The organism is Aeromonas sp. SrichE-2G (assembly GCF_017939565.1).
GTDB classification, from domain to species: domain Bacteria; phylum Pseudomonadota; class Gammaproteobacteria; order Enterobacterales; family Aeromonadaceae; genus Aeromonas; species Aeromonas taiwanensis.
In genome coordinates, this window is sequence record NZ_JAGKRG010000007.1 from 1 (window position 1) to 56,382 (window position 56,382).

Consider the following 56,382-nt stretch of genomic DNA (forward strand, 5'->3'; position numbering starts at 1 on the left):
CTTTTAATCAATTGGTCGCTGGTTCGAATCCAGCACGACCCACCATCATTTCAGAATCCCAGGTCGTTTAGCTCAGCTGGGAGAGCACCTCCCTTACAAGGAGGGGGTCACTGGTTCGAGCCCAGTAACGACCACCATGTTTTAAAAAATGATTTAGATGGGTCGTTAGCTCAGTCGGTAGAGCAGTTGACTTTTAATCAATTGGTCGCTGGTTCGAATCCAGCACGACCCACCATCATTTCAGAATCCCAGGTCGTTTAGCTCAGCTGGGAGAGCACCTCCCTTACAAGGAGGGGGTCACTGGTTCGAGCCCAGTAACGACCACCATCTTTAGCGTTGCCTGCTTGGGCGGGTGGCGACAGGTTCAGGATCTGGGTCGTTAGCTCAGTCGGTAGAGCAGTTGACTCTTAATCAATTGGTCGTAGGTTCGAACCCTACACGACCCACCAATCTTGACCGTACAGCATCCCAGGTCGTTTAGCTCAGCTGGGAGAGCACCTCCCTTACAAGGAGGGGGTCACTGGTTCGAGCCCAGTAACGACCACCATCTTGAAAAGCCCGCAGCCAGCGGGCTTTTTTGTTGCTGTCTGCCAGTACCCCTGCTATCGACTGACTTGCCGACGACGACGTCACTTCCCTCTCCATACCATCTGACTGCGCCATGGCGCCGTGATCCCGCAGCGAGAGAGTTCCCCGGGACGCAGCCCGGCGTGAGCAAGCCTGGTGCCATCCGGCAATACCTTCGGGCCGGAATGAGAACAGATTGCTCATGCAGGCGTCGAGAGTGGGGTTGAGATGGATTTGCTGATGGGTTTGTGCACGGCTTCTGGTTATAATTTTGGCCTTTCCGAGCGTTGATGGAACAGTCGCAATGAGCAATGCACTGAACAATGTCCCGCCGGTAGTCGAGATGGACTACCCCTTCCCGGCCAAGCCGAAGCCCCTGACCTCCGAGCAGAAGGCGACCCTGATCGCCGAGATCAAGACGCTGCTGCAGGAACGCCAGGCCGTGCTGGTTGCCCACTACTACACGGATCCCGAGATCCAGGCCCTGGCTGAAGCCACCGGCGGCTTCGTCGGCGACTCCCTCGAGATGGCCCGCTTCGGGCGTGACCATGCCGCCCAGACCCTGATCGTGGCCGGGGTGCGCTTCATGGGGGAGACCTCCAAGATCCTGAGCCCCCACAAGCGGGTGCTGATGCCGACCCTGGAAGCGGAGTGCTCTCTCGATCTGGGCTGTCCCATCGACCAGTTCTCCGCCTTCTGCGATGCCCACTCCGACCATATCGTGGTGGTCTATGCCAATACCTCGGCGGCGGTGAAGGCGAGAGCAGACTGGGTGGTTACTTCCAGCATCGCGCTGGAGATCGTCGAGCACCTGGACAGCCAGGGCCACAAGATCATCTGGGGACCGGACAGGCACCTCGGCGCCTATATCGAGAAGAAGACCGGGGCCGAGATGCTGCGCTGGCAGGGTCACTGCATCGTGCACGACGAGTTCAAGGCCAAGGCGCTGCGTGAGCTCAAGGCCCAGAACCCGGATGCCGCCGTGCTGGTGCACCCGGAGTCCCCGGCCTCCGTCATCGAACTGGCGGATGCGGTAGGTTCCACCAGCCAGCTCATCAAGGCCGCCAAAGAGCTGCCCCAGCAGAAGCTCATCGTGGCCACCGATCGCGGCATCTTCTACAAGATGCAGCAGGCCTGCCCGGAGAAAGAGATGGTGGAAGCGCCGACCGGCGGTGATGGCGCCACCTGCCGCAGCTGCGCCCACTGCCCCTGGATGGCGATGAATGGTCTGGTGGCGATCAAGGAAGCGCTGACCGACGGCGCCGAGCGTCACGAGATCCATGTGGATGAAGCGCTGCGCCTGAAGGCCCTGATCCCGCTGGACCGCATGCTCAACTTTGCCGCCGAGCTCAGGCTCAAGACCAGTGGCAACGCCTGATCGTCTCCGAGAACAAGGTGCAAAGAGGGCTCCCGCGGGAGCCCTCTTTTTTTATGGGATTGTCACACCCATCAGATGATGACGGTGGAGAAGCTGTGCTCCTCGTCCGGCGCCACAGTGACACCGGCCTCGTCGGAGATGGCCGCCTCGACACAGAGCATGGTGAGATAGCCATCGTCACTCATGTCGGCCATGGCGCTGGCGCCTTCCAGCCAGGGTGTCCAGACTACCACGCTGTCATGGTTGCCATTCACCACCTGGGTGGTGCGCTCGCCATCCTGTACGCTGACCATGGCGTCGGGCTGGCGATAGATGCGATCCATGGCCGCCGTCACCCTCAGGGGGCCCTGCTGACGCTCGGTCTGGCCGGTCAGCTTGTCCAGATAAGGTTCGCCCAGACCGGTCACTGCTACCGCGTCCGGCGCGCTGATCTGCAGATAGGTGTGCAGGGCTGCGTTGTAGGTGAGAGGGGCCTTGCCGGTGTTGCGGGTGGTCAGCACCAGGGAGAGCTCCTTGCCTACCAGCACGTCCAGCTCCAGTTCGAAGGCGTGGGGCCAGAGGGCGCGGCTGGCATCGCTATCGCGCAGAGACAGGTGGACGAGCGTGCCATCCCCGTGGTCTGAGACGCCATCCAGGGTCCACAGGCTGGTGCGGGCGAAGCCATGGGCGGGCTTGCCGCTGCCGACCCGGGCGGGGGAGGGGCCAAACCAGGGCCAGCAGAGGGGAATACCACCGCGGATGGGCTTGCTGCCATCCAGTATGGCCTTGTCGCTGAGCCAGATGGAGGCGGGCTCGCCATGGCGCTGATAACTCAGTACGTGGGCGCCAAACAGGCTGATCTCGGCCCTGGCGTATTGGTTGTCGATGGTCAGCAGCGGTTGGCCATCCGCACGATGGCTGAGAGTACAGTGAGCGGTCAGAGTGCGTGTCGGTGTCATAAAGAGTCCTGTGCTCGGTAGTTCGGAAGGAATGCCTGGGATTCAGAATACAAAAAAGGCGGCCAATGGCCGCCTTTTTTCACGCTACGCGATTGCGCATCCCAAATTACTTGGAGATGTGAGCGATCAGGTCCAGAACCTTGCTGGAGTAGCCCATTTCGTTGTCGTACCAGGAGACGACTTTCACGAAGGTCTTGTTCAGCTGGATACCAGCCTTGGCATCGAACACGGAGGTCTGACGCTCACCCAGGAAGTCGGTGGAAACCACTTCGTCTTCGGTGTAGCCCAGAACGCCCTTCATGGCGCCTTCGGAGGCAGCCTTCATGGCCTGGCAGATTTCAGCGTAGGACGCTTCTTTCTTCAGGTTGACGGTCAGGTCAACAACGGACACGTCCGGAGTCGGAACGCGGAAGGCCATGCCGGTCAGCTTGCCGTTCAGTTCCGGGATGACCACGCCAACAGCCTTGGCAGCACCGGTAGAGGACGGGATGATGTTCTGAGCCGCGCCGCGGCCACCGCGCCAGTCTTTGGCAGACGGACCATCAACGGTCTTCTGGGTAGCAGTGGTAGCGTGAACGGTGGTCATCAGGCCGGATTCGATACCGAAGGTATCGTTCAGAACCTTGGCGATCGGGGCCAGGCAGTTGGTGGTGCAGGAAGCGTTGGAAACGATGTCCTGGCCAGCGTAGGAATCCTGGTTAACACCCATGACGAACATCGGGGTGGCGTCTTTGGACGGGCCAGTCAGAACGACTTTCTTGGCGCCGGCAGCGATGTGCTTGCGAGCGGTCTCGTCGGTCAGGAACAGGCCGGTAGCTTCGGCAACAACGTCAACACCGATCTCGCCCCATTTCAGGTTGGCCGGGTCACGCTCAGCGGTAACACGTACAGTTTTGCCGTTAACGATCAGGTTGCCGTCTTTGACTTCAACAGTGCCCTTGAAGCGACCGTGAGTGGAGTCGTATTTCAGCATGTAAGCCATGTAGTCAACGTCGATCAGGTCGTTGATACCAACCACTTCGATGTCAGAACGCTCAGCGGCCAGACGGAATACGAAACGACCGATACGGCCAAAACCGTTAATACCTACTTTGATAGTCATAATTGGTTACCTAACTGTTCAGTAGTCAAAGAAAATTCCGTTTGTAAATTTACTAGAACTCACCTGTGAGTCAACCAACATTCTGCGCGAAATTGCGCTATATCATGAAAAACTGTGAAATTTATTTTCGGTTTATGTAACTGGCTACCAGCTTTTGTTGAATGCATCATCAGCAAAGTGGGGCGCAGAGAACAACAATAGTGCCTGTCCGGTCACACATCCAGCCGGGGAGATATGTAAAAATGTGCCCGGTTTAGCATGGCCAAAGAGCCACTGTTCAAGTACCAACCATAAAAATTAATCACAAAATAGCGTAGACAGAATCCACAGCGGGAATTCTCAAACTATGACCACCCTGATTGAACAGCTGGCTGCCGCCAAAGGCATTGCCAGTGAATATGTCGATGCCTGGGGCCAGCCGGCCCTGGTATCCGAAGAGAGCAAGGCCGCCATGCTGGGCGCCATGGGTTACCGCGTCGATGACGAGGCCGCCCTGACCGAGCAGCTGGAGCAGGAGCATCGCCAGCACTGGCTGCGGCCACTGGATCCCGTGATGGTGGTGCGCAGTGGCGAACCCATCAGCCTTGAAGTCCGTCTGCCCATCGAATTCGTCAACGACGCCCTCCACTGGCAGATCGCGCTGGAGCAAGGCTCCCGGCTGTCCGGCCAGCTGACTCCCATCGAAGGGGAGCTGGTCGGTGTCGCCGAGTTCGAAGAAATGGAGTGCCAGGCCTACCGGGTTGCCTTGGATGTGCAGCCTGCGCTGGGATATCACCAGTTGCAGCTGCTGGAAGAGGGCAATGACGAACCGCTGGCCTCCATGCGTCTCATCGTCGCCCCCAAGTCCTGCTACAAGCAGGCGCCCATCGCCAATGGCCGCAAGGTGTGGGGTCCGAGTGTGCAGCTCTACTGCCTGCGCAGCCGCCACAACTGGGGCATCGGCGATTTCAGCGATCTCGGCCAGTTGGTGGAGAAAGCCGCCGCCTGGGGTGCCCACTTCGTCGGTCTCAACCCCATTCATGCCCTCTATCCGGCCAACCCGGAGAGTGCCAGCCCCTACAGCCCCTCGTCCCGTCGCTGGCTCAACGTCGCCTATATCGATGTGGAAGCGGTGCCCGAATTCCTGGGCAACGCGCGCCTGAAAGCGGAGGTGGCGAGCCCAGCCTTCCAGCAGCACCTCACCTCCCTGCGGGTGAAGGACAACGTGGACTACACCGGCGTCATCCAGACCAAGATCGGCATGCTGCGCCAGGTGTTTGACGAGGCAAGCTTCAGCGCCGAGCGTCAGGCGGCGTTCGATGCCTTCGTGGCCGCCGGTGGCGACAGCCTGCAGCAGCAGGCCGCCTTCGACGCCCTGCAGGCCCATTTCTATGGCCTGGGCGACAATGCCTGGGGCTGGCCGGTGTGGCCTGAGCCGTTCCGTGACTACCACAACCCGGCCGTTGCCGCCTGGATGGCCGAGCACAGTCAGGACGTGGCGTTCTACCTCTACCTGCAGTTCCTGGCCGACGAACAGCTGGCCCGGGCCGATGCCCGCGCCAAGGCCGCCGGCATGGTGATGGGGATCTACCGGGATCTGGCGGTGGGCGTCTCCGAAGGTTCCACCGAGATCTGGGCGAACCGGGATCTCTACTGCCCGAAAGCATCGGTCGGTGCGCCGCCCGATATTCTCGGCCCGTTGGGTCAGAACTGGGGCCTGCCCCCCATGAACCCGAACCAGCTGTTCGAGGCTGCCTACCAGCCCATGGTGGATCTGTTCCGCGCCAACATGCGTTCCTGCGGTGCGCTGCGTATCGACCACGTGATGGCCTTGCTGCGTCTGTGGTGGGTGCCGCCCGGAGCGTCCGCCGCCAAGGGGGCCTACATCTATTATCCGGTCAACGACCTGCTGGGGATCCTGGCCCTCGAATCCCACCGCAACCAGTGCCTGCTGATCGGCGAGGATCTCGGCACCGTACCGGAAGGGATCGATGTGACCCTCAAGGAGAACGGTGTCCACTCCTACAAGGTGTTCTTCTTCGAACGCTCCAAGGACGATGGCGGTTTCATCTCGCCTGCCCATTACGCCGAGCAGGCGATGTCCGCCCTGACCACCCACGACATGCCGACCCTCAAGGGCTTCTGGCATTGTGACGATCTGGCGCTGGGGCGCGAACTGGGGCTCTACCCCGATGAAGAGGTGCTCAAGACTCTGTATGCTGATCGCCACCAGGCCAAGCAGCGGATCCTTGACAGCCTGCACGGTCATGGGGTCATCTCTGACAATATCAGCCACGACGTGAACTGGGTCGGCATGAACACCGAACTCAACCACGGTCTGCAACTGCACATGTCCCGTGGCAGCTGTGCCCTGTTCAGCACCCAGCTGGAAGACTGGCTGGAGATGGACAAGCCGGTGAACGTGCCGGGCACCAGTTATGAATACCCCAACTGGCGTCGCAAGCTCTCCCGGGATCTGGAGGATATTTTTGCCGATGAGGCGCTCAAGAATCTGGCGGGCAAGATGAGCCGGGCCCGTGACGAGGCCAGCCGTTGAGCCTTAATCGCCAACATGTGACTCACTTTCATCCGCTTCGGCCCAGGCCGAAGCGGATGTTCAGCCATCAAAGGAAATGTCGATGCCCGTTGAACGTTTGGTTGCCGCCCGCTGTGCCGATCCCTTTTCCCATCTAGGCCTGTTGGCCAATTCGGATGGGCCAGGCCTGAAACTCACCGCCTGGTTGCCCGATGCGCTCGAGGTCCGGGTCAGAGACCTCAAGTCCGGCAAGATAGTTGCCACCCTGACCGCCGCTGATGAAGCGGGCCTCTTTGAAACTGTTTTCACCCGCCGCAAGAATCCCTTCCCCTACCAGCTCATCGCCCGCTACGCCGACGCCAGTGTCGACATCATCGATCCCTACCAGTTCCAGGCTGCCGCCTGGGAAGGACTGGCAGAGCTGACCTGGCAACCGGAAAACCTCTACCACACCCTCGGTGCCCAGTTGCGCACCGTTGAACACCTCGGCCAGCAGGTAGAAGGGGTGCGCTTCGCCGTCTATGCGCCGAGCGCCGCTGCGGTGAGCCTCATCGGCGACTTCAACTTCTGGGACGGCCGTCGCCACCCCATGCAGCGCAGCCAGTGCGGCCACTGGGTGCTGTTCGTGCCGGGCCTGAAGGCGGGGGATCGCTACAAGTTCGAACTCAAAGACCCCATGGGCAACCGGCTGCCCCACAAGAGCGACCCGGTGGGCTTTTACAGTGAACAGTACCCCTCGTTCGCCTCCGTGGTGTACGACCACGATCAATATCAGTGGCAGGATGCCGAGTGGCGCGAGAGCCAGCGCAATGACAAGCGCGAGCAGCCGCTCTCCATCTACGAGCTGCACGTCGGCTCCTGGAAGCGCCACCCCAACGGCGACAGCCTGAACTGGCGCGAGCTGGCGGTGGATCTGGTGAACTACGTCAAGGAGATGGAGTACACCCACATCGAACTGTTGCCGGTCTCCGAGCACCCCTTCACCGGCTCCTGGGGCTACCAGCCGGTGGGCATGTTCTCCCCCACCAGCCGCTACGGCACGGCTGATGATTTCAAATATTTCGTGGATCAGTGCCACCAGGCGGGGATCGGCGTGATTCTGGACTGGGTGCCGGCCCACTTCCCGTCCGATGCCCACGGCCTTGCCCGCTTCGACGGCACGCCGCTGTATGAATACGAGGATCCGCGCCGTGGCTGGCACCCGGACTGGAACTCCTACATCTATGACTTCGGTCGCGACACGGTACGCCAGTTCCTGGTGGCCAGCGCCCTGTTCTGGCTCGACAAGTTCCATGTGGACGGCCTGCGAGTGGATGCGGTGGCCTCCATGCTCTATCTGGACTATTCGCGCAACGCCGGCGAGTGGGTACCCAACGTCGATGGTGGCAACCACAACTACGAGGCGATAAGCCTCTTGAAGTGGACCAACGAGGAGGTGTACGGCAAGTATCCCCACGCCATGACCATCGCCGAGGAGTCCACCGCCTTTGCCGGTGTCTCCCGTCCCACCTTCCTGGGGGGCCTGGGGTTCGGGTTCAAGTGGAATATGGGCTGGATGCACGACACCCTCAGCTACATGCAGAAAGAGCCCATCCACCGTCGCTACCACCACAACGACATGACGTTCTCCATGGTGTACCACTATGACGAGAACTTCATCCTGTCCCTCTCCCACGACGAGGTGGTCCACGGCAAGCACTCCCTGCTCTACAAGATGCCCGGCGACGAGTGGCAGCAGGCGGCGAACCTGCGCGCCTACATGGGGTTCATGTATGCCCACCCCGGCAAAAAGCTGAACTTCATGGGGACCGAGATTGCCCAGAGCAACGAGTGGAACCACGATGCCCAGCTGCCCTGGCACCTGCTGCAGTATCCCAGGCACGGCGGTCAGCAGCGGCTGATCCGGGATCTCAACCACCTCTACCGTCATGAAGCTGCCTTGTACGAGGCCGATTATGAGCAGGCCGGTTTCCGCTGGCTGGATCACAACGACGCCGACAACAGCATCTTCGCCTGGCTGCGCGCCGACAAGCTGGGGGCCAACCCCCTGGTGGTGGCCTGCAACTTCACCCCGGTGCCGCGCATCGCCTATCGCCTGGGGGTGCCGGCGGCCGGTCACTACCGGGTGGTGCTCAACACCGACAGCGAGCATTACTGGGGCAGCAATTACGATGTGGGTCTGGTTTTCGTCGCCGAGCCGACGCCCTGGCAGGGCATGGCGCACAGTATAGTGCTGGACTTGCCGCCGCTCGCGACCTTGTTCATCAAACAGGAGTCTTGATGTTCACAATGGAAAACGGGGTGGATCACCCGCTGGGCGCCCGTCTCGACGAGACGGGCTGCCATTTCTGTGTCTGGGCTCCCCAATCGGACAAGGTGGAGCTCTGCCTGTTCGACGAGCAGGAGCGCGAGCTGGTCCGGCTGGCCTTGCCCGGTCGGCGCGGCCAGTACTGGTTCGGCTATGTGCGCGGCGTCAAGGCCGGTCAGCGCTACGGCTATCGGGTCCACGGCAAGCCCCAGGACGGCTTGCTGTTCGACCCGGACAAGCTGCTGATAGACCCCTATGCCCGGGCCCTCAGCCGCCCCACCCGCTGGGACGACGCCCTCTATCAGGGGGACAGTGCGGCCATGGTGGCCAAATCCGTGGTGGTGGACGATGCCTTCGACTGGCAGGGCGTCGGCAAACCCGGCATTCCGCCCGAGCGGGTCGTGCTCTATGAGGCCCACGTCAAGGGCTTCACCCGCCAGCACCCCGGGATCCCCAAGGCGCTGCAGGGCACCTACCTGGGGATCAGCCATCCGCTGATGATCGAGCACCTGCAGGCGCTGGGGGTCACTTCGGTGCAGCTGATGCCGGTGGCGGCCTTCATGTCCGAGCCCAGGCTCGAGCAGCTCGGCCTCACCAATTACTGGGGTTACAACCCCGTCGCCTTCTTCGCCCCCGAGCCGCGCTACGGGGCCGAGGAGGCGGTGACCGAGTTCAAGACCATGGTGCGCGAGCTGCACCGGGCCGGGCTCGAGGTGATCCTGGACGTGGTCTACAACCACACCGCGGAATCCGGTTTCGATGGCCCCATGCTCTCCTTCAAGGGCTTTGACAACGCGGGCTACTATGCCTTCGAGGCGGGGGCCCACGGCCCGGACTACCACCGCCACGCCAACGTCACCGGCTGCGGCAACAGCGTCAACCTGGATCACCCCAACACCCTGAGGCTGGTGCTCGATGCGTTGCGCTACTGGGTCACCGAGATGCAGGTGGATGGCTTCCGCTTCGATCTGGCGGTGACTCTGGCGCGCGAAGCGGGGGAGTTCGACCCCATGAGCGCCTTCTTCAAGGCCATGCTGGCGGATCCCGTGCTGGCGCGGGTCAAGCTCATCGCCGAGCCCTGGGACATAGGCCCCTTCGGCTATCGTCTCGGCCAGTTCCCGAGCCAGTGGCTGGAGATCAATGACCGCTACCGGGACACGGTGCGCGCCTTCTGGCGCGGGGATGCGGGCAAGATGGGGGACTTCGCCACCCGGCTGGTCGGATCGCGGGATCTCTTCCCGAAGAACTGGCGCGCTCCGCACACCAGCGTCAACTACCTCTGCTACCACGACGGCTTCACCCTGGAGGATCTGGTCTCCTACAACCAGCGCCACAACCAGGCCAACGGCGAGGACAACAGAGACGGCCACGGCAACAACCTCTCCAGCAACCACGGGGTGGAGGGGCCGACCCTGGATCCGCGCATCAACAACCTGCGCCAGCAGCAGAAGCGCAACCTGATCGCCACCCTGCTGCTCTCCCAGGGGACGCCCCACTTCCTCGCGGGGGACGAGATGGGCCGCAGCCAGCTCGGCAACAACAACGCCTACTGCCAGGACAACCAGATAAGCTGGGTCAACTGGCAATTGCGCCCGGAGGACGAGCGGCTGCTCGTTTTCACCCAGCAGATGATGGCGCTACGGGCGGAATCGGGGGTTTTCTCCAACCTGCAGCTGAGCGATGACAGCTGGAACGGTGCCCCCAGTAGCTGCCACCGGGTCAACTGGTACCACCCGGACGGTCACCAGCTCACGGATCAGGACTGGCACGCCCCCATGGGGCAGGCCTTTGCCATGGACATCGGCATGATCGGCTGTGCCGGTGAACGCTGGTGCGTACTGTTCAACGCCAGCGATTACGACATCCAGTTCCGCCTGCCGCCTCCGGGGGAGGGCATGGAGTGGATCCAGACCATCGACACCGCTACCAACGACGGTCTGCCCTTCCTGCCTGACGACATCAAGCGGCAGGTGGCGGTGGGGCGCGCCCACTCCCTCAAGCTGCTCAAGCGGATCGCCCTGCCGGCGGTCGCCCTGGCCAAGGAAGAGGCGACCACCACGGCGGATGTTGCCGCCGTGTTGCCAACGGGATCACAGTTCCCGCTGGCGGGGTAGAGGGAAGCGGCCGGAGTGGGTATGCTGGCCACCGTTATCAGTGGTGAGGAGTCGGCATGAGCAGTAACAACCCCGAACAGTGGCGCGACAAGCTGAGCGCCGAGCAGTATCACGTCTGCTGGGAGAAAGGCACGGAGCGTCCCTACAGTGGTGCCCTGCTGCACAACCGCAAGAGTGGCGACTACCTGTGCGTCTGCTGCAAGAGCGTGCTGTTTCACTCGGATGCCAAGTTCGACTCCGGCTGCGGCTGGCCTTCGTTCGACCGGGCCATCGAGGGGACGGTGACCTACACCGAAGACAACAGTCACGGCATGAAGCGGGTGGAGATCACCTGCAGCCAGTGCGGTTCCCACCTCGGCCACGTCTTCCCTGACGGGCCGACCGAGACCGGCCAGCGCTACTGCGTGAACAGCCTGAGTCTGGACTTCGATCCCGACGCCTGAGGTTTTGCCCGGCATAGAGACAACAACGGCGCCCCTGCCAGCAGGGGCGCCGTTTTCGTTGTGGCCGTATTCAGACCTGCAGCAGGGCGGCCCCCGCCAACAGGCCGGCGAGGATCAGGATGGGCAGTTTCTGCACGCGCAGCAGGTAGAAGCCGAGGGCGGCCAGCGCCAAGTCCGTGGGAGCCAGCACTGCGCTCAGCCACACCGGCTGATAGAGGGCGGCCAGCAGCAGCCCCACCACGGCGGCATTGATCCCGGTCACCGCCCCCGTCAGCCTGGGGCTGGCCAGCCAGCTCTGCCAGCAGGGCCCGAGGGCCCACAGCAGCAGGAACCCCGGCAGGAAGAGCGCCAGGGTGGCGAGCAGGGCCCCGGCCAGGGGCGTGGTGGGCAGCAACTGGGCGCCGAGGTAGGTGGCCAGGGTGAACATGGGGCCCGGCACCAGCTGGGCCAGACCGTAACCGGTCAGAAACTGCTGCTGGTTGAGGGCGTGCCCCACGCTCTCCTGCAGCAGGGGCAGTACCACGTGGCCACCGCCAAACACCAGGCTGCCCGCCTGATAGAAGTCGGCGGCCAGCTGGCCAAGGGAGCCACCCAGCAGCGGCAGGCCGAGGAACAGCAGGGCGAACAGCAGCAGGGTGGGCCAGTGGGGTTGGCGCCGCGCGCCGGCCTGTGCTGCGGCCCCGCGCCCTTCCTGCCGGGCGCAGATGAGGGCCGCCCCCGCCAGCATGACGAGCTGGGTCAGGAGGCCGGGTTGCCACCAGAGGGCGGCGGCGGTGACCACCATGATCCCCTGTTGCAGCCCCGTCTTGCAGAACTGGCGGCTCATGGTGAGCACGGCATCGGCCACCACGATGAGCGCCAGCAGCTTGAGGCCGTGCAGGGCGGCATCCAGCCAGACATTGGCGCCCAGATAGCCCACGCCGATGGCGGCGGCCAGCAGCAGCAGGAAGGAGGGGAGGGTGAAGCCGACGAAGGCGGCCAGGGCGCCGCCGAACCCGGCGCGGTGGCGGCCGATGGCGAAGCCAAGCTGGCTGGAGGCGGGGCCGGGCAACAGCTGGCACAGGGCCAGCAACTGGGCGAACTCGGCCTGGGTCAGCCAGCGCAGGCGCTCGACGAAGGTGCGCTGAAAATAGCCGATATGGGCTGCGGGCCCGCCAAAGCTGACACACCCCAGCCACAGAAACTGAATAAACACCTGCCCCACGCCACCACTCCTGTCTCGTTATCAAAGGCTCTGCCGGGATGATATGACAAAGGGATGAACCTGTTATGACTATTCGGGCTATCCCGTTTGCACAGTGTGTCGCCCCGCGAACGATGACTTGTGGGGTGGGCTGGCTCGGCGTTGGCAGGTAGTCGCGGTTCGCCAGCCAGCGGGCGATGGCTTATGGGGTGGGCTGGCTCGGTGTTGGCAGATAACAGCGGTCAGCCAGCCAGCAGGCGATGGACTGGCGACTGGCATCGAAATGAGGTTCGGGCAGGACCTCGGGGTCGCACCAGACCCAGCCCTCGCACTTCTCCGGCTCCAGCAGTTGCGGCTCCCCTTCCACCTCGGCCAGCAGGGTGACAGAGACGTAGTGCAGGCCGCTCTCGCGCCAGGTTTCCAGGTTGTTGGTGACGGCGATGACGCGGGGATGGTGGATGACGAAGCCCGTCTCCTCGGCCACTTCCCGGATGGCCGCCGACTCGAAGGTCTCCCCCAGCTCCAGATGGCCGCCGGCGATGGACCAGTAGGGGGCATGGCTTCCCTTGCGCTTGCCGAGCAGCACCTGGCCCTGGCGGTTGGTGAGGATGACGCCGACCCCGACGCGGGGATAGGGAGTAGACATGGGGACGCTCCTGGCTGTGGCTGTACGACGAGGGGGATCCTGGCGCTGCACGATGGCTCCACCCAAAAACGGGCCCACCTTAGGACGGATAAGGGCGTTTCGCAAGCAATGGCCCCGGGGATCTCGATTGTCCACCACCCAGCCGGATGGGGGCAGGTGGGCCAACTGTCTTGCGTGCAAATTATTCAGCCCTCACTACTCATGGGGTATACTGCCCCCAGTCGTCAGCGGGGTGCCCCATGAGTGAATTGAAAAAGCAGGTCTGTTTTGCCCTCTACAGCGCCTCCAATGCGGTGATGCGGGCCTATCGGCCACTGCTGGACAAGCTGGACCTGACCTATACCCAGTACCTGGTGATGCTCGCGCTCTGGGCCCGGGACGACGTGAGCCTCAAGGAGATTGGCCAGGAGACCGGGCTGGATGCGGGTACCCTGACCCCCATCGTCAAACGTCTGGAAACCAAGGGGTGGCTGACCCGCACCGTCTCCCGCGAGGACGAGCGGCAAAAATGCATCCGCCTGACCGAGGCGGGGCGCCAGCTGCAACAGGAGGTCAGGGCCTGCTGCCTGGGGGACAGCTTGCGCAACCAGGTGGATCTGGCCGATGCTGAGCTGGCCCAGCTCAAGCAGCTCTGCGATCGTGTATCGGCTCAGCTGGGGCGCTGATCCCTTTTCCTGTCTGGAGTCATCCGATGAAGATCATGATCCCCTTGTTTGCACTCCTGCTGGGCGCCTGTGCCGGCTCCGGCAAGGGCCCCTCCGAACTGCGCATCGACGATGCCGATGCCTGGCAGGCCGTTTGCAAGGATGGCGTTCGCGTCAGGGCCATCAGCGACGAGGGGATTTGTGCGGCGCATCGCGGCGTGGCCATGTGGATGAATAAACCAAGGGCCGTGCGGATGGCAGAAGAAGCGGCCAAATAGTGTGATCAAGACGCCATAAAATGACAAAGCCGACCCTGGGGTCGGTTTTTTTTCGCGATCTCGCCAGCACTTTGGCGCCTTGTTCATGGTGCGCTCATTGTTCTCTTCCCATACTGGCCCTCAAGTGCCAAACGAAAAGGAGAGAGAGATGCAGTCATCCATCGTCGGGCTCTCCATTCTGTGGGGACTGGCCAGTTTTGGCGTGCAGGGGGATTTCATCGAGAGTCGCGAGACCGTGGTCCCGTCCTGGCAAGCCGAGTCCAGAGTGGAGATGGAAGGATATTTGATCGCGTCCCTGGGGGCGGATCGCTGGGTGTTCGACAACGGCAGCGAGAGCCTGGAGATCGCCCTGCCCAAAGGGCAGTGGGTCTCCACCGGCGAGCGTCTGCGCTTGAGTGGCGAACCCCTGCAGGAGCAGAATGGCTGGTTGCTGCAGGTGCAGGACGTCAGCCCGGTCGAGGCCTGACAGCGGGCTCTCGGCGCCAGAGACGACAAAGAGGAGGCCATGGCCTCCTCTTGCTTTTTGTACCTGTCAGCCCGGGGGCGGGCGTCAGCCCAGGTGATTGAGGGGCAGGGCCGTCTTGTGCTTGATGCGGCGCAGCACGAAGCTCGAGCGCACCCCGGTCACCCCGGAGATGTGGGTCAGCTTGTCCAGCAGGAAGTGCTGGTAGTGTTCCATATCCCGCACCACCACCTTGAGCTGGTAGTCGGCGTCGTTGCCGGTGATGAGGTCGCACTCCAGCACCTCGGGCAGATCCTTGACGGCCCGATCGAAGTTCTCGAAGCGCTCCGGTGTGTGCCTGTCCATGGAGATATGAATGTAGGCAGTGAGGGTGAGCCCCAGCTGGCGGGCGTTGAGCAGGGTCACATGGGTGTCGATGAGACCGGCATCCTCCAGCGCCTTGACCCGGCGCGAGCAGGGGGAGGGGGAGAGGCCGACCAGCTCGGCCAGCTCCAGGTTGCTGATGCGGCCATTCTCCTGCATCAACTCCAGAATATGCCTGTCTATACGATCAAGTTTCAGCATTCTCCGTTCCTCGTTGCAATTACTAATCCACTTTTCCTAGATTAAGGGTGAACTATTGCAAAAACAACTGAAAATACCTGCTACTTCACAACCACTCACCGCATGGCCGGGGGTACTATGGTGTCATCTTCCGGTGGCAAGACAGATGCCCAACCAGGCGCCTGTGGTGAAGGACCTTACCGGGTCACCAACCCCATCAGCCGTTCGACCCAACCGGGAAGCGACGGGCTGGAACGAGAGCACCCTCTCCCCGAAGGCAACAAAGCAGGCATCCCGGCGCCTGCTTTGTTGTTTTTGCTGCCCGCCCACTCAGGGCTGCGGCGGCCGGATGCGATAGAGGCAGCGCCTGTCCCCGTCCAGCAGATACTGCTCCCGCTCCACCTCGGCCGGCGCCAGCAGCGCGCGGAACATCGCCAGCTCGCTGCGACAGAAGCCCCGGCAGGCCCTGGCCGCGCTGCAGATGGGGCAGTGGCTCTCCCACCACAGCCAGCTGCCGTCCTCCTCCTGTGACATGTCTGCCATATAGCCCTCCAGGCTGCGCATCACCTTGAGCTCCGCGAGCCGATCCGCCAGTGCCGGCTGGGTCAACCTGGCCTGATAGCGGTGCAGCATCTGCTGCTCCCGCCGGGCTATGAGCTGCTCCATGCCCTCCTCACCAAACAACTGCCTGACGTCGTCGATCAGCTGCAGAGTCAGCTCGCCGTGAGTGTCGGGGAAGCGTTGCCAGGCCTGCTCTGTGAGCTGCCACAGGCGTACCGGACGGCCACGGCCGCGGGCCTCGTCGCTGAAACTCACCCAGCCTTCGGACTCCAGGGTCATCAGATGCTGGCGCGCCCCCATGGAGGTCATCTGCAGCTGCTCCCCGAGCGCGGCGGCGCTCTGGGGGCCCCGGGTCTTCAGGAGGTGGAGGATCTTGTCGGTGCTGGCGTTCATGGGATGACTCTGGTTGTGGAGATCGGGTCTGAGAGGCCCGGCTAGGGTCATTATGGGCAGGGGATCCATTTAAATCAACAATATGCTTTACTTAATACCCGAGTCCTTACAATATAAATAAACAAATAACTTTATTTAATGAGGCTGACATGGAAGGGATCAAGGGACAGGCGACCCTCTGGGTGCTGGTCATGACGGTGACGCTGGCGGTGGCGGGATTCAGCCTGCCGTCCCCCGTGCTGGCACCGCTGATGCTGGATCCGGCCCAGGGCATGCTGACGCCGGAAGCGTCGGACTGGAGCCGCAAGGTGTGGCTCGGTGTCATCATGGGGCTGTACCCGCTGTTTCAACTGCTGGGGGCCCCCTGGCTCGGCAAGCTGTCGGATCGGCATGGCCGCAAGCCGGTGCTGACCCTCTGCCTGGTGGGCGTGCTGGCGGGATATGTGCTGATGGCGTTGGGGATCGCCTGGCGCTCCCTGCCGCTGTTGCTGCTGAGCCGGGTGGTGGAAGGTTTCTTCAACGGCGACATCGCCATCGTGCAGGCCATGGCGGCAGATATGAGCACGGCGAAAACCAAGGCGCGCAACTTCGCCCGCATCAACATCGGCATGAATCTGGGCTGGGTGCTGGGCCCCATGATAGGGGGCTATGCGGCCGTGGTGTCGGGGGATTACAGCCTGGCGGCCTGGCTGGCGGTGGGGATGACGGTGATCAACCTGCTGCTGGTGCTCTGGCTGCTGCCAAATCGGCCACCGGTGGCGGCTGCGCAGGACGACATTCCCCTCACGACCCGCCAGCTGCTGCTGCAACCTCGCCTCCTGCCCTACTTCGCGCTGACCCTGGCAAGCTACGGGGCGGTGCAGCTCTACTTCACCTATTTCAACGTCTGGCTGGTGGAGCGGCTCGCCTGGGATCCGGTGCAGCTGGCCCAGGCCGCCGTGCTGGTGAGCGTGCCCATGATGCTGGGTTCCTGGATCGGGGAGCAGCTGGCACGCCACTGGCGCGGCAGCTCCCTTGGCATCGTCGGCCACCTGGTGATGGCGGCGGGCATGCTGATGTTCATCCTGCCGACCCAGTGGTGGGGGCTGGCGCTCACCTTCATCCCGGCCGGCATCGGCATGAGCCTGGGGGAGCTCGCCACCTCGGTGGCCGTCTCCAACCGCAGTGATGCCAGCCAGCAGGGGCAGGCGATGGGGATCTATCGCGGCCTGGCGGTGGGCAGCGAGATCCTGGCGGTGGTGCTGGGCAGCCTGGTGTTGCTGGCGGGCACCGAGTGGCCCTTCTACCTGGCGACGCTCTGCGGTGTGCTCTGTGCCCTCGGCTTCTACGGGCTGCGCCGGCGGGCGGACAGGAGAGAGGCCGTCACCGGGTGCGCGGAGGCGGGCTGATCCCGACGCAGCGGGATCACAGATTGGTGCCGGGGCGGCAGCCCGGGCTTGCATCGCGGCGCCGAGTCTGGGACGGTATGACTCCTTGCTCCGATTTACCCCGTCGCCCGGCGACCGCTTTCTCCATCATGCGCCCCGCGATGCCCACTCTTTGGAGGTGATATGAGTCGTTTTCAGGCCATTGCACTGGAAGCGGGACAGTATGGTACCCCAGCCGTTTCGACACTCTTGGAGGTGATATGAGCCGTTATCAGGCCATTGCACAGGAAGCGGGACTGTATGGTACCCCAGCCGTTTCGACACTCTCGGAGGTGATATGAGTCAATATCAGGCCATTGCTCTGGATATGGATGGCACTCTGCTGACCCGGGATCACAAGATCTCGTCTGCTACCCGGGCCGCCCTGGCCCAGGCCCGGGCTCACGGCATCAAGGTACTGCTGGTGACCGGCCGTCACTTCATGACGGCGCGCCCCTTCCACCACGAACTGGCCCTCGACACCCCCATCATCTGCAGCAACGGCGCCTATCTCTATGATCCGGCGCAGGAGAGGATCCTTGCCGGGGATCCCCTGGCGGTGGCGCCGCTCACCGCCCTGCTGGCCGAGGTGCAGTCCCAGGAGATGGGGGCGCTCTTCCATCTGGGGGACGGCATCGGCTACCTCGGCTGCGAGGAGCACGTGGGCCGGATGCGGCGCTGGTCCGCGAACCAGCCGGATCACCTCAAGGTCTCCCTGTTGCCGGCCCAGGATCTCGACGCCTGGCTGCAACACCCCATCTGGAAGCTGGAGCTGTTTCACCAGGATCCCGGCCGGCTGCATCGTTTCGTGGGGGAGGTGGTGCAGGGGTTGCCCTTCACCCAGGACTGGGCTGCCCCCTATGCGGTGGAGCTGGTGCAACCCGGCTGCAGCAAGGGCAACCGGCTGGCCCAGTGGGCGGCGAGCGAAGGGATTGCGATGGAGAACCTGGTGGCGTTTGGTGACAACAACAACGACATCAGCATGTTCGAACAGGTGGGGCTGGCGGTGGCCATGGGCAACGCGGCCCCCCAGATCCAGGCCCATGCTGACCGGGTCACCGCCGACCACAACGAGGATGGCATCGCGCTGGCGCTGCAGCGCTGGGTCCTGCCCGCCTGAGGGGGAAGAAACAGATTGCGGCAGAAACAGAAAGGGGCCATGTCGGCCCCTTTCTGTTTGTCAGCTCCCGAAGGAGAACTGGATCACCCGATCCGGGAAGCGGATGCGGTTGTACTCACGGCGCACTCCCTCGTAATGGCGAATGGCGCGCTCGCGCTGGGCACGGTAGTAGTCGCGCTGCTTGCTGTCGCTCTCGCTGCGGATCTGTTGATCGAACTGGTAGATGCTTCGCTCGGTGCGCTCCAGCTCCTGTTGCAGTTCGGAGAGACGCTGCTCCAGCAGGTACTCCTTGCGACCGCGCTCGAACTGGGTGAGGAAGCTGGTGTCATTGGGGCAGACCCCCAGGTATTCGCTTCCCCCCCGCCCCTTGGTGTAGGCGAGCTCGGGGATGCAGTAGAGCTCCAGCCCCTTGGCGTAGCCGCGCTGCCACTCGGCCTCGTCCACCCTGAGGCCGTACTCCCCGCAGGTTTTCTTGTAGTCGCCGGTGGCGGCCCGGGTCTTGCCCTGCTCCCCGTCCTGATAGCCCTGGTTGTACCAGCTCATGGCACGGCACTCCTCCTCCGACAGGGAGCTGCACCCGGCGAGCAGCAAGGGGAGGGTCAACAGCAGGATCTTGGGGGACATGAAGGGGCTCCGAGAGTAAGGGTGGAGAGGCATTCTAGAAGAGGAGGCCTGCCCGGGACAAGGGCCGGGCTGCCAGGCGGTGTCATGATGTTTTTGTCAGTATTTTCAAACCGTTGCGAATGGACTGTCGGCAACCTTTTCTTGCCGGGGGAGGCAGGGTAAACTGCGCCTACTTTTAACTGGCATGTAACAAAAAAACAATGAAAGTCCTGACCGTCGATTATCGCTCCCCCGACGCGGCCGAGCGTTTCACCGAATCCCTGCGGACCACGGGGTTCGGGGTGCTGACCAATCACCCCATCCCGAAAGAACTCGTGCAGTCCATCTATGACAACTGGTATCGCTTCTTCATGAGCGAGCAGAAGCAGGATTTCCTGTTCAACCGCGAGACCCAGGACGGCTACTTCCCGCCCTCGGTGTCCGAGGTGGCCAAGGGGCACAGCCAGAAGGACATCAAGGAGTACTTCCACATCTACCCCTGGGGCCAGATGCCGGAAGAGCTGAAGGCGCAGGCGATGGAGTACTACCGCCTCGCCAACGGTCTGGCCGCCGAGCTGCTGGGCTGGGTGGAGCAGTACACCCCGGGCGACATCGCCGCCCACTACAGCTGCCCGCTCTCTTCCATGATTGAAGAGAGTCAGAAGACCCTGCTGCGGGTGCTGCACTACCCGCCGTTCGACGGTACCGAGGAGCCGGGTGCCATCCGCGCCGCCGCCCACGAAGACATCAACCTGCTGACCATACTGCCCGCCGCCAACGAACCTGGCCTGCAGGTGAAGGGGTCCGATGGCGAGTGGATGGATGTGCCCTGCGATTTTGGCACCCTCATCATCAACATCGGTGACATGCTGCAGGAGGCCTCCCGCGGCTACTACCCCTCCACCACCCACCGCGTCATCAACCCGACCGGGGGCAGTGCCGCCAAGTCGCGCATCTCCTTGCCGCTCTTCCTGCACCCCCGTCCGGACGTGGTGCTCTCGGAGCGCCACACCGCCCACAGCTACCTGATGGAGCGGTTGCGGGAGCTGGGGGTGATCTAATCCCGCCAGACCCAGGCAGACAACAAACCGGAGCATCCCCGCTCCGGTTTTTATTTTGTGGCATGATTGGTGGGTTATCCGAATTTTATTGGTTAATGATGCTAAAAACTGAGTTTTATATCGGATATACGCCGAGTGATTGCGTGCCCGCGGGCGTACTCTGAGCGCCATTTCGGGCCTCGCTGGCAGGCCCCTCGCGTGGAGTTCTTATGAAGCAGTCCCAATGGTCATCCCGGCTCGGTTATATCCTGGCCGCCGCAGGTTCCGCGGTCGGTCTCGGCGCCATCTGGAAGTTCCCCTATGTGACGGCCGCCAACGGTGGCGGCGCCTTCCTGCTGGTCTTTCTGCTGTTCAGCTTCACCCTGGGGGTGGCGGTGCTGATGGGGGAGACCCTGATCGGCAGCCTGACCCGGCGCGGGGTGGTGGGGGCCTTTGGCGAACTGATGGGCACGCGCTGGCGCTGGGTCGGCGCCATGGGCTTGCTGTGCAGCCTGCTCATCTTCTGTTTCTACAGCGTGGTGGGGGGCTGGACCCTGGGATACACGGGCATGGCCCTGGCGGGTGAGCTGCAGCACGGCGACGGCGCGGCACTGACCGCCCGTTTCAATGACTACGTCGGTGATCCCCTCTGGCCGGTGCTGACCCATCTGCTGTTCGCCGGATTGACCTGGTGGTTCGTGCGGGGCGGCGTGCAGCAAGGGGTGGAGCGCACCCTGCGCTGGATGATGCCTGCCCTCTTCATCATGATCCTGCTGCTGGTGGCGTTCGGCCTCACCCTGCCCAACGCCATGGCCGGGGTGCGCCACTTCCTGATGCCCGACTTCAGCAAGCTCGGCATGTCAGGTGTGCTGGACGCCATGGGGCTGGCCTTCTTCTCCCTTTCCATCGGCCTTGGCATCCACACCACCTACGGCGCCTACCTGCCCTCCAGCGAGGGGGTCGGCCGCTCCAGCCTCTGGGTGGTGCTGCTGGCGAGCGTCATCGCCGTGCTGGCGGGCCTGATGATCTTCCCGGTACTGGCGGCGACCGGCATCGATCCCGCTTCGGGTCCGGGCCTTACCTTCATGACCATGCCGGCGGTGTTCCAGCAACTGCCCTTCGGCCAGGGGCTGGCGGTGGTGTTCTTCTCCCTGCTGGTAGTGGCGGCGCTCTCCTCCTCCATCTCCCTGCTGGAGCATTTGCAGTGCTTCCTGTGCGAGAGCCTGGGCTGGTCGCGCCGTGCGGCATGCACCTTCGTCATCGCCCTGGTGATGGCGGGCGGCATCCCGGTCAGCCTGTCGTTCGGTCCCTGGGCCACCCTGACCCTGTTTGGCAAGAACATCTTCGAGCTGCTGGATTTCATCACCTCCAATCTGATGATGCCGCTGTTCGGGCTGGCCCTGACGCTGCTGCTGGGCTGGCAGCTCGGTCGCCGGGCGCTGCCTGCCGGGCTGGCACCGCACTGGCGGACTCTGCTGATGGGCTGCTGGCGCTGGCTGGCCCCCTTGCTCATCGGTGGCATCCTGGTGCGCGGGCTGGTGTAAGGCAGGGCAAGTGGCGGGCCCGGGGCCCGCCATCAGGGCATCTCCGGGGGATTGCGCCAGACCGGGCATGTCTCCTGCGGGATTGACACTATATAAAAGTCTGTAAAATAGAAGATATTCAAAGTATTCATCATGAATATCTTTGTTTTATGTTTTTATATTCCATTTTTAGTGCCTTTGTTGACGAATAACTGTCAACTTCTCTTGCCATGGTTTAGGCTGTGGCCCCTTTTCCCGTGCAGGCGGCGCGTATCATGTCACCCCTCATCGCCCTCTTTGGCCGATTTTTACGCTCGCAAGAGAGGTGACCTTGCACGTGCCGTTTGTCTGAATGCCCATTGCAAAGGTCGCCGCCAGGCGGCCTTTTTTGTTGTGACGCAGAGCGCGTCTACCCATGGAGTATCGATGTGATGTTGTCTTGCCCGGAGGTTGTATGAGCCAGGTTCAGTGGTCTTCCCGTCTCGGTCATGTGCTGGCTGCCGCCGGCTCGGCGATCGGTCTTGGCGCCATCTGGAAGTTTCCCTATGTGACCGCCACCAACGGCGGCGGCGCCTTCCTGCTGGTGTTTCTGCTGTTCAGCTTCACCCTGGGGGTGGCGGTGCTGGTGGGGGAGACCCTGCTCGGCAGCCGCAGCCAGCGCGGGGTGCTTGGCGCCTTCCACAAGCTGGTGGGGCCGAACTGGCGCTGGATGGGCTACATGGGGATCCTGTGCGGCTTCTTCATCTACAGCTTCTACAGCGTGGTGGGGGGCTGGACCGTGGGGTACGCGGCCCTGGCCATCGGTGGCGAGCTCAACCTCGGTGAGGCGAGCGCCCTCACCGCGCTCTTTACCGGTTACGTGAGCGATCCCCTCTGGCCGGCCATCACCCACCTCATCTTCGCCGGGCTCACCTGGTGGTTCGTGCAGGGGGGCCTGCAGAAGGGGGTGGAGCGGGCGCTGCGCTGGATGATGCCGGCCCTGTTCGTGATGATGCTGCTGCTGGTGGTGACCGGTCTCTCCATGCCGGGGGCCATGGCCGGGGTGCGCCAGTTCCTGCTGCCCGACTTCAGCCAGCTCACCGGCCAGGGGGTGCTCGATGCCCTGGGGCTGGCCTTCTTCTCCCTCTCCATTGGCCTGGGGGTACACACCACCTATGGCGCCTACCTGCCAAACAGTGAGGGCGTGCTGCGCTCCGGGGTCTGGGTGGTGACGCTGGCGAGCCTCATCTCTGTATTGGCGGGGCTGATGATCTTCCCGGTGCTCGCCTCCACCGGTATCGATCCGACCGCCGGCCCCGGCCTCACCTTCATGACCATGCCGGCGGTGTTCAACCACCTGCCGTTCGGGCAGGGGCTGGCGGTGGTCTTCTTCCTGTTGCTGCTGGTGGCGGCGCTTTCCTCCTCCATCTCCATGCTGGAGCACCTGGTGCGCTTCACCACCGAGGAGTGGGGCTGGTCGCGCCGCAGTGCCTGCCGGGTGCTGACCCTGCTGATCATGGCCTGTGGCATCCCGGTGAGTCTGTCGTTCGGCCCCTGGGCCGAGTACACCCTGTTCGGCAAGACCCTGTTCGATCTGCTGGACTACCTCACCTCCAACCTGATGATGCCGATGTTCGGTCTGGTGCTGACCCTGCTGCTGGGCTGGCGGCTCGGGGACAGCATGGTGCCGGCGGATCTCTCGCCGGGGCTGCGCCTGGCCCTGCTCTGGTGCTGGCGTCTGGTGGCGCCGCTGCTGATCGCCGGGATCCTGGTGCGCGGTCTGCTGTGATCCGGGGCCGCATAACGGAGACCTTGTCCCTTGCGCGGTGTGTTGCTTATTCAGAAAGACAAGAGGGGTTGGCCTGGGCCAACCCCTCTTCTGTTCTGGCGGGTTATTGCAGGCCAGGGCCCCTGGCGGAGAAGGGGCAGTCGCGCTGCTGGATGAGGCGGCTGCCCGGCTGGCCCTCTCCCTGCCAGGCGAGTTCGAGCTGACCGAGGCGACCGAGGTGGCGCAGCTCGAACTCGTAGCGCAGGCAGGGCTCGTCGAGGGGCAGGCTGGCCATGCCGGCCGGCAGGCGGTAGTCGTAGCGCAGCAGGGGGCCGTCCTGCAGCCGGCTCTGCACGGGCACCAGCCCTTCCGCCGTTGGGGCGGGGGCCTGGAGGTGGCGGCGCAGGGTCACAGGCGCATCTATGGCCTTCTGGTAGTGCAACCCGTTCATGGCCGCCAGCTCCTCCTCCAGCCGCGTCAGCTCCCCTTCCAGTCCGCTCAGGGCTGCTCCCAGCTGTTGATGGGCGGGGGAGGCGCAGCCTCCCAGCAACAGGGTGACAAGCAGCAGGACGGGGCGGATGACAGACATGTTCACTCCTTGTGGCCGGGTCGATGACTATAGTAGGGGATTGGTGGGCGGCGTGGCGCGCAGCAGGCTGGCGAGCCGCTCCAGCCCTTCCGCGACGCGGGCGTCGGTGGCGGGCTGGCTCAGGCTCAGGCGCACCCCCTGGGGGGCGGCGAACTGGCCGGCGGCGAAGTGTTCTCCGCTCGCCACCCCGACGTCAAGGGTGTTGGCGGCCTCGGCGAACTCCTGGCTGCGCCAGGGCTCCGGCAGCGGCAGCCAGGCGTGCATGGAGCCCGCCTGCCAGCGGGCTCCCGGCAAGAGGTGGCGTAGCAGCTCACCGCGACGTGCCAGGATCTGCCGCTGCTGCTCGACCAATGGCATGATCTGGCGCTGGCTCACCAGCTTGCAGGCCAGCTCGATGAGGAGCGGGCTCACCATCCAGCTCGACAGTCGCATCGCCTGGGCGAAGGCGCCGCGCAAGTGGGGCGGGGTCAGCACGAAGCCGACCCGCAGACCGCCACAGGCGATCTTGGCCAGGCTGCCGAGGTAGATGACCCGCTCCGGCGCCAGGTTGACCAGGGGCGTCACCGGCTGCTGGGGCAGCAGGCCGTTGACGTCATCCTCGATGATGAGCAGGTCGTGGCGACGGGCGATGGCGACGATGGCCTCCCGCCGCGCCAGGCTCATGGTGGCGGTGGTGGGGTTCTGCAGGGTGGGGGTCAGGTAGAGCAGCTTGGCGCGACGGGTGCGGCAGGCCGCCTCCAGCGCCTCGGGCAACAGCCCCTCCTCGTCCATCGCCAGCCCCACCACCTGGTTCTTCAGCTGGCGCGCATTGCCCAGCATGCCGGGGTAGCTGAGCCCCTCGCAGAAGAGGGTCTCCCCCACGCAGCCGGTGGCCAGCAGGGCCAGCATGATGCCGTGCTGGGCGCCGTGACTGAACAGCAGGTACTCCTCGCGGCCCTCCACCCCCTGCTCGGCCAGCCAGTCGATGAACAGCTGGCGCTGGGCGGGCTGGCCCGCCTCCTTGTCGTAGCCGAGCAGGGCGTTGAGATCCCCGTCCGCCACCTCCGCCAGCATGGGGCGGATGATGGCGGCCCGATCCAGCTGCACCGGCAGGTTCTGCCACAGCTCGATGCGGTGCCCCTCCTCCTTGCGGATCACCCAGGCGTTGGCCGGATCCTCGCTCTCTCCCTTGACCCAGGTGCCGTGCCCCACCCGGGCGGCCAGCAGGCCGCGCCGCTCCGCCTCGCCATAGGCGCGGGTGACGGTGCCGACGGTGACCCCCAGCTTGTCCGCCAGCGCCCTGTGGGTGGGCAGCCGGGTCTCGGGCGGCAGGGTGCCGTCCTGAATGGCCTGCTCGATGGCCTTGACCAGCTTGAGGTAGAGGGGGCCAGCGAAGGGGGTGAGGTCCGGGGTCCAGATTGTCATGGTGACAATAAATCCATTGATCGAAGTGTATCGGCAATATAGCGTGAATTCAGACCGAATAACAATCAAGTACGGCACATTGTATCGATACAATGTGGCGGTTCAGGAGTACAAGAAGATGACGATCGAATGGTATGCCACCCTGTTTGGCTTTGCGTTGCTCACCTGCGGCACACCAGGCCCCAACAACCTCATGCTGACCGCGTCCGGCGCGAACTTCGGGGTGCGCCGCACCCTGCCCCACCTCATCGGGGTGGCCGTGGGCCAGCCCGTGCTGCAACTGGTGCTGGCGCTGGGCTTCTATCCGTTGTTCGAGCGCTGGCCCCTGCTCAAGCTCAGCCTGCAGGTGCTGGGCAGCCTCTATCTGCTCTGGCTGGCCTGGCGGATCGCCGTGGCCGGGGCTCCCGGCGATCCGGCCAGCCGTGCCCGCCCGCTGACCCTGCTGGAGGGGCTGGGGTTCCAGTTCCTCAATCCCAAGGCCTGGATGATGGGGATCTCCGCCATCAGTCTGTTCAGTCTGCCGGGGAGTGACTACTGGCCCAGCATGTGGGGCATCATGGCCGTCTTCCCCATGGCGGGGTTCCCGGTCTGCTTTGCCTGGGTGGTGTTCGGTCATCAGCTCAGCCGCTGGATCAACTCGGACAAGGGGTGGCGCCGGCTCAATGGCAGCCTGGGGGCGCTCACCGCCCTCTGTGTGGTGATGCTCTGGTATTGATGCCTGCCTGACTATTCATGCAAAGAAAATGCATTGCCGGCCTTGTCGTCAGGGCGCCGGCTCTGCATATTAGGAGGCTTGCCGTATCTGAAAGAGGTTGAGATGGATCTGAACTGGTTGCTTCCCCTGGCGGGCTTTGCCCTCATCACCTGTGGCACGCCGGGCCCCAACAACATGCTGCTCACCAGTGCCGGGGCCGCCCAGGGATTTCGCCGCAGCGTGCCCCTGCTGGTGGGGGTGGTGGGAGGCATCAACCTGATGATCCTGGCCACGGCCCTGGGGCTCGGAGTAGTGTTCGAGCAGGTGCCGCTGCTGCACGACGGCCTCAAGCTGGTGGGCTCGGCCTACCTGCTCTGGCTGGCCTGGAAGGTGGCCAACGCCAGTGGCCCGGCGGAGGGCAACCGGCCGCTCATCCCGGCCCATCAGGGGGCCATGCTGCAGCTGCTCAACCCCAAGGCCTGGATGATGGCGCTCTCCGCCATCAGCGGCTTCACCCTGGCGGGGGAGTCCTACTGGCCGTCTGCCGGCTGGGTGCTCGGCATCTTCTTCGTGACCGGCCTCTATACCGGCGCCTTCTGGGTGTTGTTCGGTGCCCAGGTGCGCCGTCTCATCCGTACCGCCAGGGGCTGGCGTCGTTTCAATCTGGGCATGGGGCTCGCCACCGCGGCCTGCGTGCTGATGATCTGGGTTTAGGCCTCGGCCTGAGCCTTTACCGGCTGTCTTGTTGGCCCTTCGGGGCCTTTTTTTATGCCGTCGGCGGTGCACCATGAGGCGAGCACTGCCCTGTGCCCCGAGGGGCAAGGAGGTCCCATGAAATGTATCGGTCTGCTGGGTGGCATGAGCTGGGAGTCCACCGTCAGCTATTACCAGGCTCTCAACCGGGGCGTGCGAGCGCGCCTCGGCGGCCTGCACTCGGCGCGGGTGCTGCTTGCCAGCGTCGACTTCGCCGAGATAGAGCGGCTGCAGCACGCCGGTGACTGGCCCGCCACTGCCCGCCTGCTGGCGGCCGAGGCCAGGGCCATCCAGGCTGGCGGCGCGGATTTCCTGCTGATCGGCACCAACACCATGCACAAGGTGGCGCCAGAGATCGAGGCCGCCATCGACATCCCGCTGCTCCATATCGCCGATGCCACCGCTCGTCAGCTGCAGGCGGACGGGATACAAAGGGTCGGCCTGCTCGGTACCCGCTTCACCATGGAGCAGGATTTCTACAAGGGGCGGCTGCAGGAGCGCTTCGGGCTGGAGGTGCTGGTGCCTGGTGACGCTGCGCGAGAACGGGTGCACCGCATCATCTATGACGAGCTCTGCCTCGGCGATCTTCGCGAGTCGTCCCGGGCCGAGTACCTGGCCATCATCGCCGCCCTGGCCGCGGCGGGTGTCCAGGCGGTGATCCTGGGGTGCACCGAGATAGCCCTGCTGGTGGGGGAGTGCGAGGCCGCCGTGCCCCTCTACGACACCACCGCCATCCACGCCGAGGCCGCAGTGGCGCTGGCCCTTGCCTGATGTGATGCGGGCGGGGTGAGAGGGCCTGCTCCCTCTCGGCGCCCCGCCGGTTTTCCCTCCTTTCATAACTGTGAGTCAGCCTTCACTTCAGCAGGGCAAGTGCCGTTTTTATTGTCAATCGGCTCACATTTTCCCCTTTTGTCTCTTGAGTCCGGGGCATCAGACGCCTAGTTTTTGATCACTGAAACGATTCAGCTTCTACAAAAACAAGAGACACGAGGATAAAACCATGTTGAAGAAACTCTCCATCGCCGTGCTGCTCGCCCTGGGCACCACCGCAGGCCATGCCGCCGAATTCCTGCTGACCGACTCCCAGCAGGGACTGGACGTGGGGGACTGGAAGATCACCAGCGACAAGCTGGGGATCAAGAGCCCGACCCCCTTCACCATCGAGAAGAAGCGCCTGCACGGCGGCCGCCAGGAGGGGGTGGATCTGCTCATCGTCGACAACGGCGTCATGAAGATCACCCTGGTACCGACCCGCGGCATGGGGATCAAGGAGGTCAAGGCGGCCGATCTGCGCCTCGGCTGGGATTCGCCGGTCAAGGAGGTGGTCAACCCCGCCTTCATCGATCTGGAGAGCCGTGCCGGCCTCGGCTGGCTCGACGGCTTCAACGAGATGCTGGTGCGCTGCGGCTATGAGTGGACGGGTCACCCCGGGGTGGATGACGACGGCCGCCTCAAGAGCCTGCACGGCCGGGTGCAGAACATCCCCGCCTCCGTGGTCAGCGTGACCGTGGACGAGGAGCCCCCCTATGCCATCCATGTGTTGGGCCGGGTGGACGAGCGCACCTTCAAGATGAGCGAGCTGGTCACCTGGACCCAGCTCAGCGTAGTGCCGGGCCAGGCGGAGTTTGCCCTGCAGGACAAGCTGACCAACCACGCGGACTACGAGAACGAGTACCAGATCATCTATCACGGCAACTTCGGGGCTCCCATTCTGGAGGAGGGAGCCAAAGTGAGCACGCCGGTGAAGCAGATCTCGCCGTTCAACGACTACGCCAAGGCCGGGCTGAAGAGCTGGCAAACCTATCTGGGGCCGACCAAGGGCTTCGACGAGATGGTGTTCAATCTGGTGCCCTACAGCGACGCCGACGGCAATACTCTGGCGGTGCTGAACAACAAGGCCGGCAACGCCGGGGTGGCGGTGGGCTACAACACCAAACAGTTACCTGTGCTGACCCTCTGGAAGAACACCGACACCCGGGCCCAGGGCTATGTGACCGGCATCGAGCCCGGTACCAGCTATGCCTACAGCACCAAGTACCAGCGTCCGCTCGGGCTGGTCCCCAAGATCCAGCCGGGGGAGACCAAGACCTTCGATCTGACCTATCGCCTGCTGCAAAATGCCGACGAGGTGAACGAAGCCCTGGCCCGGGTGGAGAAGATCCAGGGCGGTCGGGCCACCGAGCTGCGCGAGCAGCCCCTGGTCAAGTTGCCCTGAGTCGCAGGCAGACAGCCACAAGCCGCTCCATGAGCGGCTTTTTCATTGTCCTGCCCCCGGGGGCGGGAGCACGGGCGGGTCAGCGGGGTTCCGGCTTCATGAGGGAAGGTTGAGGCAGTCCCGCCAGGCGCCGCAGCTGGGTCAGCAGGTAATCCCGGTAGCACTGCCCGAACAGCTTGCCGGGCTCAAGGGAGGCGAGGATTGTCTTGCGCAGCCGCTCCCGGTTGCCGGGCAGGCGGCGCACATGGGTGTCGATCCAGACGATGTGGCCGGAAGGGGAGAGCATCAGGTTGCCCAGATGCAGATCCCGGTGGTAGTAGCCGTGCCTCGCCAGCTGATAGATGTCCCGGGCGAGCCGCTGCAGCAGGGCCAGGCGAGCCGCCTCGTCGGCCTGCTCGAAGTAGTGCTCGCCGGAGCAGTGTTCCGCCAGGTAGTGCACCGCCAGGAAGGAGGCGTGGGGATTGAGCGGGTTGAGGGCGATGCCGGCCGCCTTGCACTGGACGGTCCGGAGCCCGGCCTTGCGCAGGCGGCGATTGCTCTGCCACTCGCGCAGGGCGTCGATATGACCGACCAGGCGCTTGCTGAGCTGGTCCCGGCACCACCAGCCGAGAGTCCAGCGCGGGTACTTGTCGGGCACTATCTTGCACAGGCTGTTGCTGGCGGGATGAAGCCAGAACTGGCTGCTGGCGATGCGCTCCAGGCGGCGGGTCTGGTCGGTCTGCTGCAGCGACCAGTGGTCCAGCTCGAGCTGGTCATGGAGCAGCAGGTAGTAGTGTTTCTTGCCGTGCAGGTCGAGCTTGGTCAGCTTCATGGGAATGGGCGTTGAGTGGCGTGATACATCGCTTCCTCGAAGGAGGCTCCTTGTCAGGTGTGCCAATGTGCGGTGTCGTGGCTGACTGGCGCTGAACGAGCAACAAAAAAGCCGCTCATGGAGCGGCTTTTTTGGCGGTGCAGAGGCAGTGTCAGACGTGGCTGTACATGGCCTCGATCTCGCGCTGGTACTTGGCCTCGATGATCTTGCGGCGCAGCTTCATGGTGGGGGTAATCTCCCCGAGCTCCATGGAGAAGGCGCTCGGCAGCAGGGTGAACTTCTTCACCTGCTCGAACTTGGCCAGCTCCTTCTGCAGATCCTGGATGCGGGCCTCGAAGAACTCCATCACCCTGGAATGGCGCAGCAGCTCGGTCTTGCACTGGTATTGCAGATTGATGGAGCGGGCGTACTCCTCCAGCGACTCGAAGCAGGGCACGATGAGCGCCGACACGAAGTGGCGGGCATCGGCGACGATGGCGATCTGTTCGATGAAGCGATCCTTGCCCAGGGTCCCTTCCACCAGCTGGGGGGCCACGTACTTGCCGTTGGAGGTCTTCATCAGCTCCTTGAGGCGCTCGGTGAAGTAGATGTTGCCCTGGCCGTCCAGCTCGCCGGCATCGCCAGTGCGCAGGAAGCCGTCCTCGGTCATCACCTCGGCAGTGGCTTGCGGCTTGTTGTAGTAGCCGCGCATCACGGTCGGGGAGCGCACCAGCAGTTCGTTGTTCTCACCGAGTTTCACCTCGATGCCGCCGAGGGCCGTACCGATGGAGCCCAGCTTGAACCGGGTGTCCTCGTAGCAGCAGACGGTGGCGGTGGTTTCTGTCATGCCATAGCCGTACTTGAGGTTGAGCCCCATGGCCTGGAAGAAGAGGTTCACCTCGTCGGCGAGGCGGGCGCCGGCCACCGGCAGGAAGCGGGTGCGGCCGCCGAAGCGGGCGCGCAGCTTGCGAAATACCAGGCGCTCGGCGAGCCAGAGCTGGCCGTAGAGCAGGGGGGAGGCGGTCTTGCCCGCCTGGCGGGTGGCGACCATCTGCTTGCCCACCCGGGTGGCCCAGCCGAACAGGGCGCGGCGTAGGGGCGGGGCCTCGGCGACCTTCGCCTGGATCATGGCGTAGGCTTTCTCGTAGAGGCGGGGAACGGCGCACATCACGGTGGGTTTTACCTCGCCGATCACCTCCATCACCTTCTGCGGGTCTCGGATGTAGACGTTCTCGGCACCGCAGTAGAGCACGTAGTAGGTCCAGGCGCGCTCGAACACGTGGCTGAGCGGCAGCATGCACAGAGACACATCCTGCTCGCTGAGGTCGAGGCGGCGATCGTGCATCTCGAAGCAGGCGGCCATGTTGGCGAAATCGAGCATGACCCCCTTGGGCTCGCCCGTGGTGCCCGAGGTGTAGATCAGGGTCAGCAGATCGTCCATCCGGTACTTCTGCTCCCGCTCCTGACGCACCAGCTCGCTGGGCTGATGGTTGCCGGAGACGAGGAAGGTCTGGAAGTGGCTGGCCGCCGCGCAGCCGCGCAGATCGACGGTGCCGTCCAGGGCGACAATCTGGGCGATCTCGCCCGCTTGCAGCAGACTCAGCGCCTGATCGAACTGGGGCTGCTCCCCCACGAACAGCACCTTGATGCCGGCGTCCTTGACGATGTAGCGCAGCTGATCCTGGGTGCTGGTGGGGTAGATGGGCACGCTGACGCCGCGGGCGGCCAGGATGCCGAGATCGGCCTGGGTCCACTCCGGCATGTTGCGGGCGTAGATGCCGACCATCTCGCCGGACTGGTGGCCGGCGCGGATCAGCCCCTGGGCGCAGTAATCCATGGCCTGGCCCAGGGTTCGCCAGCCGATGGCGCGCCATTGACCATCCTGCTGGACGCGCAAGGCTGCCTTGTTGCCAAGGCGCGCAATACGCTCGCGCATCACTCTAACCAGATGAAACTGCGACATCTCACTCATCCTCAAGTAACAGTTGTGCGCCCGCAGGGGCACTGAAAACGGGGCTGGAGTTTAAACTCTACTATTACAGCTTACAAGTGTTCGCCATTTGTTCTGGATCACAAAGTCGTCAATCCGGGGAGAGTGAGGCATGATGAAGGCAGGGAGCGGATTCATTCAGGGAGTCGAGCCATGAACATCGGGATCAAGAGTCTGTTCACCGGAGCCTTGCTGCTCCTGGCCGGGGCCGGCGCGCTCTGGTTTGCGCTGGGTGGGGGAGAGGGGCAGGAGAATCCCTGGCTGAACGGGGCCGAGGGATACGAGCAGGCGCAGCGCCTGGCCCTGAGCGAGGGCTATCCCCTGCTCTATGTGATCGAACGCGCCCAGTGTCGGCGCTGCAAGGCGCTCGACAAGCTGTTGTGGCGCGCCCCCGAGATGCAGTCCGCCCTGGCGGGGCTGGCCAAGGTGCGGCTCAATCCGGAGGCGGGGGATGGCAGCGAACATATCCTGCGCCGCTTCCCCAGGGTGGCGACGGCCCCCGGCATCTATGTCCAGCGCCCCGGGGAGCCTCTGCGCCCCGTCAAGATAGCGGTGGATCTGGAACAGATCTGGATGCCGGGTGTCACCTATGGTCGCGGCTTCTTCATGCCGCTCTCTGAACCCGCCTTCGAGGCCGTGCTGAGGGTGACCCTCAGCCTCGAGGATCCCGCCATCGACAATGCCCCCCTGCCCTGAGGGGCGAACGGGGTGTCGGGATGAGGAGAGCGACAAGGGGACGGTATCGTCCCCTTGTCTGTTGCGGGCGGCCTCTTAGCCTGAGCCGAGCGGCATGGGATCAGCCGAAGTCGAACAGGCGGGACATCAGCACGGCATCTTCCCGATCCTGGCCGGTGCCGTAGTAGTCGGCGCGGCGGCAATACTCGGCAAACCCCTCGCTCTCGTAGAGGTTGATGGCGGTCTGGTTGCCGGCCCTGACCTCGAGGAACCAGGCCTCGGCCTTGCCGGCCTTGCTGCGGGCCAGGTACTCCCGAAGCAGCGCCCGGCCCAGCCCCTTGCCCTGGAAGTCGGGGTGCACGCAGATGTTCATCAGGGAGCTGTCCCCCGCCACCAGATCCGAGATATAGAAACCGGCGGGGCGGTTGCCCACCAGCATCAGGCCGTTGAGATAGCGGGGCCCGAAGCAGGAGAGCAGGTTGGCCTGGCTCCAGGGCTCCCGATGGGCGGCCTGCTCTATGGGGTAGATGGCCTCGAAATCGGATTCGAGCAGGGGGCGAAAGCTGGGTGAGAGGTCAGACATGGTGACTCCGGGCGGGATTCGGACTTGCGAGGGATACCATGGCCGTGCCATGGTCGTTGCGTCAGGGGGCCCGGTTCAACCGGGCTGGCGATGCCGGCACTGCTGCCATAGGGCGCGCTTGTGCGCCGCGTCCGGGGCGAGCGGGCAGATCAGGGCGTCGGGCCAGCGGGCATCCGGCGCAGTGAGCCAGATCAGGGGAGGCGTCGTCCCCTCGGGCAGCGCGGGGATACTGGTCAGCAGGGAGACTTCGTCCGTGCCAAGACCCAGCCAGCGGCAGATATCTCCGAGCAGGGACGGGGCGGGCAGGGCGTCGGCCTGCAGCCAGAGCCTGCCGGGGGGCAGCGCGGCCGCCACCGGTGAATGCCCGGTCTCTGCCTGCGTCGGCTCGGTTTCCTGCATCGGATCCGGCGTCTGGCCCGGCAGGGCCTGGCCTCTCAGCTGCCAGACGGCGATGCCCATACGGGCCAGGATGCGCTGGCGCAGCGGGTCCAGCAGGGGATCTTGCATGACGAAGGCTCACTCTTGATCTGCATTGGGGTAAATTCTGATGCGCAGAGTACACTCTCGCGGGTTTTGCTGCACCCCGGACGTTGCCTTTTCGCCTCGCGGCGATGACGGATGAACGCCGGCCGAGGGGCAGAGATGACAGACAATGACGGCGGGACGGGGCCAGAGGCCGGACCCCGAATCCCTATGACCATACCAGCTTCGGAACTGTGCCTATGCCGCCTTTAGCCCAGAATACTGTTCGTGCCACCCCCATCCATGAGCGTCTGCCCAGGTTGCTGGCCGCCCTCGGAGAGGGGTTGTACGAGCGCCAGGATGCCCTGCGGCTCGGCCTCCTGGCGGCCCTGTGTGGCGAGAGCGTCTTCCTGCTGGGGCCCCCCGGCATCGCCAAGAGCCTGATCGCGCGGCGTCTCAAGCTGGCCTTCCAGGATGCCCGCCACTTCGAATACCTGATGACCCGCTTCAGCACGCCGGAGGAGGTGTTCGGCCCCCTCTCCATCCAGGCACTCAAGGAGGACGGCAAGTACCTGAGACTGACCAGCGGTTACCTGCCGGAGGCCGAGGTGGTCTTCCTCGACGAGATCTGGAAGGCGGGGCCCGCCATCCTCAACACCTTGCTCACCGCCATCAACGAGCGGCAGTTTCGCAACGGCGACAGCCAGCGCCCCATCCCCATGCGGCTGCTGGTCACCGCCTCCAACGAGCTGCCCGCCCCGGACAGCGGGCTGGAGGCACTCTATGACCGCATGCTGGTAAGGGTCTGGATGGACAGGGTGCAGGAGAAGTCCAACTTCCAGGCCATGCTGGCGAGCGATGGCCAGTCCCACCAGAACCTGACCCCGGCGGTGCAGATCCGCGGGGAGGAGTACGCCGCCTGGCAGGAGGAGATAGAGCAGGTGCGCCTGCCCGACGCCTGCTTCGAGCTCATCTACCAGCTGCGCCAGCAGCTCGACAGCCAGCTCGGACACGGCTGCTATGTCTCGGATCGGCGCTGGAAGAAGGCCGTGCGGCTCATCAAGGCGAGCGCCTTCTTCAATGGCCGCGACGAGGTGGCGCCGCTGGATCTGCTGCTGTTCAAGGATTGCCTGTGGCACGACGAGGCGTCCCGCACGTCGCTGCTGGAGATGATCGGCGAGTTCTCCCGCCTCTACGGCTATCAGCAGCTGGCGCTGACCCGGGAGCTGCTCTCCCTGCGCGAGGCGTTCAAGCAGTTGCAGGGGGCCGTCGCCCAGCGCATCGGCTGCAAGGCGGTCAAGCGCAAGCAGTGGTTCGGTCGCCGTGCCCGCGGCACCGAGCTGCCGCTGGCCAACGCCAGGCCGTTCGGCAAGCTGGTGCATTTCCAGCTGCTCACCCCGGCGCCCCTGGATGGCAGCGACCCGGAGCGCCTCACCGGCACCCTCACCTTCGATCGCGCCCTGCTCTCCCACTGGCACCCCACCGGGGAGGCGCTGGTGGGCTGGCCGCTTGGCAACCCCAAGGAGGGGCACTACGAGCTGGTGCTGGACGAGCAGCTGCGGCTGCACGTGCTGGACATCCAGCGCCAGCCCGTGCCCCTGATGCTGGTGGAGCGGACCCCCATCCCCGAGGTGGTGATGAGCCCCTGGCTGGCAGAACTGGGGGAGCTGGCGAGCCGGGTGAACCGGGTGCAGCAGAGCCTCAAGGGGCAGCGCAACCTGTTCGAGCGCCACCAGCCCCACCTGTTCGTGGGGGAGCACTGGCTGCGGCAGGTGGAGGACAGCTTCTTCGTGCTGAACCGGGATCTGGAGCGCCTGGGGGCCGAGTTGCAGCAGTGGCGGGATCGCCTGCCGGGTCTCGACGGGTGAGGTGCCTGTCGCCGACGGCCCGGGCCGGGATGCCGCGAGTTGAGCGGCCCGGCGACGCCGCGCGCCACCTGAACGGGAGGTGCGGATGCTGGAGATAGGCATGATGGATCTGGGGCTCCTCATGGGAGAGGGGGAGCTGGCGGGGGAGATGGCGCTCTTGCTCGCCTCCAGCCCCAAGATCTCCGAGTTTCTCAAGCGCTCGCCCCTGCAGGGCAAGTTGCTGCAAAAGCGCATCCGGCGCTGGAGCGAGCAGCTCGGCGAGGAGATGCGCCACAAGCCGGTGCCGGTGACCCTGGAGCGGGAGTACCTGCTCTATCAGGCGCATCGCCAGTTACCCCTGCCGGAGCTGGTGGGGCGGCTGCCGACCCTGCTGGAGGCCCTGGAGCAGCACAGCCCCTTCGCCGGGGACGCCCGCAGCCTGGTGCGCCAGATAGTGGCCCAGCCCACCGAGAGCCTGCGCCAGCTCTTCATCGAGAAGTGGCGCGCCAGCCTGGTGGGCAGCCTGCTGCAGTTGCAGCAGCAGATCGCCGAGGCGGAGCGGGAGAAGCAGCGCCAGGAGATAGAGGATCAGCTGCTGGCGAACCGGACTCTGGCCGATGCCCTGGATCCCCACCAGATCTCGGCGGGCGGACTCTGGGATCTGGCCCAGGGCAGCTGGCACAAGCGCAGCCTGGTGCTGGTGAAACAGTACGCCCGCATGTTGCAGCAGGAGCCCCTGCTGGCGGAGATCGCCGCCCTGCTGGGGCGCAGCGAGCGGGAGCAGCGCAGCGAGGACAGGACCCAGCCGCCGGTCCCTGTCCATGAGCTGGAAGAGGTGCAAAGCGACGACGTGCCTGACGATCTGGTGGGAGTGCACCCGGCCAGCGATCTGATGCGGTTGCTGCCGAGCGAGGCGGTGATGCTGGCGCTGCCGGAGCTGGAGCTGGAGTTCTATCGCCGCTATCTGGAGCGGCGCCTGCTGAGCTACCAGTCCAGGGGCACCCTGCCGCGGCAGCGCCTGATGCTGCGATCCCCCGAGCAGGGGGGGAAGGAGGTGCAGCCCCGCGGCCCCTTCATCGTCTGCGTCGATACCTCGGGCTCCATGGGGGGGTACCCCGAGGAGTGCGCCAAGGCGCTGTTCCTGGCCCTGCTCAAGGTGGCGATGGACGAGAAGCGCGGCTGCTATCTGATGCTCTTCTCCACCGAGGTGGCGACCCTCGAGATCACCGCCGACACCGGGCTGGAGAAGGCGGAGCGCTTCCTCTCCATGAGTTTCCACGGCGGCACCGATCTGGTGCCCTGCCTCGAGCAGGCGCTGATCCAGCTGGAGCAGCCCGCCTTTGCCAAGGCCGACGTGCTGGTGGTCTCCGACTTCATCGCCCAGAGCCTGCCCCACGACCTGCTGGCGCGGATGAACCAGCGGCGGGCGCAGCAGACCCGCTTCCACGCCGTGGCCATGTCCCGCCACGCCAAGGCGGCCATCCTGCGGGTGTTCGACAACAGCTGGCTACTCGACTGCGGCCTGCGCGGTCGCCTGCTGCGCCGCTGGCAGCGCAGCTGACACGCGCCGTGCCGGCAGACTGGCCAGCACCACCCCGACACACAAGAGGCCAAGCGCCAGCCACACCGGCGGCGTGACGGTTTCCCCCAGCAGCCACCAGGCCAGCATGGCCGCCATCACGGGCGTGAGGGAGCCCAGCGCCGAGCTCACCTCGGCGCCCAGGGTGCGGATGGCATGGGCGTAACAGAGCGCCGCCAGCAAGCCGGCGCCTATCCCTTGCAGCAGGCCCTGCCACAGCCAGACGCTGGCATGGCTCACGGTGGGCAAGGGGCTCCACAGGAGCGTCGGCAACAGCAACAGGGCCGAGGGCACCGCCACCAGCGCGGCGGCATCCAGCGCCGCCAGCCCGCTGCGTCTGACCGCCAGCGTAAACAGGGCCCACAGCAGGGCCGCCCCCAGAAAGCAGAGTTGTCCCTGCCATAATCCCGGTTTTCCGCCCAGCAACAGGATGGCGGTGGCCAGGGCGATGAGGGCGAGCCCCCAGCGTCGCTGCACGGGGCAGGGGGCGCGCCACAGCAGCAAGCCCAGCAGGCTGACCATGAGGGGCACAGTGCCCGGGATCAGGGCGCTGCCCTGCGCCACGGGGGCCAGCTGCATGCCGGTGGCGCCGAGCCAGAAGAAGGGCAGGCCGGCCCCCGCCAGCATGGCCAGCTGCCAGCGCAGGGGCGTGCGGCGCAGGCGGATGCGGTGACGCCAGTAATAGGGGAGGAGCAGCAGGGCCGGGATGCCAAAGCGCAGCAGCGCCAGCGCCTGCGGCGGCAGCTTCTCCTCGGCGCCCAGGCGCAGGGAGAGAAAGAAACCGGACCAGAGCAGCACGGTGGCGAGGGCGGCGGCCCAGCCGCTGCAACGGGGTGATGGTGTGAATGACATCGGGCTCCCTCCATGGTGTGTCCCGGGTCATTATCCCGCCAGGGGGGAGGGTGTTGCAGGGCAAACTGTTTGAGAAATCCGGGGGTAATTGCTAGTTTCAGCCAATCCAAAAGGGATTTTTACCGGATATCACCAAGATGCTCGACAGGATTGATTTACATCTGCTGCGCTTGCTGCAACAGGATGGGCGCCTCACGACCGTGGAGCTGGCGGAGCAGGTCGGCTTGTCTGCCTCCCCCTGTGCCCGGCGCCTGAAGCGGCTGGAGGGGGAGGGCCATATACAGGGGTATCGCGCCGTGCTGGCGCGGGAGAAGCTCGGGCTTGGCATCACCATCTTCGTCAACGTGCGGCTCAGTCAGCACAGGGAGCCGCTGGTGGAGGCCTTCGAGCAGGCGGTGGCGGCCATGGCGGAGGTGATCAGCTGTCACACCGTCTCCGGCAACTACGACTACCTGCTGGAGGTGGTGGTGTCCGACCTGCCCGCCTACGAGCAGTGGATCCGGCGGTTGCAGTCCCAGGACATGGTCAACGACATCAGCAGCCACTTCGCCATTCGCGCGGTCAAGGTGATGGGACCGCTGCCCATTTGACCCTCTTCAGGTGTTGGGCCTGTGGTAGAGACCCCGCTCGTTGACCTGTTCCTGATCCAGCAGTGGCTGACCGCTCGGGTGGGCGATGTGGAAGCCGTGCTTGGTGCCGCGCTTGACCCGGTACATGGCCTGGTCGGCCCGGGCCAGGGCCGTGCTGAAGTCGTCCTGGGGCCGGATGGCGGCAATCCCCATGCTCAGCCCCACCGAGGCGTCACCGTTGGGCAGCTCGAATGGCGTGGCGATGGCGTCGATGCACTGGCGGGCGAGGTGACTGGTCCTGGGATCGTCGCTCGGCCAGGGCAGCAGCAGCACGAATTCGTCCCCGCCGATCCGGCCGAGCCTCACCTCCTCGCCGCAGCAGTGGCGAAGGCGCTGGGCGAGGGCAATCAGCAGTTCGTCGCCGGCGCGGTGACCCAGGTTGTCGTTGACCAGCTTGAAGTCGTCCAGATCGATGAAGCAGATGGCCTGATGCTCGCCGGGGAACTGGCGGTGCAGGGCCGTGCGGTTGAGCAGGTTGGTGAGGGGATCCCGGTGGGCGAGCTGGGCAAGCTGCTGCTCGTACTCCTTCTCGTGGGTGATGTCGATGTGGGTGCCCATCACCCGGACGGGGTTGCCCTGCTCATCCCGCTCCACCACCCGGCCCCGGTCCAGTACCCAGGTGGTCTTGCCATCCTTGGCGATCATCCGGTGCATCGCCTGATAAAACGGGCTCTTGCCCGCCAGGTGATCGAAGAAGGCCTGCAGCACCTGTTCCCTGTCCTCCGGGTGCAGGTGTTCGCGCCAGACGTCGAAGTGGGCCGACAGCTCCTTGGGCTGATAGCCGAGCATGGAGCCCCAGCGCCGGTTGAAGATGATGAGTTTGCCGGTGGGCACATGGTTCTGCCAGATGCACAGGCCGGTGCCGTCCATGGCGGCATCCAGCTTCTCCCGCGCGTCGTCGGCGATGCGTTTGAGGCGCTCGTTCTCCAGCAACAACCTGTCGTAAGCCTCCCGCAGCTCCTCGTAGGTCATTCCCCATCCCTTCCCAGTTTGAAAGCCTATATAGTCGATGCAGACTTTCCTTCTGTAAAGAAGGAGATAGCCGGGGGAGGTTTCGTGGGCGATGAAGGTCTCGATGCCCTGGCGACTGTGCGCCCGGAGGGCAGGAGGGATATGATTGGAGCGGTGAACGCGGCATCCTGGCCGGCGAACGGGGGGAGTGAATCTGCATGAAGAGTCTGATGGGATTGAGCCTGCTGCTGTGGCTGGGGATGACCCCTGCCCTGGCGCAGCCCTCGGGGCTCTCCGGGCCCGAGCTGCTGCATGAATTGCAGCAGCTGGAAGACTCGTCGCTGCCCGTCCAGCACTTTCGCGAGCGCGTCGCCGCCCTGGCCGCCGCAGAAGCACAATATCCGCCCGAGGTGCAGGGGCGCCTCGTTCGTCTGCAGTGCTGGGCCCAGCCGAGCGAGCGGGACGACGACTTCCGGCGCGCCGTGGCATTTGCCGAGCAGGGGCTGGCCGAGGCCAGAGCCCGCAAGGACAGGGTCACGGAGGCGGGCCTGCTCGCCTGTCGCGGCTATCACCGCCAGCTGCTTGGCAACATGGTCGAGGCCAGAGAGGATTACGACGCCGCCCTGACCCTGGCCCGCCGGCTGGGGGATGAGCGTCAGCGGGCCGACACCCTCAACCTGCGGGGGGAGATGTACGCCTATCAGGGAGAGCTGGCCGAGGGGCTGATGGATCTCATCGATGCCCACCGCCGCTACGAGTCCCTCGGACTGGAGGCCAAGGGGCGCGAGGTGCTGACCCGGATCGCCAACACCTACCGCAGGATGGGCTTCTACGAGCGGGCCGAGAGCTACTTCAAGGATCTGGAGCACGACTACCGGCAGCTCGAAGACGAGGAGCATCTGGTGGACATCCACAGCCAGCAGGGGCTCCTCTATATGGAGACGGAAGAGTACGGCAAGGCGCTGCCCCTGATGGCGGAGGCGGAACGCTACTACCTGGGGCAGCAGCAGGAGGCCATGCTGGCCTGGACCCGGATCGAGATGGCCACCATCCTGCTCAAGCAGGGCAAGACACCGCAGGCCAAGACCAAGCTGGCAGAAGCCGCCGCTCTGCTGCACCAGAGGGAAGGGGCCGATAGCGTGACCCTGGGCCACTGGCACATCGTCATGGCCATGGCCCTGGAGGCCGAAGGCAAGCTGGCCGAGGCCCTGCAACACCTCGGGAAGGCGGAACCCGTCTTCACCCGGGAGCAGAACCTGCGTTTTCTCGCCCGGGTGCATGAGGTGCGTGCCCGGGTGCTGGAGCGCCAGGGGCACATCCAGGCGGCGCTGACCAGCCTCAAGAGCTTCGTCCAGACCCGTCATGCCCTCGAGCAGCGGCTGCGGGAGCAACGCACCCTGCAGATGCGCTTCGAGTTCGATCTCTCCCGCAAGGAACTGGAGAACCAGACCCTGAGAGCGAGCCAGCAGTTGCAGGCCGAGAAGCTCAAGCAGTTGCAGGAGCGGCGCTACTGGCAATACCTGGTGTTGTTCCTGCTGCTGCTGGTGATGGGCATTCTGGTGGTGCACCAGCGCGGACGCACCCGCAAGATGCAGCGCCTCGCCATGACGGACGAGTTGACGGGCATCCACAACCGGCGTCAGATCCAGGCCAAGGGGCGCAAGTGGTTCATCCAGGCGCGGGAGGAGGGCAAGCCCCTGTGCGTGCTGCTGCTGGACATAGATCACTTCAAGCGGGTCAATGACACTCTTGGCCACCACGTCGGGGACAGGGTGCTGACCGCCGTGGCCCAGTGCATCGAGTCTCAGCTGCGCAGCCTGGACAGGGTGGGGCGCAACGGCGGTGAGGAGTTTCTGGTGCTGCTGCCGGACACCCGTCTCGACGAGGCCGCCGAGGTGGCGGAGCGGATCCGCCAGGAGGTCGCCCGTCTCGTCATCGAGGAGGTGCCGGCGGATCACCCCATCCGCATCAGCATCGGCTGCGCCGAATACAAGCGCGAGGATGACAACCTGGGCGAACTGATCCGCCGCGCCGACGAGGCCATGTACGAGGCCAAGCTGGCGGGCCGCAACCGGGTGATGAGGGCGTCGTGATCCCGCCCGGGCCGGCGCCGTCGATGCCGGGCTGGGTATTTTTCACTCGCGCGGGTATAATGCCGCGCAATTTTGCTTTGGCTCAGGCGAGAAGACCCATGTAACGCAACCCTCTTCCTTGTTTCCACCGGCCGGTCCCTGACCCGCCCGCGTGGCGCTGTTGCCTGCATGGGCGCCCTGATCCCGAGGTGCTGTCCCGCATTTATTCCCACGGTGGCCCGTGCCGCCGCTCAATAGAAGAACGTCGAATTATGTCAGCTGAATTTCTGAGTGAAGTCTCCAAGAGACGCACTTTTGCGATCATCTCGCACCCGGATGCGGGTAAAACCACCATCACCGAAAAGGTCCTGCTGTTCGGACAGGCCATTCAGCGCGCCGGTACCGTCAAGGGCCGTGGCTCGGGCCAGCACGCCAAGTCCGACTGGATGGAGATGGAGAAGCAGCGCGGTATCTCCATCACCACCTCCGTGATGCAGTTCCCCTACGCCGACTGCCTGGTCAACCTGCTCGATACCCCGGGTCACGAGGACTTCTCCGAAGATACCTACCGTACCCTGACGGCGGTCGACTGCTGCCTGATGGTCATCGACGCCGCCAAGGGTGTTGAAGACCGGACCCGCAAGCTGATGGAAGTGACCCGGCTGCGGGACACCCCCATCCTCACCTTCATGAACAAACTGGACCGCGAAGTGCGCGATCCCATGGAGGTCATGGACGAGGTGGAGCGCGAGCTCAACATCATGTGCGCCCCCATCACCTGGCCCATCGGCTGCGGCAAGTCCTTCAAGGGTGTCTACCACCTCTACAAGGACGAGACCTATCTGTATCAGAGCGGTCAGGGCCACACCATCCAGGAGAAGCGGGTGGTCAAGGGGCTGAACAACCCCGAGCTGGATGCCGCCATCGGCGAAGATCTGGCAGCCCAGCTGCGCGGTGAACTGGAGCTGGTGCAGGGCGCCTCCCCCGAGTTCGATCACGACGCCTTCATCGCCGGCGAGATGACCCCGGTCTTCTTCGGTACCGCGCTCGGCAACTTCGGTGTCGACCATATGCTGGACGGCCTCACCGACTGGGCGCCGGCCCCCATGCCGCGCAAGGCCGAGAGCCGCGAAGTGGTGGCGACCGAGGAGAAGTTCTCCGGTTTCGTGTTCAAGATCCAGGCGAACATGGACCCGAAACACCGCGACCGTATCGCCTTTATGCGTATCGTGTCAGGCACTTACAGCAAGGGCATGAAGATGCGCCACGTGCGCATCGGCAAGGACGTGAACATCTCCGACGCCGTGACCTTCATGGCCGGTGACCGCGAACAGGCGGTCGAAGCCTGTGCCGGCGACATCATCGGCCTGCACAACCACGGCACCATCCAGATCGGTGACACCTTCACCCAGGGTGAAGATCTCAAGTTCACCGGTATCCCGAACTTTGCACCGGAACTGTTCCGCCGCATCCGCCTGCGCGACCCCCTCAAGCAGAAGCAACTGCTCAAGGGGCTGGTGCAGCTCTCCGAAGAGGGGGCGGTGCAGGTGTTCCGTCCGCTCATCAGCAACGATCTCATCGTCGGTGCGGTCGGTGTGCTGCAGTTCGACGTGGTGGTCTCGCGCCTGAAGAGCGAGTACAACGTCGAGGCCATCTACGAGGCGGTCAACGTCGCCACCGCCCGCTGGGTGGAAGGGACAGACGTCAAGAAGTTCGAAGAGTTCAAGCGCAAGAACGAGGTCAACCTGGCCCTGGATGGCGGTGACAACCTCACCTACATCGCACCGACCATGGTGAACCTGCGCCTGGCCCAGGAGCGTCACGCCGACGTCCAGTTCCGCCAGACCCGCGAGCACTGATCACCCCGCCCGCGCCCAGCGGGTAGCTGATGACCAGAGAGACCCCGCTTCGGCGGGGTTTTTTGTTATGGGGCGTTTCCTGGGAGGGGGCGGCGATCCCTATCCGGGGCTTGATGGGTGAATAAAAACAAAGGATAAGTGATTTAAATTTTATTCATGGAGAGGAACATGTCCGTCATCCAACCCGTAGAGGCGCAGTTTGCCGCCTACAATGCCCACGACCTCGACGCCTTCGTGGCCTGCTTTGCCACGGATTTCAGAGGCTATCGCATGCCGACCGAAACCCCCTCCCTCGTCGGCAGGGAGGCGCTGAGAACCTTCTATGCAGAGCATCGCTTCAACAACCCGAAGCTCAAGGCGGAGTTGATCACTCGCACCCTGCTCGGCAACAAGGTGTTCGATCACGAGCTGATTTATGGCCTCTCTCCCGAGCCCATCGAGAGCGTGGCGGTATTCGAGGTGGAGGACGCCCTTATCAAGACCGCCTGGTTCTTCTTCCCCTCCTGACACGTCCGCCCTGCGCTGCCGCACGGGCCTGCCGGCGACAAAGCTGGTATAAGAGAAAGTTCCCCGCGGGCGCCTTTGCCAGCCCGCGTCTGGACGACAACAAGGACAACAACAAGGAGTACATCATGCTTGGACGCATCACCCAGCTCTTCCCGCTCTGGGCCCTGTCATTTTCACTGCTGGCCTACTGGCAGCCCGAGCCCTTCGTCGGTCTCAAGGGCCAGATAGTGCCACTGCTGACCATCATCATGCTGGCCATGGGGCTGACCCTCAGACCCCAGAACTTCCTCGACGTGGTGCGCAACAAGAAGGCCATCGGCCTCGGCCTGGTGCTGCAGTTCAGCGTGATGCCGCTGGCCGCCCTGCTGGTCAGCCTGCTGCTGGGCTTCGATGCCGAGCTGACCGTGGGCATGGTGCTGGTGGGCAGCGTCGCCGGCGGTACCTCCTCCAACGTCATGTGCTACCTGGCCAAGGGGGACGTGGCCCTCTCCATCACCATGACGGCGCTTTCCACCCTGCTCGGGGTCGTCGTCACCCCTCTGCTGGTGCAGCTGCTGGCCGGCAAGAGCGTCGACGTGCCGGTGCTGGACATGCTGCTGAGCCTGGTGAAGATAGTGCTGATCCCCGTGGTGCTCGGGCTGGTCGCCAATGTCTTCCTGCACTCCCTGACCGCGCGCATCGAGCCCGTGCTGCCCCTCATCTCCATGGCGGCCATCGTGATGATCATCGCCATCGTGGTGGCGCTCAACGCGGGCCAGTTCGCCAGTATCGGCCCCATCGTGGCGCTGGCGGTGATCCTGCACAACGGCATCGGCATTGCGGCGGGTTACTGGGTCAGCCGCTGGCTGGGCTTCGAGGAGCGGATCTGCCGCACCGTCGCCTTCGAGGTGGGGCTGCAGAACTCGGGGCTGGCCACGGCGCTGGCCATGAAGTTCTTCACCCCGGCCTCGGCCATGGCCGGCACCCTGTTCTCGGTCTGGCACAACCTCTCCGGCTCCCTGCTGGCCGGGGTCTGGGCCAAGCGGCCGCTCTCCCGGTCCGCCCGGGCGCTGGAGCAGAGCGCTGGCTGAACAGGGGGCGACAGATGAAACAACAAGGGGCCAGAGGCCCCTTGTTGTCTTCCTGACTAGTCGAGCGCCAGCACCATGCAGATCTCGCAGGCGTCGTGACCGGTGCAGCCCAGGGGCCCCGGCAGGTGCTCGAAGCCCAGGGACTCGTAGAGGCTGGTGGCCTCGCGCAAGACTTCGGTGGTCTCCAGATAGCAGCGCTGATAACCCAGGATGCGGGCCTCGGCCAGGGCCTGCAACACCAGGCGCCGCCCCAGCCCGAGCCCGCGCAGGGCGGGCAGGAAGTACATCTTCTGCAGCTCGCACACATCCGGTGCCCCCGCCAGCGGCGCTATGCCGCCCCCGCCGAGAATGCTGCCGTCAGGTCCCTCGATCACCCAGTAGCGGCTGCGCTCCCCCTGATAGGTCTCGTGGAGGAAGTCGAGATTGGGATCCGCCACCCCGTACCCCTTGTCGGCGGTGAGGCCGTATTCGGCGGAGACGGCGCGCACCACGGCGGCGATCCGGGGATCGTCGTCGGCCCGGATGGGGCGGATGAGGTAGCCGTGCTGACGGCGGGCGCGGGAGAGGGCGCTGCGATAGAGTCGCATCCCCTCCCAGATCTGCTCGCACTCGGCGGGGGAGAGCTGGGCCAGGGCGCCGGCCATGGTCTCGTCCATCTGCCGGTGCAGCTCCTCGAGCTGTGCCGCGCCCTGTTCTGTGAGGGTGGCCTCTTTGCTGCGCCCGTCCGAGGGGTGGGGCTGCCAGGCGATGAGCCCCCGCTCGGCGAGGCGGGCCAGGGGGCGGCTGGCGTTGGATTTGTCGATGCGAAGGCGCTCGGCCAGCTGCTGGTTGGTGGCGGGGCCGTTTTCCAGCTCGATCAGCAGGTGGGCTTCCAGGGGGCTGAGGGCCAGGGAGCCACATTGTTGGGAGAGCATGCCGAGTTCGCGTACCAGTTCCCGTGACAGGGCGCGCAGGGGGCGGGGATCCATGGATGAGTGTCCTTCTGGTGATATTGGTTGTGATACGCAACCAATATAGTCTTTTGGTTGTTGGTGACAACTATTTTTTCGGTGGGCAGAAGGGGGCGAACGGGCGGAGAAAAACGGGCAGAAAAAAGGGCCCGGGAGGGGGCCCAAACATTGGAAACCCGCGCCGGGGCGCGGATCCCATCCTTGGTCAGTGACGTTGCCCGCCACACCTGCTTAGCCAGCCAGGTGTCGGCTGCGGAGTGGTGTCAGGGCGTGGCTTATACCAGTTCCGCCAGCATGGTGTCGGCATAGGGAGTCAGCGCCTCCCCCTTCTTCACCTTGGCGAGGTAGTCCGGGTTGGCGATGAGCGGGCGACCGATGGCGATGAGATCGAAGCGCTCGGCCTTGATGGCATCGAGCGCGGTCTCGGCGCTGTAGTTGCCCACCCCGACCAGGTGGCCGTCGTAGCGGGCACGCAGGTAGTCGGAGGCGCGGCCATCCAGGTAGTCGAAGGTGAGGCTGTCGTCGAAGATGCCGAGGTGCACATAGGCCAGGGTGCGCTGGTTCAGCTCGGCCAGCAGGTGGTCGAACACGGCGCGATCCCGCGCATCCCCTGCCAGGTGCACGTAGGCGCCGGGGGAGAGGCGAAGGCCGGTGCGATCCCCGCCGATGCGGGCGGCGATGGCATCCACCACCTCCAGGGCGAAGCGGCTCATCTTCTCGGGGCTGCCGCCGTAGCTGTCGGTGCGCAGGTTGCTTGAGTGGTGCAGGAACTGATCGATGAGGTAGCCGTTGGCACCGTGGATCTCCACCCCGTCGAAGCCCGCCTCGATGGCATTGGCGGCGGCCTGGGCGTAATCCTCGACCAGCTGGGCGATCTCGGCTTCGGTCAGGGCGCGGGGCACCTGGTAGATCAGGTCGCGCATGCGCGGCACCGTGCCTTCATGGGCGACGGCGGAGGGGGCCAGTACCTCGGCATTGTGGAAGAAGGGGTGGGAGAGACGGCCCACGTGCCACAGCTGGGCGAAGATCTTGCCGCCTCTGGCATGCACGGCGCCGGTTACCTTCTTCCATCCTTCGATCTGCTCGGCGCTGTAGAGCCCCGGTGTGTTGGGGTAGCCCTGGCCGTCCGGACGAATGATGGTCGCTTCGGAGATGATGAGGCCGATGTCGGCGCGGCGGCCGTAGTAGGCGGCCATCTGCTCGGTCGGCACCAGTCCCGGGCCCGCCATGCAGCGGGTGAGGGGAGCCATCATGAAACGGTTCGCGAGGGTGAGAGTGTCGTTGAGGCGGTACGGCTGAAACAGGGTATCCATGGTCGTCTGTCCTGAGGGGATGATTCTTGAATGCGCATTCAAGACGTTTTTTGGTTTGTGTGCAAGTCTTTTTTGAGCAAGCATTCAACATGGATTGGACAGGTCTGCTGGGGTAAACTTGCCGCCCTGTTTTTCACCGTCCTGCGGGACCATAGCCAACGGAGACCCCATGCGCACTGCCGAATACGATCGGGCGTTTGTCCTGCGAAGCGCCATGGAGGCGTTTCGCGCCAAAGGGTATGCCAAGACCACCATGCAGGAGCTGGTGGCGGCGACCGGTCTGCACCCGGGCAGCCTCTACGCGGCCTTTGGCAACAAGCGCGGCCTGCTGCTGGCGGCGGTGGATCACTACGTGGAGGAGAAGGGTTCCCTGCGTCGCAGCTGTTTTGCACAGGGGAGTCCGCTGGTCGGGCTGCACGCCTACTTCACCCGGCTGGTGGACGATGCCCTCTGCGGCACCTGCCTAGTGACCCGCACCCTGATGGAGCTGGCGGCACAGGATGAAGAGCTGCACCAGCGCTTCAAGGCCATCTATGGGGAGCTGGAAAGCGACCTGGCCTGGCTGCTGGGCCAGGCGAGCGAGCAGGGGGAGCTGGCGGCCGGGTGCGATGTGCCCACCCTGACCGCCTTCCTGCAGGTCAATATCCAGGGGCTGATCACCTTCGCCCAGTGTCACCCCGATCGCGCCCTGCTGGAGGGGGTCGTCAACCAGGTGATGGCCGCCCTGCCCAGAACGCGCTAACGCGTTATTCTACCGCTCATTTTTCCTCTTCCCCCTTGCCCTTGCGGCGCCCCTCTTCCATCTTGATGGGGGGATCCCGTGGAGGAAGATGAAATGCCCAAAAAGTCCAAGTCACAGGCGATGTTGCTGCACTTCACGTCGCCGCGCCTCTCCATCGAAGAGCGCTTTGCCGCCGGCAAGGCGCTGCGTGAACACGTTCCTCGTGAATCCCATTCCCTGTTGCCAGCCCCCCATCCGGGACGGGATCCCATTGCCGTGCTCAAGGCTCAGGCCGCCACCCGGGTGCAGTGGCTGGTGCCGGTGCGCCACGCCCGAATGCAGGAGTCCCCCTTCGCCTTCCTGCGGGGGGCGGCGGCCATCATGGCGTCCGATCTGGTGGACACCCCGAGAACCGGGCTCATGGTGCAGGCCTGCGGTGACATGCACGTGGCCAACATCGGCCTCTATGCGAGTGCCGAGCGCAATCTGGTGCTGGCCATCAATGACTTCGACGAGACCCACATCGGACCCTGGGAGTGGGATCTCAAGCGCCTCGCCACGAGCGCCCTGGTGGCGGCGGACTACCTCGGGGCCAGCGCCGCCCGCCAGCGGGAGGCGGCCAGGATGATAGTGAGCGGATACCGCACCCGGATGCGGGAGTACGGCAAGATGGGCTTCATGCATGTCTGGTACGATCGCATCGATCAGGCCTCCGTCCTTCACGCCTTCTCCGAGGATGCCCACCGCAGCGTCGAAGCCGCCTTCGCCAAGGCCAGGGGGCGCAACCACCTGCAGGTGCTCGGCAAGATGACGGATCTGGTGGACGATCAGCACAGGATCCGCGAGCTCCACCCCTTCGTCATCCGTGAAACTCACACCGAGAACGGCGAGCCCATCGACGTGGTGCTCGGCGATCTGCTGGAGGCCTATCTGGCTTCCCTGCCGGCCGACAGGCGCATACTGCTCAAGCGCTATCGCGTGGTCGACGTGGCCCGCAAGGTGGTCGGGGTCGGCAGCGTGGGCACCCGGTGCTGGGTGATCCTGATGACGGGGGCCGACGACGACGACCCGCTGTTCCTGCAGGTCAAGGAGGCCCAGCCCTCGGTGCTGGCCCCCTATTTCACCTCCGAGGATGACAGCGGCAACCAGGGACAGCGGGTGGTCAGGGGGCAGCGGATGATCCAGGGCTCGCCGGATATCTTCCTCGGCTGGTGCGAGCTGCGGGAACGCCACTACTACGTGCGCCAGCTGCGGGACATGAAGGGGGGCATGGATCTGACCCCAGGCACGGTCAAGCCCCGCCACTTCGTGGAATATTGCCAGCTCTGCGGCTGGGCGCTGGCCCTGGCCCATGCCAAGTCCGGGGATGCGGCCCGGATCGCCGGCTATCTCGGCAAGTCGTCCGTGATGGACGAGGCCATCACCGAGTTTGCGGTGGCCTATGGAGAGCGCACCCGGGAGGATCATGGCCGCCTGCTGGCCGCCATCGCCTGCGGCGAACTGGAGGCGGCCAGCGAGGCCCGGTGAGCGTTTTCCCTCACCCTGGCCCTCTCCCGGAGGGAGAGGGAACCGATCGGAGGAGCGTTGAGAGTGAGGCCCGAAATAGGCCAAATTGCCGAAGAGCTGGAGTCTTGGCGCCTTGAGCCTTTTTTGTCTTGGCGTGTCGGTTGCCCCTAGTTTTTCCACTGAACGCCGATCCGCTCCCTTCTCCCCTCGCGGGAGAAGGGGTGGGGATGAGGGGGAAACCAGTCACAGCAGTGATTGCCTAATAAATGCCAGCACGGCATTCATGCGGCCCAGCACGTCGTTATTCCATACCCGGATCACGTTGAACCCCTGACATGACAGATAGGCCGTTCTTGCCTCATCGTAGAATTGTTCTGCCGGCTGGTTATGCTGTCCACCATCGACCTCGATCACCAGCCGCTGCTCCAGACAGATGAAGTCCACTATGTAGGGGCCAACAGGGAACTGGCGACGGAACTTTAGCCCCTCAAACCGGCGGTTGCGTAGCTGAAACCAGAGTCTCTGTTCGGCCAGGGTGGCTTCGCTTCTCAGTCGTTTGGCATGGGGATTGGTTTGCATGGAACGGCTCCGGCTCGATTGGATCTTTATAGGTATAGCCAGCCCCCATCCTCGGAAGAGTCTGCCCTCACCCTGACCCTCTCCCGGGGGGAGAGGGAATTGATCGAGAAGCTGGAAGAGCCGAGGTTAAAAAAAGTGTTCACCTGTTGGTTGCCACGATTTATCCGCAGGCTGCTGATCTGCTCCCTTCTCCCGCTCACTTGAAAAAGAATGGGGCAAGGGGGGATGAGGGGCGGGACCATATGTCGAATGCCTGACAAGATTTTGAGCCGTAGTACGTTATGCCGGGCCTATCTCGGATTGACCAGTTCCTTTCTCAAGACCTTGAGCCATGGGCGGGTTGTTGCGCAGGGTGTCAGCCGCAGTCTGTTGGGCTAACTCGGTTCCTGATTGACCAACCCCTTCATCAGATCTTTTAGCCAGATCAAGGCAGGCTGCTGCGCGTGGTACCTGGCATGCCAGACGCAGGGGGTTACTCCTGATTGACCAGCTCCCTCATCAGCGCTTTCAGCCAGATCAAGGCCGGCTGCTGCGCATGAACCGGATGCCAGACGCAGTTGAGGTGGTAGTCCGGCACGTCCTCGGGCAGGGGCAGGCTCTTGAGCGGCCAGTGGTGGGCGAGCAGCTCCGCCACCATGCTCGGCAGCACCAGCAGGTGATCGCTCTGGCTCACGATGGCGGCGGCGGACATATAGCTCTGGCTGTTGACCGAGATGGTACGACTGAAGCCAAGCGTCTTCAGGTAGCGATCCAGGCTCGCCTCGGAGGTGCCCAGCGGCGAGTGGAACACGTGGGGCATCTCGATCAGTTGCGCCAGCGTGATGCGCTCCTGCGCCAGGGGCAGGGTGTCGCGCACCAGCCCGGCCAGGGGCTCGGTGAGCCAGGTCTCCTTGCCCAGATACCCCGGCACCTGCATGTATTCGTCGAATCCCAGCACCAGGTCTATCTCGCCGCTCGCCAGCTCCGCCTCCGGCAGGGTGTCGCGCAGGATGCGGATCTCGATGGTGACGCCCGGCGCCAGCCTCCTGAGGCGCTGGATGAGGGGCGGGATCAGCACGCACTCCACGTAGTCCGTGGTGCAGAGCACGAAGCGCCGCTTCGAGTGGCGCGGGTCGAACTCGTCCTCCTCGCTGAGCTGCTGCTCCAGCAGCCGCAGCGCCTGCTGCACCCCCAGGTGCAGGCGCTGGGCGCGGGCGGTCGGCAGCATCCCCTGGGGGGTGCGCACCAGTAACGGGTCGTCGAAGAAGGTGCGCAGGCGATTGAGCGCGTGGCTCATGGCGGGCTGGCTGACGAAGAGCGATTCGGCGGCGCGGGTCACGCTGCCTTGCGTCATCAGGGCGTCAAAGGCGAGCAGCAGATTGAGGTCGAGCTGGTGCAGTTTCATGGGGGGATTATTCGCCATATCTATGGGACAATCCATCCTATTCATTTGATGGATGGGCGCGCAACTTCTTACACTGCGGCTCACTCTTATTTTTCCAGGGTTCCCGTCTCAATCCGGGGGCCTCAATCCATGCAAGGAGCCTTGCGATGAGCATCAAGACCATGAACACCACGCCGGCCGCCGACGGCTTCACCATGCCCGCCGAGTGGGCGCACCAGCAGGCCGTCTGGATGATCTGGCCGTTCCGTCCGGACAACTGGCGTGAGGCCGGCCGCTTCGCGCAAGCCACCTTCGCCAAGGTGGCCGATGCCATCGGCGGCGCGACTCCGGTCTTTATGGGGGTGCCGGCCCAGTTCATGGAGCAGGCCCGCGCCGTGATGCCCGCCCACGTCACCCTGGTCGAGATGGCCAGCGATGACTGCTGGGCCCGCGACAGCGGCCCGACCGTGGTCACCAACGCCGCCGGCGAGTGCCGCGGGGTGGACTGGGGCTTCAACGCCTGGGGTGGCCACAAGGGCGGCCTCTACTATCCCTGGGATCAGGACGAGAAAGTGGCGGCCCAGATGCTGGAACAGCACGGCATGGATCGCTACGACGCGCCGCTCATTCTGGAGGGGGGCTCCATCCACGTGGACGGCGAAGGCACCTGCATGACCACCGCAGAATGCCTGCTCAACGAGAACCGCAACCCGGATCTCACCAAGGAGCAGATTGAAGCTCACCTGCGCGACTATCTGGGCGTCACCAGCTTTATCTGGCTGGACGAGGGCGTCTACATGGACGAGACCGACGGCCACATCGACAACATGTGCTGCTTCGTGCGCCCGGGTGAAGTGGCCCTGCACTGGACCGACGACGAGACCGATCCCCAGTACGCCCGCTCCCTGGCCGCCCTCAAGGTGCTCGAGGCTGCCGTGGACGCCAAGGGTCGCAAGCTTAAAGTCTGGAAGCTGCCCCAGCCGGGCCCGCTGTTCTGCACCGAAGAGGAATCCGCCGGCGTCGAGAGCGGCACCGGTGTACCGCGTGAGGCAGAGGGTCGTCTGGCCGGCTCCTACGTGAACTTCCTCATCACCAACGATCGCATCGTCTACCCGCTGCTGGATGCCGCCACCGACGGCGAGGCCCAGCGCATCCTGGAGGAGATCTTCCCGGATCACAAAGTGGTCGGCGTGCCGGCCCGCGAGATCCTGCTGGGCGGTGGCAATATCCACTGCATCACCCAGCAGATCCCCTCCGGCCAATAAGCCGCCGGGTAACGCCCCCCGGTCTTGGGGGGCGCTGATTGCTATCGTGGTCGCATCGGCAGAGCAGCCGCTGCGACCACTGCCTCACGGCGCCAAGCCTGCCCCGTGCGGCCCATATCCTGACACCGTCACCCTATTGCAGGAGATCCCAAAAATGATCGAAGTGACCGAGGTTTCCATCGCCGAGCTGCGTGCCGCACTCGAATCCGGCCGCACCACCGCGGTCGAACTGGTCAAGGCCTATCAGGCCCGGATCGCCGCCTATGACGGCCCCGAGACAGACACCAAACTTAACGCCGTCGTGGTGCGCAACCCCGATGCGCTGAAGGAGGCCGAAGCCTCCGATGCGCGCCGCGCCCGTGGCGAAACCCTGGGGCCGCTGGACGGCATCCCCTACACCGCCAAGGACAGCTACCTGGTCAAGGGGCTGACCGCCGCCTCCGGCAGCCCGGCCTTCAAGGATCTGGTGGCCCAGCGCGATGCCTTTACCGTGGAGCGCCTGCGCGCCGCCGGTGCCATCTGCCTGGGCAAGACCAATATGCCGCCGATGGCCAATGGCGGCATGCAGCGCGGCGTCTATGGCCGTGCCGAGAGCCCCTACAACGCCGACTACCTGACCGCGCCCTTTGCCTCCGGCTCCTCCAACGGCGCTGGCACCGCCACTGCGGCCAGCTTCTCCGCCTTTGGTCTGGCCGAAGAGACTTGGTCGAGCGGCCGGGGCCCGGCCTCCAACAACGGCCTGTGTGCCTACACCCCGTCCCGTGGCGTCATCTCGGTGCGCGGCAACTGGCCCCTGACCCCGACCATGGACGTGGTGGTGCCCTACGCCCGCACCATGTCAGACCTCTTGGAAGTGCTGGATGTGGTCGTCGCCGACGATGCCGAGACCCGTGGGGATCTCTGGCGCATGCAGCCCTGGGTGCAGCTGCCCAAGGCCTCCGAAGTGCGCCCGGCTTCCTACCTTGATCTCGCCGCCGGTGCCTCCGCCCTCAAGGGCAAGCGCCTCGGCGTGCCGCGCATGTTTATCAACAAGGATGAACTGGCCGGCACCAGCGACAGCCCCGGCATCGGCGGCCCTACCGGCCAGCGTATCCAGACTCGCGACTCCGTGATTGCCCTCTGGGAAGACGCGCGCAAGGCCCTGGAAGCGGCCGGCGCCGAGGTCATCGAAGTGGACTTCCCCCTGGTCTCCAACTGCGAAGGGGACAGACCCGGCGCGCCCACCGTGTTCAATCGCGGCATCGTCACCCCGGAATTCCTCAACGACGAGCTGTGGGAGCTCTCCGGCTGGGCGTTCGACGACTTCCTGCGCGCCAACGGCGATCCCAAGCTCAATAAACTCGCCGATGTGGACGGGCCCAAGATCTTCCCCCACGATCCGGGCACCCTGCCGAATCGCGAAGGGGATCTCGCCGCCGGCATGGACGAGTACGTCAATATGGCCAAGCGTGGCCTCAAGCGCTTTGACGAGATCCCCACAGTGCCGGACGGCCTGCGCGGTCTGGAGCATACCCGCAAGCTGGATCTGGAGGACTGGATGGACGGGCTCAAGCTCGACGCCGTGCTGTTCCCCACCGTCGCCGACGTCGCCCCGGCTGATGCGGATGTGAATCCGGCCTCCGCCGATATCGCCTGGAGCAACGGCATCTGGGTTGCCAACGGCAACCTCGCCATTCGTCATCTCGGCGTGCCGACCGTCACCGTCCCCATGGGGGTGATGGCCGATATCGGCATGCCGGTGGGTCTGACCTTCGCCGGTCGCGCCTACGACGACAACAACCTGCTGCGCGTTGCCTCGGCCTTCGAGTCCACCGGCAGCAAGCGTATGGTACCGCCGCGCACGCCGCCGCTGGGGTGATTGCTGTTGTGAGTTAAATTTTTCTGGTTTATCCGAAGATAATGAAAAAACCACCCGTTATACGGGTGGCTTTATTTTATCAAAACAATATTTTAATATAATTAATTGACAGATGGTTAAATTCTTTCATAGGTGTTCATCACTTGTACCTTTCTAAGTTTTTAATTAATTTTTTCCGTTCAGCTAATAATTCAGCATGCATTTTTTTCGCCATGGGAGTGGTAAGGTCAAAAACCCCCACTTTCAGATTTATCTTTTTTATTCCATCAATTAAAGATGTTCTCACTAGTTCTTTATCATCCTTGTCGTTAACATTGTCCATTAAGCCAAGGATGTCTTTATGTAAACCAAGGAGCATCGGATAGATAAGTGTGGGGGAGTTTCCTTTGTGATTCTTCGTTCTGTTGCTGATATCATTTATTTTTTTGTTGATATTATGTAATGAACCTATAACGCCTTTTCTCGCTTCAATTCGTATTATCTCTTTTTTATATCTTGAATCTGTTTGGAATAACACTTCTGAATTTACCATGTCACTTAATTTCACGACATCAGATAATATTGTTTTTATCCCGTCACGGTATTCAGGGTATTGTGTTATAGCACTGCCTAAAGGATTTAATGCACTCAATAATACACAGACTTTTCCATAGGCGGTGATCTTTGCTTTTATTGAACCTTCTTCAAATTCAACATTAACGATAATGTCATCGTAAAGAAAGAACTTCATTCTTTCTTGTGCGTGCTTTGTTATTATCTTTTTGAGTGCTTCGATTTTCTCTGCTTTATCTTTTCCGCTAAGAGAGGTTAGCCACTCAGGCTCAACATGAACATAAGATTGGCTAAGGATATTTTTATTTATATAATCGGCCATGTTAATCCTTTAAATTCTTGGCAGTGATTTATATTTTATTATTTATTAACATACTATTGTGAAGGTCTTGTCTGAAGCTGTTTAACTTCAGGGTGTGATGTGCAGCAATAATTTTGTGACTTTCTAGGATCGTGAGTTCGAATAGCGAAGCGTATTCGGACGATCGCGGGGCTGGATCGCCGAGAGGACACAGGTATCAAAGGCTTTTGGCTTTTCTTGTCATCGCTATGTTCGTGGTGAACGGACTATTACGCTCCTCTTACCGTCAATCGACATCTTTGTCGTGACTCGCTGCTGATTTTTCCTGACGTCCCCCGACTTCACCCTGGCTTCACACAGCCTCATTTTTTCCTCACAAAGCCCTTCTATCTTCTGCCCACTGATAAATGGGTCTGCTTGCCACAGAGTGGCGAGGGGCAGGTAGAGAGGTGGGCAAGACGATGAAATCCTGGATCAAATACGGGTTGGCCGGGGCCTTGATATTGGTGGCGAGTTTCTGGGGCGGCAGCGTGCGGGCGGCGGGGGCGTGGCCCGCTCAAGGGGGCCCGTGCCCGCCTGTCCCCCAATTCCCCTTATATCAATCGGCAGCCAATGGCTGAACGTGCCGGGCTGGCCGTCAACGGAAGCGAAACAGCTCCCGGTGCAGCGGGGCGGCCAGATGGGCATCCAGGGTCTGGGCCATGGGCTCGGGACCGCAGAACCACACGGGGGCGTGCTGGCGCTCACCCAGAGCGGCCAGATCCAGCCGGCCGCGTTCGGCCTCCAGGTGCAGGCGGTAGTCTATTCCGGCCCGGCGGCACAGCTCGGCCAGCCGGTTGTGATAGGGGGCGGCCTCGGCGGTGGGGGCGCATTGCAGCAAGGTGGTGCCGGGGCGTTTTTCACCGCGGCGCACCAGGGCCTCCAGCCAGGCGACGAAA

At 63.9% G+C, this 56,382-nt stretch carries 50 protein-coding genes and 5 tRNA genes (1 of these 55 only partly in view); 34 read left to right on the plus strand and 21 right to left on the minus strand.

What is annotated here, in order from left to right; genetic code table 11:
* The first annotated feature begins 61 nt into the window (after nt 1-61).
* The 6 genes from J9885_RS11725 (at nt 62) to nadA (ending at nt 1,945) form a co-directional block, all read left to right on the plus strand.
* Nucleotides 62-137, plus strand: a tRNA-Val gene (locus J9885_RS11725).
* A 22-nt stretch (nt 138-159) separates the two neighbouring features.
* Nucleotides 160-235: transfer RNA gene (locus J9885_RS11730), tRNA-Lys, on the plus strand.
* 16 nt (nt 236-251) lie between these two features.
* Nucleotides 252-327: transfer RNA gene (locus J9885_RS11735), tRNA-Val, on the plus strand.
* 46 nt (nt 328-373) lie between these two features.
* Nucleotides 374-449 (plus strand) — tRNA-Lys (locus J9885_RS11740).
* Nucleotides 450-471: 22 nt separating this feature from the next.
* A tRNA-Val gene (locus J9885_RS11745) sits at nt 472-547 on the plus strand.
* Nucleotides 548-871: 324 nt separating this feature from the next.
* Nucleotides 872-1,945: a quinolinate synthase NadA gene (gene nadA, locus J9885_RS11750; protein ID WP_210549548.1), complete on the plus strand. Its 1,074-nt coding sequence runs from the start codon at nt 872-874 to the stop codon at nt 1,943-1,945.
* A gap of 71 nt (nt 1,946-2,016) precedes the next feature.
* On the opposite strand, the gene J9885_RS11755 is transcribed toward nadA, so the two are convergent.
* Together J9885_RS11755 and gap are read right to left on the minus strand one after the other, a co-directional pair.
* Complete coding sequence (locus J9885_RS11755) at nt 2,017-2,883, minus strand: D-hexose-6-phosphate mutarotase (RefSeq protein ID WP_210549549.1); 867 nt, start codon at nt 2,881-2,883, stop codon at nt 2,017-2,019.
* Between the two features lie 106 nt (nt 2,884-2,989).
* Complete coding sequence (gene gap, locus J9885_RS11760) at nt 2,990-3,985, minus strand: type I glyceraldehyde-3-phosphate dehydrogenase (protein WP_042074119.1); 996 nt, start codon at nt 3,983-3,985, stop codon at nt 2,990-2,992.
* A gap of 346 nt (nt 3,986-4,331) precedes the next feature.
* Between gap and malQ the strand changes: the two genes are divergently transcribed.
* From malQ to msrB, 4 genes are all read left to right on the plus strand, one after another.
* Complete coding sequence (gene malQ / locus J9885_RS11765) at nt 4,332-6,521, plus strand: 4-alpha-glucanotransferase (RefSeq protein ID WP_210549550.1); 2,190 nt, start codon at nt 4,332-4,334, stop codon at nt 6,519-6,521.
* Between the two features lie 82 nt (nt 6,522-6,603).
* Nucleotides 6,604-8,781 (plus strand): 1,4-alpha-glucan branching protein GlgB, encoded by a 2,178-nt coding sequence (glgB, locus tag J9885_RS11770; protein ID WP_210549551.1) that lies wholly within the window; start codon nt 6,604-6,606, stop codon nt 8,779-8,781.
* Nucleotides 8,781-10,922, plus strand: coding sequence for a glycogen debranching protein GlgX (gene glgX, locus J9885_RS11775; RefSeq protein ID WP_210549552.1), 2,142 nt, complete (start codon nt 8,781-8,783; stop codon nt 10,920-10,922). The genes glgB and glgX overlap by 1 nt, the downstream gene beginning before the upstream one ends.
* 56 nt (nt 10,923-10,978) lie before the next feature.
* Nucleotides 10,979-11,365, plus strand: coding sequence for a peptide-methionine (R)-S-oxide reductase MsrB (gene msrB / locus J9885_RS11780; RefSeq protein ID WP_043757956.1), 387 nt, complete (start codon nt 10,979-10,981; stop codon nt 11,363-11,365).
* Between the two features lie 70 nt (nt 11,366-11,435).
* Here the strand turns inward: msrB and chrA are convergent, their stop codons facing one another.
* Together chrA and J9885_RS11790 are read right to left on the minus strand one after the other, a co-directional pair.
* Nucleotides 11,436-12,569, minus strand: a complete 1,134-nt coding sequence (gene chrA / locus J9885_RS11785) for a chromate efflux transporter (RefSeq protein ID WP_210549553.1) — start codon at nt 12,567-12,569, stop codon at nt 11,436-11,438.
* A 181-nt stretch (nt 12,570-12,750) separates the two neighbouring features.
* Complete coding sequence (locus J9885_RS11790; protein WP_043757959.1) at nt 12,751-13,194, minus strand: NUDIX hydrolase; 444 nt, start codon at nt 13,192-13,194, stop codon at nt 12,751-12,753.
* Nucleotides 13,195-13,433: 239 nt separating this feature from the next.
* Between J9885_RS11790 and J9885_RS11795 the strand changes: the two genes are divergently transcribed.
* The 3 genes from J9885_RS11795 (at nt 13,434) to J9885_RS11805 (ending at nt 14,582) form a co-directional block, all read left to right on the plus strand.
* Nucleotides 13,434-13,859: a MarR family transcriptional regulator gene (locus J9885_RS11795; protein ID WP_043757962.1), complete on the plus strand. Its 426-nt coding sequence runs from the start codon at nt 13,434-13,436 to the stop codon at nt 13,857-13,859.
* 26 nt (nt 13,860-13,885) lie between these two features.
* On the plus strand, nt 13,886-14,116 hold the full coding sequence (locus J9885_RS11800; RefSeq protein ID WP_210549554.1) for a hypothetical protein: 231 nt from the start codon (nt 13,886-13,888) through the stop codon (nt 14,114-14,116).
* A gap of 148 nt (nt 14,117-14,264) precedes the next feature.
* Nucleotides 14,265-14,582: a hypothetical protein gene (locus tag J9885_RS11805; RefSeq protein ID WP_043808926.1), complete on the plus strand. Its 318-nt coding sequence runs from the start codon at nt 14,265-14,267 to the stop codon at nt 14,580-14,582.
* A gap of 84 nt (nt 14,583-14,666) precedes the next feature.
* Here J9885_RS11805 and J9885_RS11810 read toward each other — a convergent pair whose 3' ends face one another.
* A complete protein-coding gene (locus J9885_RS11810) occupies nt 14,667-15,143 on the minus strand; it encodes an Lrp/AsnC family transcriptional regulator (RefSeq protein WP_010672894.1) in 477 nt (158 codons plus the stop codon).
* Nucleotides 15,144-15,452: 309 nt separating this feature from the next.
* Complete coding sequence (locus tag J9885_RS11815) at nt 15,453-16,076, minus strand: metalloregulator ArsR/SmtB family transcription factor (RefSeq protein WP_043757978.1); 624 nt, start codon at nt 16,074-16,076, stop codon at nt 15,453-15,455.
* Between the two features lie 149 nt (nt 16,077-16,225).
* On the opposite strand from J9885_RS11815, the gene J9885_RS11820 reads away from it, so the two are divergent.
* Both J9885_RS11820 and J9885_RS11825 read left to right on the plus strand, forming a co-directional pair.
* Nucleotides 16,226-17,464 (plus strand): MFS transporter, encoded by a 1,239-nt coding sequence (locus tag J9885_RS11820; RefSeq protein WP_210549555.1) that lies wholly within the window; start codon nt 16,226-16,228, stop codon nt 17,462-17,464.
* A gap of 316 nt (nt 17,465-17,780) precedes the next feature.
* A complete protein-coding gene (locus tag J9885_RS11825) occupies nt 17,781-18,602 on the plus strand; it encodes a Cof-type HAD-IIB family hydrolase (protein WP_134696063.1) in 822 nt (273 codons plus the stop codon).
* Between the two features lie 60 nt (nt 18,603-18,662).
* Here the strand turns inward: J9885_RS11825 and J9885_RS11830 are convergent, their stop codons facing one another.
* Nucleotides 18,663-19,226 (minus strand): DUF2799 domain-containing protein, encoded by a 564-nt coding sequence (locus tag J9885_RS11830; protein WP_210549556.1) that lies wholly within the window; start codon nt 19,224-19,226, stop codon nt 18,663-18,665.
* 200 nt (nt 19,227-19,426) lie between these two features.
* Between J9885_RS11830 and J9885_RS11835 the strand changes: the two genes are divergently transcribed.
* The 3 genes from J9885_RS11835 (at nt 19,427) to J9885_RS11845 (ending at nt 23,536) form a co-directional block, all read left to right on the plus strand.
* A complete protein-coding gene (locus J9885_RS11835) occupies nt 19,427-20,266 on the plus strand; it encodes a 2OG-Fe(II) oxygenase family protein (protein WP_043757990.1) in 840 nt (279 codons plus the stop codon).
* Nucleotides 20,267-20,475: 209 nt separating this feature from the next.
* A complete protein-coding gene (locus tag J9885_RS11840; protein WP_043757994.1) occupies nt 20,476-21,789 on the plus strand; it encodes a sodium-dependent transporter in 1,314 nt (437 codons plus the stop codon).
* Between the two features lie 433 nt (nt 21,790-22,222).
* A complete protein-coding gene (locus J9885_RS11845; RefSeq protein ID WP_043757998.1) occupies nt 22,223-23,536 on the plus strand; it encodes a sodium-dependent transporter in 1,314 nt (437 codons plus the stop codon).
* A gap of 103 nt (nt 23,537-23,639) precedes the next feature.
* On the opposite strand, the gene J9885_RS11850 is transcribed toward J9885_RS11845, so the two are convergent.
* A complete protein-coding gene (locus tag J9885_RS11850) occupies nt 23,640-24,104 on the minus strand; it encodes a hypothetical protein (protein ID WP_210549557.1) in 465 nt (154 codons plus the stop codon).
* A gap of 27 nt (nt 24,105-24,131) precedes the next feature.
* Complete coding sequence (locus J9885_RS11855; RefSeq protein WP_210549558.1) at nt 24,132-25,508, minus strand: PLP-dependent aminotransferase family protein; 1,377 nt, start codon at nt 25,506-25,508, stop codon at nt 24,132-24,134.
* 118 nt (nt 25,509-25,626) lie between these two features.
* Here J9885_RS11855 and J9885_RS11860 point away from each other — a divergent pair, with 118 nt between their 5' ends.
* From J9885_RS11860 to J9885_RS11875, 4 genes are all read left to right on the plus strand, one after another.
* Complete coding sequence (locus J9885_RS11860) at nt 25,627-26,223, plus strand: LysE family translocator (RefSeq protein ID WP_114523148.1); 597 nt, start codon at nt 25,627-25,629, stop codon at nt 26,221-26,223.
* Nucleotides 26,224-26,325: 102 nt separating this feature from the next.
* Nucleotides 26,326-26,916, plus strand: coding sequence for a LysE family translocator (locus J9885_RS11865; protein WP_043758011.1), 591 nt, complete (start codon nt 26,326-26,328; stop codon nt 26,914-26,916).
* A gap of 117 nt (nt 26,917-27,033) precedes the next feature.
* Entirely contained in the window at nt 27,034-27,726 is a 693-nt protein-coding gene (locus J9885_RS11870; protein ID WP_210549559.1) for an aspartate/glutamate racemase family protein, read from the plus strand.
* Between the two features lie 229 nt (nt 27,727-27,955).
* Nucleotides 27,956-29,170: an aldose 1-epimerase family protein gene (locus tag J9885_RS11875; protein WP_210549560.1), complete on the plus strand. Its 1,215-nt coding sequence runs from the start codon at nt 27,956-27,958 to the stop codon at nt 29,168-29,170.
* A 79-nt stretch (nt 29,171-29,249) separates the two neighbouring features.
* Here the strand turns inward: J9885_RS11875 and J9885_RS11880 are convergent, their stop codons facing one another.
* Both J9885_RS11880 and J9885_RS11885 read right to left on the minus strand, forming a co-directional pair.
* Nucleotides 29,250-29,981 carry a lipopolysaccharide kinase InaA family protein gene (locus J9885_RS11880; protein WP_210549561.1) on the minus strand — a complete coding sequence of 244 codons (732 nt, stop codon included), beginning with the start codon at nt 29,979-29,981 and terminating at the stop codon, nt 29,250-29,252.
* Nucleotides 29,982-30,132: 151 nt separating this feature from the next.
* A complete protein-coding gene (locus tag J9885_RS11885) occupies nt 30,133-31,923 on the minus strand; it encodes a long-chain fatty acid--CoA ligase (RefSeq protein WP_114523145.1) in 1,791 nt (596 codons plus the stop codon).
* 180 nt (nt 31,924-32,103) lie between these two features.
* Between J9885_RS11885 and J9885_RS11890 the strand changes: the two genes are divergently transcribed.
* Entirely contained in the window at nt 32,104-32,646 is a 543-nt protein-coding gene (locus J9885_RS11890) for a hypothetical protein (RefSeq protein ID WP_210549562.1), read from the plus strand.
* 100 nt (nt 32,647-32,746) lie between these two features.
* On the opposite strand, the gene rimI is transcribed toward J9885_RS11890, so the two are convergent.
* Together rimI and J9885_RS11900 are read right to left on the minus strand one after the other, a co-directional pair.
* Nucleotides 32,747-33,208, minus strand: coding sequence for a ribosomal protein S18-alanine N-acetyltransferase (rimI, locus tag J9885_RS11895; RefSeq protein ID WP_043758024.1), 462 nt, complete (start codon nt 33,206-33,208; stop codon nt 32,747-32,749).
* A 75-nt stretch (nt 33,209-33,283) separates the two neighbouring features.
* Complete coding sequence (locus tag J9885_RS11900) at nt 33,284-33,715, minus strand: DNA polymerase III subunit psi (RefSeq protein WP_246876931.1); 432 nt, start codon at nt 33,713-33,715, stop codon at nt 33,284-33,286.
* Nucleotides 33,716-33,930: 215 nt separating this feature from the next.
* Here J9885_RS11900 and J9885_RS11905 point away from each other — a divergent pair, with 215 nt between their 5' ends.
* Both J9885_RS11905 and viaA read left to right on the plus strand, forming a co-directional pair.
* A complete protein-coding gene (locus J9885_RS11905) occupies nt 33,931-35,538 on the plus strand; it encodes an ATPase RavA domain-containing protein (RefSeq protein ID WP_210549563.1) in 1,608 nt (535 codons plus the stop codon).
* An 85-nt stretch (nt 35,539-35,623) separates the two neighbouring features.
* Nucleotides 35,624-37,078 (plus strand): ATPase RavA stimulator ViaA, encoded by a 1,455-nt coding sequence (viaA, locus tag J9885_RS11910; protein ID WP_210549564.1) that lies wholly within the window; start codon nt 35,624-35,626, stop codon nt 37,076-37,078.
* On the opposite strand, the gene J9885_RS11915 is transcribed toward viaA, so the two are convergent.
* On the minus strand, nt 37,025-37,948 hold the full coding sequence (locus tag J9885_RS11915) for a DMT family transporter (protein ID WP_134696050.1): 924 nt from the start codon (nt 37,946-37,948) through the stop codon (nt 37,025-37,027). The genes viaA and J9885_RS11915 overlap by 54 nt on opposite strands.
* Nucleotides 37,949-38,085: 137 nt before the next feature.
* On the opposite strand from J9885_RS11915, the gene J9885_RS11920 reads away from it, so the two are divergent.
* Nucleotides 38,086-38,538 carry an Lrp/AsnC family transcriptional regulator gene (locus J9885_RS11920; RefSeq protein WP_210549565.1) on the plus strand — a complete coding sequence of 151 codons (453 nt, stop codon included), beginning with the start codon at nt 38,086-38,088 and terminating at the stop codon, nt 38,536-38,538.
* Between the two features lie 6 nt (nt 38,539-38,544).
* Here the strand turns inward: J9885_RS11920 and J9885_RS11925 are convergent, their stop codons facing one another.
* Complete coding sequence (locus J9885_RS11925; RefSeq protein WP_043758035.1) at nt 38,545-39,549, minus strand: sensor domain-containing diguanylate cyclase; 1,005 nt, start codon at nt 39,547-39,549, stop codon at nt 38,545-38,547.
* A 197-nt stretch (nt 39,550-39,746) separates the two neighbouring features.
* Here J9885_RS11925 and J9885_RS11930 point away from each other — a divergent pair, with 197 nt between their 5' ends.
* The 4 genes from J9885_RS11930 (at nt 39,747) to J9885_RS11945 (ending at nt 45,036) form a co-directional block, all read left to right on the plus strand.
* Nucleotides 39,747-41,621 carry a GGDEF domain-containing protein gene (locus J9885_RS11930; RefSeq protein WP_210549566.1) on the plus strand — a complete coding sequence of 625 codons (1,875 nt, stop codon included), beginning with the start codon at nt 39,747-39,749 and terminating at the stop codon, nt 41,619-41,621.
* Nucleotides 41,622-41,869: 248 nt separating this feature from the next.
* Entirely contained in the window at nt 41,870-43,459 is a 1,590-nt protein-coding gene (gene prfC / locus J9885_RS11935) for a peptide chain release factor 3 (protein WP_152552594.1), read from the plus strand.
* Between the two features lie 168 nt (nt 43,460-43,627).
* Complete coding sequence (locus tag J9885_RS11940; RefSeq protein WP_210549567.1) at nt 43,628-43,966, plus strand: nuclear transport factor 2 family protein; 339 nt, start codon at nt 43,628-43,630, stop codon at nt 43,964-43,966.
* A 125-nt stretch (nt 43,967-44,091) separates the two neighbouring features.
* Complete coding sequence (locus tag J9885_RS11945) at nt 44,092-45,036, plus strand: bile acid:sodium symporter family protein (RefSeq protein WP_210549568.1); 945 nt, start codon at nt 44,092-44,094, stop codon at nt 45,034-45,036.
* A 56-nt stretch (nt 45,037-45,092) separates the two neighbouring features.
* On the opposite strand, the gene J9885_RS11950 is transcribed toward J9885_RS11945, so the two are convergent.
* Both J9885_RS11950 and J9885_RS11955 read right to left on the minus strand, forming a co-directional pair.
* The gene (locus J9885_RS11950) at nt 45,093-46,004 is read right to left on the minus strand and encodes a GNAT family N-acetyltransferase (protein WP_210549569.1); all 912 of its coding nucleotides are present in this window, start codon (nt 46,002-46,004) and stop codon (nt 45,093-45,095) included.
* Between the two features lie 257 nt (nt 46,005-46,261).
* Nucleotides 46,262-47,299 (minus strand): alkene reductase, encoded by a 1,038-nt coding sequence (locus tag J9885_RS11955; RefSeq protein ID WP_210549570.1) that lies wholly within the window; start codon nt 47,297-47,299, stop codon nt 46,262-46,264.
* 169 nt (nt 47,300-47,468) lie between these two features.
* Here J9885_RS11955 and J9885_RS11960 point away from each other — a divergent pair, with 169 nt between their 5' ends.
* Nucleotides 47,469-48,041, plus strand: a complete 573-nt coding sequence (locus tag J9885_RS11960) for a TetR/AcrR family transcriptional regulator (RefSeq protein ID WP_210549571.1) — start codon at nt 47,469-47,471, stop codon at nt 48,039-48,041.
* A 93-nt stretch (nt 48,042-48,134) separates the two neighbouring features.
* Nucleotides 48,135-49,547 carry a DUF2252 domain-containing protein gene (locus J9885_RS11965; protein WP_210549572.1) on the plus strand — a complete coding sequence of 471 codons (1,413 nt, stop codon included), beginning with the start codon at nt 48,135-48,137 and terminating at the stop codon, nt 49,545-49,547.
* A 222-nt stretch (nt 49,548-49,769) separates the two neighbouring features.
* Here J9885_RS11965 and J9885_RS11970 read toward each other — a convergent pair whose 3' ends face one another.
* Entirely contained in the window at nt 49,770-50,105 is a 336-nt protein-coding gene (locus J9885_RS11970) for an endonuclease domain-containing protein (protein WP_210549573.1), read from the minus strand.
* A 472-nt stretch (nt 50,106-50,577) separates the two neighbouring features.
* Complete coding sequence (locus J9885_RS11975; protein WP_210549592.1) at nt 50,578-51,489, minus strand: LysR family transcriptional regulator; 912 nt, start codon at nt 51,487-51,489, stop codon at nt 50,578-50,580.
* Between the two features lie 146 nt (nt 51,490-51,635).
* Here J9885_RS11975 and aguA point away from each other — a divergent pair, with 146 nt between their 5' ends.
* Both aguA and J9885_RS11985 read left to right on the plus strand, forming a co-directional pair.
* The gene (aguA, locus tag J9885_RS11980) at nt 51,636-52,733 is read left to right on the plus strand and encodes an agmatine deiminase (protein WP_210549574.1); all 1,098 of its coding nucleotides are present in this window, start codon (nt 51,636-51,638) and stop codon (nt 52,731-52,733) included.
* Between the two features lie 154 nt (nt 52,734-52,887).
* Entirely contained in the window at nt 52,888-54,591 is a 1,704-nt protein-coding gene (locus J9885_RS11985) for an amidase (protein ID WP_210549575.1), read from the plus strand.
* A 139-nt stretch (nt 54,592-54,730) separates the two neighbouring features.
* Here the strand turns inward: J9885_RS11985 and J9885_RS11990 are convergent, their stop codons facing one another.
* Both J9885_RS11990 and J9885_RS11995 read right to left on the minus strand, forming a co-directional pair.
* The gene (locus J9885_RS11990) at nt 54,731-55,465 is read right to left on the minus strand and encodes a hypothetical protein (protein WP_210549576.1); all 735 of its coding nucleotides are present in this window, start codon (nt 55,463-55,465) and stop codon (nt 54,731-54,733) included.
* A 616-nt stretch (nt 55,466-56,081) separates the two neighbouring features.
* A protein-coding gene (locus J9885_RS11995; protein ID WP_210549577.1) for a ferric reductase-like transmembrane domain-containing protein crosses the window boundary here: on the minus strand, nt 56,082-56,382 show its 3' end. 1,013 nt of this gene lie beyond the right edge of the window; the window shows 301 of its 1,314 coding nt (coding positions 1,014-1,314); its start codon lies beyond the right edge, outside the window — the gene reads right to left on this strand; its stop codon occupies nt 56,082-56,084.

Coding starts and splice junctions, on each gene's coding strand:
- J9885_RS11985 (WP_210549575.1), top strand. CDS start 52,888: ATGATCGAAGTGACCGAGGTTTCCATCGCCGAGCTGCGTGCCGCACTC.
- glgB (WP_210549551.1), top strand. CDS start 6,604: ATGCCCGTTGAACGTTTGGTTGCCGCCCGCTGTGCCGATCCCTTTTCC.
- J9885_RS11925 (WP_043758035.1), bottom strand. CDS start 39,549: ATGACCTACGAGGAGCTGCGGGAGGCTTACGACAGGTTGTTGCTGGAG.
- J9885_RS11815 (WP_043757978.1), bottom strand. CDS start 16,076: ATGAACGCCAGCACCGACAAGATCCTCCACCTCCTGAAGACCCGGGGC.
- J9885_RS11800 (WP_210549554.1), top strand. CDS start 13,886: ATGAAGATCATGATCCCCTTGTTTGCACTCCTGCTGGGCGCCTGTGCC.
- J9885_RS11890 (WP_210549562.1), top strand. CDS start 32,104: ATGAACATCGGGATCAAGAGTCTGTTCACCGGAGCCTTGCTGCTCCTG.
- J9885_RS11805 (WP_043808926.1), top strand. CDS start 14,265: ATGCAGTCATCCATCGTCGGGCTCTCCATTCTGTGGGGACTGGCCAGT.
- malQ (WP_210549550.1), top strand. CDS start 4,332: ATGACCACCCTGATTGAACAGCTGGCTGCCGCCAAAGGCATTGCCAGT.
- J9885_RS11965 (WP_210549572.1), top strand. CDS start 48,135: ATGCCCAAAAAGTCCAAGTCACAGGCGATGTTGCTGCACTTCACGTCG.
- J9885_RS11845 (WP_043757998.1), top strand. CDS start 22,223: ATGAGCCAGGTTCAGTGGTCTTCCCGTCTCGGTCATGTGCTGGCTGCC.
- J9885_RS11970 (WP_210549573.1), bottom strand. CDS start 50,105: ATGCAAACCAATCCCCATGCCAAACGACTGAGAAGCGAAGCCACCCTG.
- J9885_RS11900 (WP_246876931.1), bottom strand. CDS start 33,715: ATGCAAGATCCCCTGCTGGACCCGCTGCGCCAGCGCATCCTGGCCCGT.
- J9885_RS11945 (WP_210549568.1), top strand. CDS start 44,092: ATGCTTGGACGCATCACCCAGCTCTTCCCGCTCTGGGCCCTGTCATTT.
- viaA (WP_210549564.1), top strand. CDS start 35,624: ATGCTGGAGATAGGCATGATGGATCTGGGGCTCCTCATGGGAGAGGGG.
- J9885_RS11940 (WP_210549567.1), top strand. CDS start 43,628: ATGTCCGTCATCCAACCCGTAGAGGCGCAGTTTGCCGCCTACAATGCC.
- J9885_RS11855 (WP_210549558.1), bottom strand. CDS start 25,508: ATGACAATCTGGACCCCGGACCTCACCCCCTTCGCTGGCCCCCTCTAC.
- J9885_RS11825 (WP_134696063.1), top strand. CDS start 17,781: ATGAGTCAATATCAGGCCATTGCTCTGGATATGGATGGCACTCTGCTG.
- glgX (WP_210549552.1), top strand. CDS start 8,781: ATGTTCACAATGGAAAACGGGGTGGATCACCCGCTGGGCGCCCGTCTC.
- J9885_RS11960 (WP_210549571.1), top strand. CDS start 47,469: ATGCGCACTGCCGAATACGATCGGGCGTTTGTCCTGCGAAGCGCCATG.
- J9885_RS11880 (WP_210549561.1), bottom strand. CDS start 29,981: ATGAAGCTGACCAAGCTCGACCTGCACGGCAAGAAACACTACTACCTG.
- J9885_RS11870 (WP_210549559.1), top strand. CDS start 27,034: ATGAAATGTATCGGTCTGCTGGGTGGCATGAGCTGGGAGTCCACCGTC.
- J9885_RS11930 (WP_210549566.1), top strand. CDS start 39,747: ATGAAGAGTCTGATGGGATTGAGCCTGCTGCTGTGGCTGGGGATGACC.
- nadA (WP_210549548.1), top strand. CDS start 872: ATGAGCAATGCACTGAACAATGTCCCGCCGGTAGTCGAGATGGACTAC.
- J9885_RS11865 (WP_043758011.1), top strand. CDS start 26,326: ATGGATCTGAACTGGTTGCTTCCCCTGGCGGGCTTTGCCCTCATCACC.
- J9885_RS11820 (WP_210549555.1), top strand. CDS start 16,226: ATGGAAGGGATCAAGGGACAGGCGACCCTCTGGGTGCTGGTCATGACG.
- J9885_RS11885 (WP_114523145.1), bottom strand. CDS start 31,923: ATGTCGCAGTTTCATCTGGTTAGAGTGATGCGCGAGCGTATTGCGCGC.
- J9885_RS11835 (WP_043757990.1), top strand. CDS start 19,427: ATGAAAGTCCTGACCGTCGATTATCGCTCCCCCGACGCGGCCGAGCGT.
- aguA (WP_210549574.1), top strand. CDS start 51,636: ATGAGCATCAAGACCATGAACACCACGCCGGCCGCCGACGGCTTCACC.
- J9885_RS11850 (WP_210549557.1), bottom strand. CDS start 24,104: ATGTCTGTCATCCGCCCCGTCCTGCTGCTTGTCACCCTGTTGCTGGGA.
- J9885_RS11955 (WP_210549570.1), bottom strand. CDS start 47,299: ATGGATACCCTGTTTCAGCCGTACCGCCTCAACGACACTCTCACCCTC.
- J9885_RS11830 (WP_210549556.1), bottom strand. CDS start 19,226: ATGTCCCCCAAGATCCTGCTGTTGACCCTCCCCTTGCTGCTCGCCGGG.
- msrB (WP_043757956.1), top strand. CDS start 10,979: ATGAGCAGTAACAACCCCGAACAGTGGCGCGACAAGCTGAGCGCCGAG.
- J9885_RS11920 (WP_210549565.1), top strand. CDS start 38,086: ATGCTCGACAGGATTGATTTACATCTGCTGCGCTTGCTGCAACAGGAT.
- J9885_RS11990 (WP_210549576.1), bottom strand. CDS start 55,465: ATGGCCGATTATATAAATAAAAATATCCTTAGCCAATCTTATGTTCAT.
- J9885_RS11810 (WP_010672894.1), bottom strand. CDS start 15,143: ATGCTGAAACTTGATCGTATAGACAGGCATATTCTGGAGTTGATGCAG.
- J9885_RS11840 (WP_043757994.1), top strand. CDS start 20,476: ATGAAGCAGTCCCAATGGTCATCCCGGCTCGGTTATATCCTGGCCGCC.
- J9885_RS11875 (WP_210549560.1), top strand. CDS start 27,956: ATGTTGAAGAAACTCTCCATCGCCGTGCTGCTCGCCCTGGGCACCACC.
- J9885_RS11915 (WP_134696050.1), bottom strand. CDS start 37,948: ATGTCATTCACACCATCACCCCGTTGCAGCGGCTGGGCCGCCGCCCTC.
- gap (WP_042074119.1), bottom strand. CDS start 3,985: ATGACTATCAAAGTAGGTATTAACGGTTTTGGCCGTATCGGTCGTTTC.
- J9885_RS11790 (WP_043757959.1), bottom strand. CDS start 13,194: ATGTCTACTCCCTATCCCCGCGTCGGGGTCGGCGTCATCCTCACCAAC.
- rimI (WP_043758024.1), bottom strand. CDS start 33,208: ATGTCTGACCTCTCACCCAGCTTTCGCCCCCTGCTCGAATCCGATTTC.
- J9885_RS11860 (WP_114523148.1), top strand. CDS start 25,627: ATGACGATCGAATGGTATGCCACCCTGTTTGGCTTTGCGTTGCTCACC.
- J9885_RS11795 (WP_043757962.1), top strand. CDS start 13,434: ATGAGTGAATTGAAAAAGCAGGTCTGTTTTGCCCTCTACAGCGCCTCC.
- J9885_RS11755 (WP_210549549.1), bottom strand. CDS start 2,883: ATGACACCGACACGCACTCTGACCGCTCACTGTACTCTCAGCCATCGT.
- J9885_RS11905 (WP_210549563.1), top strand. CDS start 33,931: ATGCCGCCTTTAGCCCAGAATACTGTTCGTGCCACCCCCATCCATGAG.
- J9885_RS11950 (WP_210549569.1), bottom strand. CDS start 46,004: ATGGATCCCCGCCCCCTGCGCGCCCTGTCACGGGAACTGGTACGCGAA.
- J9885_RS11975 (WP_210549592.1), bottom strand. CDS start 51,489: ATGAAACTGCACCAGCTCGACCTCAATCTGCTGCTCGCCTTTGACGCC.